The organism is Salinivibrio sp. PR932 (assembly GCF_001996125.1).
GTDB classification, from domain to species: domain Bacteria; phylum Pseudomonadota; class Gammaproteobacteria; order Enterobacterales; family Vibrionaceae; genus Salinivibrio; species Salinivibrio proteolyticus.
This window is the reverse complement of record NZ_MUFM01000020.1, coordinates 1-55,884: the sequence shown is the minus strand read 5'-3', so window position 1 is coordinate 55,884 and position 55,884 is coordinate 1. Positions and strand designations below refer to the sequence as shown.

At 49.8% G+C, this 55,884-nt stretch carries 45 protein-coding genes and 2 pseudogenes; 14 read left to right on the top strand and 33 right to left on the bottom strand.

Going from position 1 to position 55,884, the window contains the following annotated elements; all coding sequences use genetic code 11:
- Positions 1-181, top strand: a pseudogene (locus BZG84_RS16415) (IS4 family transposase); the annotation flags it as partial.
- A 271-nt stretch (positions 182-452) separates the two neighbouring features.
- On the top strand, positions 453-2,765 hold the full coding sequence (locus BZG84_RS10830) for a methyl-accepting chemotaxis protein (protein ID WP_077678201.1): 2,313 nt from the start codon (positions 453-455) through the stop codon (positions 2,763-2,765).
- Between the two features lie 60 nt (positions 2,766-2,825).
- Here BZG84_RS10830 and mukB read toward each other — a convergent pair whose 3' ends face one another.
- The 4 genes from mukB to cmoM are packed head-to-tail and all read right to left on the bottom strand — an operon-like array spanning position 2,826 to position 10,163.
- Complete coding sequence (gene mukB / locus BZG84_RS10825; protein ID WP_077678200.1) at positions 2,826-7,277, bottom strand: chromosome partition protein MukB; 4,452 nt, start codon at positions 7,275-7,277, stop codon at positions 2,826-2,828.
- The gene (mukE, locus tag BZG84_RS10820) at positions 7,274-8,005 is read right to left on the bottom strand and encodes a chromosome partition protein MukE (RefSeq protein ID WP_069587314.1); all 732 of its coding nucleotides are present in this window, start codon (positions 8,003-8,005) and stop codon (positions 7,274-7,276) included. The genes mukB and mukE overlap by 4 nt, the downstream gene beginning before the upstream one ends.
- Positions 7,986-9,350, bottom strand: coding sequence for a chromosome partition protein MukF (mukF, locus tag BZG84_RS10815; protein ID WP_077678199.1), 1,365 nt, complete (start codon positions 9,348-9,350; stop codon positions 7,986-7,988). The genes mukE and mukF overlap by 20 nt, the downstream gene beginning before the upstream one ends.
- 33 nt (positions 9,351-9,383) lie before the next feature.
- Positions 9,384-10,163, bottom strand: a complete 780-nt coding sequence (cmoM, locus tag BZG84_RS10810) for a tRNA uridine 5-oxyacetic acid(34) methyltransferase CmoM (protein WP_069587321.1) — start codon at positions 10,161-10,163, stop codon at positions 9,384-9,386.
- A 116-nt stretch (positions 10,164-10,279) separates the two neighbouring features.
- Here cmoM and elyC point away from each other — a divergent pair, with 116 nt between their 5' ends.
- Positions 10,280-11,053, top strand: coding sequence for an envelope biogenesis factor ElyC (elyC, locus tag BZG84_RS10805; protein ID WP_077480659.1), 774 nt, complete (start codon positions 10,280-10,282; stop codon positions 11,051-11,053).
- A gap of 61 nt (positions 11,054-11,114) precedes the next feature.
- Here the strand turns inward: elyC and kdsB are convergent, their stop codons facing one another.
- The 5 genes from kdsB to BZG84_RS10780 are packed head-to-tail and all read right to left on the bottom strand — an operon-like array spanning position 11,115 to position 17,149.
- On the bottom strand, positions 11,115-11,870 hold the full coding sequence (gene kdsB / locus BZG84_RS10800) for a 3-deoxy-manno-octulosonate cytidylyltransferase (RefSeq protein WP_069587309.1): 756 nt from the start codon (positions 11,868-11,870) through the stop codon (positions 11,115-11,117).
- Positions 11,867-12,049 (bottom strand): Trm112 family protein, encoded by a 183-nt coding sequence (locus BZG84_RS10795; protein WP_069587307.1) that lies wholly within the window; start codon positions 12,047-12,049, stop codon positions 11,867-11,869. The genes kdsB and BZG84_RS10795 overlap by 4 nt, the downstream gene beginning before the upstream one ends.
- A 9-nt stretch (positions 12,050-12,058) precedes the next feature.
- A complete protein-coding gene (lpxK, locus tag BZG84_RS10790) occupies positions 12,059-13,048 on the bottom strand; it encodes a tetraacyldisaccharide 4'-kinase (protein WP_077678198.1) in 990 nt (329 codons plus the stop codon).
- 2 nt (positions 13,049-13,050) lie between these two features.
- A complete protein-coding gene (msbA, locus tag BZG84_RS10785; RefSeq protein WP_077678197.1) occupies positions 13,051-14,805 on the bottom strand; it encodes a lipid A ABC transporter ATP-binding protein/permease MsbA in 1,755 nt (584 codons plus the stop codon).
- 43 nt (positions 14,806-14,848) lie between these two features.
- Complete coding sequence (locus tag BZG84_RS10780; RefSeq protein ID WP_158011487.1) at positions 14,849-17,149, bottom strand: DNA internalization-related competence protein ComEC/Rec2; 2,301 nt, start codon at positions 17,147-17,149, stop codon at positions 14,849-14,851.
- Positions 17,150-17,178: 29 nt separating this feature from the next.
- Here BZG84_RS10780 and BZG84_RS10775 point away from each other — a divergent pair, with 29 nt between their 5' ends.
- Positions 17,179-17,736, top strand: a complete 558-nt coding sequence (locus tag BZG84_RS10775) for a DUF2062 domain-containing protein (RefSeq protein ID WP_069587302.1) — start codon at positions 17,179-17,181, stop codon at positions 17,734-17,736.
- A gap of 196 nt (positions 17,737-17,932) precedes the next feature.
- Here the strand turns inward: BZG84_RS10775 and lolE are convergent, their stop codons facing one another.
- The 3 genes from lolE to lolC are packed head-to-tail and all read right to left on the bottom strand — an operon-like array spanning position 17,933 to position 21,049.
- Complete coding sequence (gene lolE / locus BZG84_RS10770; RefSeq protein WP_077678195.1) at positions 17,933-19,171, bottom strand: lipoprotein-releasing ABC transporter permease subunit LolE; 1,239 nt, start codon at positions 19,169-19,171, stop codon at positions 17,933-17,935.
- Positions 19,168-19,869, bottom strand: coding sequence for a lipoprotein-releasing ABC transporter ATP-binding protein LolD (gene lolD, locus BZG84_RS10765; protein ID WP_077678194.1), 702 nt, complete (start codon positions 19,867-19,869; stop codon positions 19,168-19,170). The genes lolE and lolD overlap by 4 nt, the downstream gene beginning before the upstream one ends.
- Positions 19,862-21,049: a lipoprotein-releasing ABC transporter permease subunit LolC gene (gene lolC / locus BZG84_RS10760; RefSeq protein WP_077678193.1), complete on the bottom strand. Its 1,188-nt coding sequence runs from the start codon at positions 21,047-21,049 to the stop codon at positions 19,862-19,864. The genes lolD and lolC overlap by 8 nt, the downstream gene beginning before the upstream one ends.
- 202 nt (positions 21,050-21,251) lie before the next feature.
- Between lolC and BZG84_RS10755 the strand changes: the two genes are divergently transcribed.
- The 3 genes from BZG84_RS10755 to BZG84_RS10745 are packed head-to-tail and all read left to right on the top strand — an operon-like array spanning position 21,252 to position 26,225.
- On the top strand, positions 21,252-21,845 hold the full coding sequence (locus tag BZG84_RS10755) for a PilZ domain-containing protein (RefSeq protein WP_077480372.1): 594 nt from the start codon (positions 21,252-21,254) through the stop codon (positions 21,843-21,845).
- 4 nt (positions 21,846-21,849) lie between these two features.
- On the top strand, positions 21,850-25,314 hold the full coding sequence (gene mfd / locus BZG84_RS10750) for a transcription-repair coupling factor (RefSeq protein ID WP_077678192.1): 3,465 nt from the start codon (positions 21,850-21,852) through the stop codon (positions 25,312-25,314).
- Positions 25,315-25,355: 41 nt separating this feature from the next.
- Positions 25,356-26,225, top strand: a complete 870-nt coding sequence (locus BZG84_RS10745) for a peptidoglycan binding protein CsiV (protein ID WP_241825779.1) — start codon at positions 25,356-25,358, stop codon at positions 26,223-26,225.
- 112 nt (positions 26,226-26,337) lie between these two features.
- On the opposite strand, the gene BZG84_RS10740 is transcribed toward BZG84_RS10745, so the two are convergent.
- The 10 genes from BZG84_RS10740 to hinT all read right to left on the bottom strand — a co-directional run bounded on the left by BZG84_RS10740 (position 26,338) and on the right by hinT (position 36,133).
- Positions 26,338-27,732: a DEAD/DEAH box helicase gene (locus BZG84_RS10740; protein WP_077678191.1), complete on the bottom strand. Its 1,395-nt coding sequence runs from the start codon at positions 27,730-27,732 to the stop codon at positions 26,338-26,340.
- 239 nt (positions 27,733-27,971) lie between these two features.
- Positions 27,972-28,931 carry a cytochrome-c peroxidase gene (locus tag BZG84_RS10735; RefSeq protein WP_415752719.1) on the bottom strand — a complete coding sequence of 320 codons (960 nt, stop codon included), beginning with the start codon at positions 28,929-28,931 and terminating at the stop codon, positions 27,972-27,974.
- 206 nt (positions 28,932-29,137) lie between these two features.
- Positions 29,138-30,427 carry an NAD(P)/FAD-dependent oxidoreductase gene (locus BZG84_RS10730; protein WP_077480376.1) on the bottom strand — a complete coding sequence of 430 codons (1,290 nt, stop codon included), beginning with the start codon at positions 30,425-30,427 and terminating at the stop codon, positions 29,138-29,140.
- 324 nt (positions 30,428-30,751) lie between these two features.
- Positions 30,752-32,086 (bottom strand): heme anaerobic degradation radical SAM methyltransferase ChuW/HutW, encoded by a 1,335-nt coding sequence (gene hutW, locus BZG84_RS10725; RefSeq protein ID WP_445177054.1) that lies wholly within the window; start codon positions 32,084-32,086, stop codon positions 30,752-30,754.
- A 177-nt stretch (positions 32,087-32,263) separates the two neighbouring features.
- Complete coding sequence (gene ycfP, locus BZG84_RS10720; protein ID WP_077480378.1) at positions 32,264-32,818, bottom strand: alpha/beta hydrolase YcfP; 555 nt, start codon at positions 32,816-32,818, stop codon at positions 32,264-32,266.
- 181 nt (positions 32,819-32,999) lie between these two features.
- A complete protein-coding gene (locus BZG84_RS10715; RefSeq protein ID WP_077678189.1) occupies positions 33,000-33,845 on the bottom strand; it encodes a DUF6279 family lipoprotein in 846 nt (281 codons plus the stop codon).
- An 11-nt stretch (positions 33,846-33,856) separates the two neighbouring features.
- Complete coding sequence (locus BZG84_RS10710) at positions 33,857-34,723, bottom strand: phosphotransferase (protein ID WP_158011486.1); 867 nt, start codon at positions 34,721-34,723, stop codon at positions 33,857-33,859.
- Positions 34,710-35,288: a hypothetical protein gene (locus BZG84_RS10705; RefSeq protein WP_077662008.1), complete on the bottom strand. Its 579-nt coding sequence runs from the start codon at positions 35,286-35,288 to the stop codon at positions 34,710-34,712. Before BZG84_RS10705 ends, BZG84_RS10710 begins: the two co-directional genes overlap by 14 nt.
- Before the next feature lie 69 nt (positions 35,289-35,357).
- Complete coding sequence (locus BZG84_RS10700) at positions 35,358-35,756, bottom strand: YcfL family protein (RefSeq protein ID WP_077662009.1); 399 nt, start codon at positions 35,754-35,756, stop codon at positions 35,358-35,360.
- Positions 35,757-35,782: 26 nt separating this feature from the next.
- Positions 35,783-36,133: a purine nucleoside phosphoramidase gene (gene hinT, locus BZG84_RS10695; RefSeq protein WP_069587271.1), complete on the bottom strand. Its 351-nt coding sequence runs from the start codon at positions 36,131-36,133 to the stop codon at positions 35,783-35,785.
- Between the two features lie 204 nt (positions 36,134-36,337).
- On the opposite strand from hinT, the gene BZG84_RS10690 reads away from it, so the two are divergent.
- Both BZG84_RS10690 and BZG84_RS10685 read left to right on the top strand, forming a co-directional pair.
- Positions 36,338-37,693 carry a dihydroorotase gene (locus BZG84_RS10690; RefSeq protein WP_077678187.1) on the top strand — a complete coding sequence of 452 codons (1,356 nt, stop codon included), beginning with the start codon at positions 36,338-36,340 and terminating at the stop codon, positions 37,691-37,693.
- 621 nt (positions 37,694-38,314) lie between these two features.
- Positions 38,315-39,946 (top strand): ABC transporter ATP-binding protein, encoded by a 1,632-nt coding sequence (locus tag BZG84_RS10685; protein ID WP_077678186.1) that lies wholly within the window; start codon positions 38,315-38,317, stop codon positions 39,944-39,946.
- 72 nt (positions 39,947-40,018) lie between these two features.
- Here BZG84_RS10685 and BZG84_RS10680 read toward each other — a convergent pair whose 3' ends face one another.
- Positions 40,019-41,536: a fumarate hydratase gene (locus tag BZG84_RS10680; RefSeq protein ID WP_069587318.1), complete on the bottom strand. Its 1,518-nt coding sequence runs from the start codon at positions 41,534-41,536 to the stop codon at positions 40,019-40,021.
- A gap of 238 nt (positions 41,537-41,774) precedes the next feature.
- Between BZG84_RS10680 and pabB the strand changes: the two genes are divergently transcribed.
- The 4 genes from pabB to BZG84_RS10660 all read left to right on the top strand — a co-directional run bounded on the left by pabB (position 41,775) and on the right by BZG84_RS10660 (position 47,189).
- Positions 41,775-43,157 carry an aminodeoxychorismate synthase component 1 gene (pabB, locus tag BZG84_RS10675; RefSeq protein WP_077678185.1) on the top strand — a complete coding sequence of 461 codons (1,383 nt, stop codon included), beginning with the start codon at positions 41,775-41,777 and terminating at the stop codon, positions 43,155-43,157.
- 25 nt (positions 43,158-43,182) lie between these two features.
- Positions 43,183-44,082, top strand: a complete 900-nt coding sequence (locus BZG84_RS10670; RefSeq protein WP_077678184.1) for an NUDIX hydrolase — start codon at positions 43,183-43,185, stop codon at positions 44,080-44,082.
- Positions 44,083-44,331: 249 nt separating this feature from the next.
- Positions 44,332-45,603 (top strand): serine/threonine transporter, encoded by a 1,272-nt coding sequence (locus BZG84_RS10665; RefSeq protein ID WP_069587267.1) that lies wholly within the window; start codon positions 44,332-44,334, stop codon positions 45,601-45,603.
- Between the two features lie 224 nt (positions 45,604-45,827).
- A complete protein-coding gene (locus tag BZG84_RS10660; RefSeq protein WP_077481776.1) occupies positions 45,828-47,189 on the top strand; it encodes an L-serine ammonia-lyase in 1,362 nt (453 codons plus the stop codon).
- Positions 47,190-47,344: 155 nt separating this feature from the next.
- On the opposite strand, the gene BZG84_RS10655 is transcribed toward BZG84_RS10660, so the two are convergent.
- On the bottom strand, positions 47,345-47,938 hold the full coding sequence (locus BZG84_RS10655; RefSeq protein ID WP_069587264.1) for an acetate uptake transporter: 594 nt from the start codon (positions 47,936-47,938) through the stop codon (positions 47,345-47,347).
- A 265-nt stretch (positions 47,939-48,203) separates the two neighbouring features.
- Positions 48,204-48,926 (bottom strand): oxygen-insensitive NADPH nitroreductase, encoded by a 723-nt coding sequence (nfsA, locus tag BZG84_RS10650; RefSeq protein WP_077481774.1) that lies wholly within the window; start codon positions 48,924-48,926, stop codon positions 48,204-48,206.
- A gap of 240 nt (positions 48,927-49,166) precedes the next feature.
- Here nfsA and BZG84_RS10645 point away from each other — a divergent pair, with 240 nt between their 5' ends.
- Positions 49,167-49,433: a GrxA family glutaredoxin gene (locus tag BZG84_RS10645; protein ID WP_069587260.1), complete on the top strand. Its 267-nt coding sequence runs from the start codon at positions 49,167-49,169 to the stop codon at positions 49,431-49,433.
- 68 nt (positions 49,434-49,501) lie between these two features.
- Here BZG84_RS10645 and BZG84_RS10640 read toward each other — a convergent pair whose 3' ends face one another.
- The 8 genes and pseudogenes from BZG84_RS10640 to BZG84_RS10605 all read right to left on the bottom strand — a co-directional run.
- Entirely contained in the window at positions 49,502-49,774 is a 273-nt protein-coding gene (locus tag BZG84_RS10640) for a DUF4282 domain-containing protein (RefSeq protein ID WP_077481772.1), read from the bottom strand.
- 46 nt (positions 49,775-49,820) lie between these two features.
- Positions 49,821-50,039: a Txe/YoeB family addiction module toxin gene (locus BZG84_RS10635; protein ID WP_198536727.1), complete on the bottom strand. Its 219-nt coding sequence runs from the start codon at positions 50,037-50,039 to the stop codon at positions 49,821-49,823.
- Positions 50,036-50,851, bottom strand: a complete 816-nt coding sequence (locus tag BZG84_RS10630; protein ID WP_077678183.1) for an arylamine N-acetyltransferase family protein — start codon at positions 50,849-50,851, stop codon at positions 50,036-50,038. Before BZG84_RS10630 ends, BZG84_RS10635 begins: the two co-directional genes overlap by 4 nt.
- Before the next feature lie 60 nt (positions 50,852-50,911).
- Positions 50,912-51,553, bottom strand: a complete 642-nt coding sequence (locus BZG84_RS10625; RefSeq protein ID WP_077481766.1) for a LysE family translocator — start codon at positions 51,551-51,553, stop codon at positions 50,912-50,914.
- 27 nt (positions 51,554-51,580) lie between these two features.
- Complete coding sequence (locus tag BZG84_RS10620) at positions 51,581-52,045, bottom strand: GNAT family N-acetyltransferase (RefSeq protein WP_077678182.1); 465 nt, start codon at positions 52,043-52,045, stop codon at positions 51,581-51,583.
- 111 nt (positions 52,046-52,156) lie between these two features.
- Positions 52,157-53,467 carry a hypothetical protein gene (locus BZG84_RS10615; RefSeq protein WP_131826266.1) on the bottom strand — a complete coding sequence of 437 codons (1,311 nt, stop codon included), beginning with the start codon at positions 53,465-53,467 and terminating at the stop codon, positions 52,157-52,159.
- Between the two features lie 134 nt (positions 53,468-53,601).
- A complete protein-coding gene (locus tag BZG84_RS10610; protein ID WP_077678180.1) occupies positions 53,602-54,903 on the bottom strand; it encodes a DUF3644 domain-containing protein in 1,302 nt (433 codons plus the stop codon).
- A 284-nt stretch (positions 54,904-55,187) separates the two neighbouring features.
- A pseudogene (locus BZG84_RS10605) lies at positions 55,188-55,884 on the bottom strand (deoxyguanosinetriphosphate triphosphohydrolase); the annotation flags it as partial.

Here is a 55,884-nt window from a genome sequence, read left to right as displayed (position 1 = left end):
AGCAGGTTGGCATTATCACTTTCAAGCCAACACCATCAAGCATCGTCGCGTGCTCTCGATACCTCGTCTTGGTCGCGAGGTCAGAAACCATCGGCGATACCTGATTAAGCTAACCCAATATCAGTGGGCCATCAGGGAATATCAACGGCTAACGCATACGATGGGGCTCGGTCAATTATGAGGGGATCCGCCAGCGCCGGGATAACGACGTCTCAGGTGTAACGCGCTCAACGTTTAGCAAACACCATTGATCACTTCACGGCGGAACCGGCCCACTAATCACGCCCTATGAACAAAAAGTGACAGAATACGTCACTTTTTGTCTGTCTATTTTATGAAATGCACACCTAATTAGACAGATCATTAAAATTACGCGAGTACAGCATTTATTTCTGTGCACAGTGACACTCTAATATCTATATTTTTCTTAGAGCGGTATGTGGAGTGACAAGATGAAAGTCAGTAAGAAAATAACCCTCGCCATTGTAGGTGCCTCATTAAGTTGTGTCATTATTGTTGCTGCCATTCTTGCGACAAGAACTATGTCACTCTCTTCTCAGTCACTTAACCAGAAAGTCAGTGATCAACTCACTGCCATTACCCAAGCAAAGAAGTCGGAGATAAATAACTATTTCCAGTTTATTGGAAATCAAATAAAAACACTGGCCAACTCCACGATGACAGAAGATGCATTAGCAAAGTTTTCATCTGCATTTCAACGTATTAATGATGAGGTTTCAACATCCCCTCAAAAAGACGCCGCACTGAAGCGATATTATACAGAACAGTTTGCTAATCAATATCAGAGCATTAACGACGAAACAACCAGTGCATTAGACAAATACAATCAGTTGACTGAAACCGCAAAACGTCTTCAGCAAAGTTATATTAGTGAGAATACGCATCCACTGGGGAGTAAAGATACATTAGCTAATGCGAATGATGGTTCAGTCTACAGCGAAATTCATGCCGAATTTCATCCTAACTTTCAGCACTATTTAAAAACCTTTGGTTATTACGATATATTTCTGATTGATAATCAGGGCAATATTGTTTATAGCGTTTATAAAGAACTTGATTACGCCACTAACTTGCTCAATGGTCCTTACGCATCGAGCGGCATCGCGCAAGCTTATAAAAAAGTCCGTCAAGCGCCAAAAGGTGAATTGGGATTTGTCGACTTTGCCGCTTACTACCCATCTTATGACAGCCCTGCTTCGTTTATCGCCAGCCCTGTATATAAAAATGATAAACAAATCGGTGCCTTAATTTTCCAGATGCCGATTGAGCGCATCAGCCAAATTATCAGCAACAATGATAAATGGGCTGAATCAGGCATGGGTAGAACAGGCGAGCTATTTCTTGTCGGTCCAGATAAGCGTCTGCGCTCTGAACCACGTCTATTAACTGATGACAAAGACGCCTACCTTAGCCGGCTTCAAGCGATGGGCGTAAATGAAGCAACAATCCACAAAATCGCCTATCAGAATAGTGCGGCCGGTAAGCAACCCATCGACAGCGCTGCTGCATCAAAAGCATTGGCGGGTCAGCAAGGGCTCATGACCCAGATGGGCTATCGCGGCAATGAGGTTATCGCCATCTATTCGCCACTCGAGGTGTACGGCATTACATGGGCCGTCGTGAGCCAGCAGGATACATCCGAAGCATTGAGCGCTATCGCGCAGATTAGCGATGATATCCTCTACTCGACATTACTGACCGCACTGGGTTTGGCTGTGGTTGCATCGATTGCTGCGTTCTATCTTGGCCGCAGTATCGGCGCCCCCATTCTTGCCCTTGCCGATAAAATTCAACACATTGCAGCAACCAAAGATTTGACTATCCAGCTTGAACATAAAGGTAAAAATGAACTTTCACAGCTTAGTGATAGCCTTAATGGCATGTTTGCCAGCTTCAGAGACGTTATCCAGCAAACCCACAGTGCGTCTTCATTACTGCTGCAATCCTCAAAAGATATCAGCACCGATATCGTTGATATGCGCGGTCAAATAGATGAGCAGGCGCGTAACTCTAGCCAGGTTGCGACAGCCGCCACGCAAATGGCCGCATCGATTAGTGAAGTCTCTGAGCATGCTAGCAATGCCTCTGAAGCTTCAGATAACATCACCCAATCTGCGCAAGAAGGAAGCCAGATCGGTGATAATCTTGTCGCGCGTATGCAGCAACTCCAAAATGATATGTCCAGTGCCACGCAGTCAATGGAGCAGCTGTCGCAAGAAAGTGAGTCTATTGGCTCGGTGCTTGATGTCATCCAAGAAATTGCGGAACAAACTAACTTATTGGCACTGAATGCAGCGATTGAGGCAGCGCGTGCGGGCGAGCAAGGACGCGGATTTGCGGTGGTCGCGGATGAAGTGCGCTCACTGGCAACACGCACGCAAGACTCGACGGAAGAAATCCGTAAAAAAGTCGAAGCACTTCAACTCGAAACACGTAAAGCGACGTCAGGCATCGAACAGGCCAACAGTGCTGTGCTTGAAAGCGTTGAGAACTGTACAGAAAACAATAACAAGCTCAGCCAAATCACAGAGATGATTGAGCGTATCAACGAGATGAATATGCAGATCGCCACCGCCGCCAATCAACAGACTCAAGTGACCGATGAAATCAGTCAAAACGTTAATACCATGGCGCAATCGGCCGATCGCGTCTCAGAGCGCACCCGCAGTACTGAGGAAACAGTGACGCAGTTAAGTGAGCAAGCGACTACCTTGGAAAACACCATCAGCCACTTTAAAACCTAATCACAACGCCACAAAAAAGGGCCAGCATCCTGCTGGCCCTGTTATTTTTCAGTCTCGCCTCTAGCCGAGGACGGGTTCTTGCGCTAACTCTCGGCGCTTTTCTTCACCGAAACCGCGCAATCCAACCACATGTACATGCTCGCGATCGTTGAAGATCTTACGCACTAGCTTGTACGTCGTGCCTTGTTCAGGACTGATGTTTTCCGGTGCCGCAATCAATAGCTGCATATCAAGGCGGTGACATAGCTCAAACAGCGTCGAAATGGATTTAGCATCTAAACGCGCTGCCTCGTCCAAGAACAGCAGACGACATGGGATCACATCTTTACCGCGCAAACGGCGTGATTCTTCTTCCCAGCTTTGCACCACCATCAGCAAGATAGCTTGGCCCGTACCGATTGCTTCACCGGTCGATAACGCGCCCGACTCGGCCTGCAACCAGCCATCCGTACCACGGTTAACCTCAATGCCTAATTCGAGGTAATTGCGATAATCAAGGAGCTCCTCTCCCAACACCTGTGGCGAACGTTGGCCCAACTCGATATGCGGGTTGAGGCGCTGGAACAGCTTCGCCATCGCCTCCGAGAAGGTGAGGTTGTGATTGCCAAACAAGTCTTGGTGTTGCTCGGCATTCTCAGCCAGGCCCGCTAAGAGTTGTGCATGCGTCTCGCGAATCGACACATTCAAACGCACCCCTTTTACCTGACCAAAGCCAATATTCTGTAGGCCTTGGTTAAGCATGCGAATACGGTTTTGCTCTCGCTGAATGGTTTTACGAATGATGTTCGCCACCGACTCTGAGCTAATCGCCAAACGTTTTTCCCGTTGCGTCAGCTCTTCGGTCAAGCGCGCGAGTTCAACTTCCATCTCTTCAATTGCTTCGACAGGATCATCGGTGCGAATAATGTCGTGGCGAATACGCTCGCGTAAGTGCTGATAAACCGCGACATAAAAGAGTACCTTGCGTTCAGGACGACCAATGTCTTCCGATGCACGCAGTGCGTCACGTAAGGTTTCATTGTCGGCGACCGCCAAACGCAACGCGCCCAATGATTTATCCGATAACGAACGCAATTCATCAGCCGACATATAGGCCATTTCGCGGCGATGCAGCTGTTTTTCCACACCGTTATCACGCGCAATACGCATCACCGTGCACCAGCCTGCTTTCGCATTCACCACAAATGTGCGCAAGTCTTGGTATTGCTTCAATGATTTACGCAGGCCTTTAGTCAGCGATTTCACTTCCATATCCAGCGAAGTAATACCACGTGAAAGCTGACTGTGGCGCTGACGCGCTTGGTGCACCTGTTCATGTAAAGTGTCCCGGCGAACGCGAGCACGTTCCATCGCATCATCGTCGGCCTGAACGCCCAACTCAGCTAACTCACGTTTAAATTCGGCGACGGTTTCTTGTTTCGCTTGGTGCGAGCTTTTCAGTGACGCCAATACCTGATGATATTGATTCGTCTGTTGCTGAATGGTTTTTAGTGCCTCGCGCTCACGCTGTCGCACTTGCTCCGCGGTTTTCAGCTTGCTTTTCAGTTGCTCGTTCAACTCACTGCTTTGCGTGAGCATATCTGCCGCATCTTGATAGGCAAAGTGCGGACGACGCTCGGCTAAATCGGCGACCGCGAACACTTGCTGCTTAATCTGTTGCAGCTGCGCATCTGCATCTTGGTATGCCTGCTCAAGCTTATCAAACTGCTCAGGATCAGCATCCAACGTCGAGAGTCGCGCTTCCAACTCGGTGAGGGTGTCACCGTGCTGCTTGATAAAGGCACTAGCCTGCTTTGCCGCTTCAACCCGCTGTTGAATCGCATCGATTTGACTGTCCAGATCGTTCTCAGCCAGCGCGCCAGCGCAATAACGGAGTTTGTCGAGGATCTGCAGCGCGTGCTGAGTCCGTTTGATTGCCTCGTCCGTTTGTTGCTGTTGCGCTTTGGCGTCTGCCAATTGACGCTGAATAGCCGAGCGCTTATCACGGCGCTGCTTGATGGCTAATTCGGGATCCGCCTCAAAAGCAACCGTTAAATGCTCGGCAATAAAGTGACTGAATGCCTGAGACAAACGCTGTTGTTTTTGCACATCAAAAGATGCTTTGGCGTAGTCTTCGACCAAGGCTTCGCGTTGCTCGCGTAACGCCTCGAGACGGTACTCACGCGCTGCGCGACCAAACAAAGGCGTTTCAGGGAAGCGCGAATAACGCATTTGACGATCATTGAGATGCACACACACCGCGCCAGAGAGTTCCTCGGCATCAAACACGCTGTCGTCAAACGCGTCGGCATCACCTTCAATGACATACAGATCGTCTGGGCAATCGTCTAAGTCAGCCAGCTTTGCTTTCACACCTTTTAAGTCAGGGACCACTATCGCGTGACGAGCCGGACCATACAGCGCACTGAAATAAGGCGCATCATCAAGGGTGATGTCGTCATAAATCTCAGAGAGCAAAGTACCCCCTAAGGTGTCCGCCAGCGCTTGCAACTGAGCATCATCACTGCCACCTGGCTGGGCAAGATGCTCGATCGCCTGCTCGACCTTGGTTTTTTGCTCTGCTAATTGATCGCGCGCTTGGGTACGTTCACGCACCTGCTCATGCGTTTCGTGCATCGCCGCCATCACCGCTTGGCTATCGTGCAATGCTTTACCACTCTGCTCAATGAGCTTGGTCAGTGCGTCGTTGGCAGCTATCCATGCAGGTGCTTGTCCCTCTAACACACGAATTTCGTTTGCTAGTGCATCATCTTGGCGTTGATGCTCGCGAACCTGCTCGACCTGTTGCTCGCGGGCTAGCTGCAACTCATCACGCGTCGCTTGCTGCAATGCTACCGCCTGCTCCACCGCATCCGCATCGGCCAGTGTTTCGTGGGTGACATCCTGATATTGACTCACCAGTGATTGTGCTTGGTCACGGTGCTGCTGACGTTGCAACAGCTCGCGCTGCTCGTACTGCAGTTGATTCAGGCTATCGGCCAAATAACGACGTTCGCGGCCTTGTTCCACCCAATATTTCGCTTGCTTTCCGGCTTTCTCACGTAGCGCATCCGGCTCAATGCGACGTAATAACGTAAACGCATGATCAAATTGGCTCGCCGTGGCAGAAGCAAGATCACGTTTGTGCTTCAGGGACAGCACGGTATCGGTTTGCTGCGCTTCTTCGGCTTTAAGTGTCTGCAACCGAGCACTGGCATCATCAGCCTGTAACCCGTCATCGCCCGTCAGCGCGCGGGCTTTTTCTAGCGCATTCACCGCTTGCTGGTATTGCAAAGAACGCGTCTGTTGCGTGTTCAGTGCCTGTTGATAATCGGCCAACTGGCTTTTCAGACTATCAACTTCTTCTTCGCTTTGCGCCGCTCGCAGTTCGGCCTCAGCTAATTGCTCGGCCGCCTCTTCCACCACCATGATCTGTTCTTCAAGGCGCTCACTCAATTCAAGTAAGTCTTCCTCATAGCGTTGGATTTTTTCTTGCTGACGTAACGCAGATTGCACTAACTGCAAATGGTCCGATGCCGCTTGGTGGTCTTGTTCCAAGTGATCTTGACCCGCTTCCAGCTCGTCCAGCTCTTCTTGCATCGCGTGTGCTTGCGCTTGCTTTTGCTGCAATTCCGCTTGTGCACTGCCCAACTCGGCACGCAACGACAAGGCTTGTTCTAATTTGCTGCGTCGTTCATTGGCATGGCGCATGTAGTCTGAGGCGACATAGTGCGTCGCTTCGGTGATCAAGTGCTTGAACAAATCCCGATCACGCTGGGTCAGTTTAATCGCTTCCAGCGTCATCCGGTTTTCTTTTAAAGCGACTTCCATATCTTGGAACGCTTTTTTCACGCCACCGTTTTGCGGCAACAAATAATCGCGTAACGATTTGGTGATGGCACTTGAGATCCCACCGTATAAGGACGCTTCAATCAAACGATAGTATTTGCCGCGATCTTGCTGAGTGCGCAGCTTTTTCGGCAGTACGCCAAACTCAAACATCTGAGCGTGATAGTCGGTGACCGAGTTGAACGCTTTGAAATGCGTGGTCTCATAGCCTCCGGCTGCCTCTTTCACTTCATTTAATTGACGAACACGAGCTTGCCCATTGGCCAGTGTTTCTACCAATACCTCAGTCGGGGTCACGTGTGAAGGCAACCCTTGAATAACGAAAGGTTTGATATCGACTTTTTTGTCTCGCCCTGCGACTTGCTGCAAACGTACCGCAAATAACACTCGCTGCTGACGGGAATTCACCACGTCTAGCGCGGCATAACACGACCCCGGCTGCAATTTACCGTGCAGCCCTTTGTCTCGCGATGCACTCGAGCTGCCCGCTTCCGTGGTATTTCGGAAGTGAAGCAAGGTTTGGTCGGGGATCAAAGACGTGATAAACGCCGCCATCGTGGTTGATTTGCCGGCACCGTTACCACCAGAAAGCGTGGTCACCAAGGTATCGATATCAAAGGTTCGAGCAAAAAAGCCGTTCCAGTTCACCATGGTGAGTGATTGATATTTACCGCGTTGGCTCATGCTGTCTGTTCCTCAGTTGGTTGGGATTGGGTAGACGAATCCTCTTCATGCAGATCGTCGTCCAAAAAGCTGGATTGGATATGCTCTTGGGTATGCACTACCGCTTCACCATCGCGGATCAGGCGCAATTGTGCATCCTGCATGTCTTCTCCAGTACGCACATCGGCGCCAAAACGGAACGTAGCTTCGCTGACACGGAACTTGTGCCCTTCACCAATTGGAATGATCATGCCTAATCGGCGTAGACGGCGCAGTGAGGTTTTAACTTTGTCGAACAGTTTGTCACGATCTAAGTCAGAGCCGCTGGCGCGATGTGTAACCAGCTTCATCAGCTTTTTCTCATCGGCAAGCGCCATCAGTTCGTCGAAGAGCTCTTGGGTGGTGAAAATCCCTTCTTGCGCCAGTCGCTCTGGGCTGAGATAAAGAAAACACAAGACTTTGCCCACCAGCATATCCAGCTCAGACAGAACACTGCGGCGTATCAGGCTGGTTGAGCGAGGGCGCAGGTAAAAAAACCCTTCTGGGGCACGCACTAATTCTGCATTGTACCTCTGGTAAAAAAGATTCAGCTCTTGCTCAAACTCAACCAACAACGCATGGTTATCCAAATCTTCACTGGCAATATGGCGGCCAGCACGCAAAGCGCTATCCAACGCCGGAAAGAGTGGATTAGCGATCGCTTTTGCTAACCCTTCAGGCATTGGCATTTCAGTATTTATCGATGACATTCGCTTGTACCTTGGCTCCAAAGTCATTAATGGCCTGCCAGTCAGGCTGGATCGCGTTAAAGTCGGACTGGGAATAGCCCATCCGAACCGCTTGGTTAATCACCAAACGCGCGAGATCAAAGTGGCGGGCTTGCGGGTGCTCGGCCAGATAAGATTTCAGGACGTCGCCTAAGTTGATGGCTTGGCCGGTTTGACGGTGACGCTGCAGCATCTCAGAGACTTGACGTGATAGCGCATCATCCACCACCGTCAGCTCTTCAAATTCAACCTGTGCAGGCATTTCTCCCGTTACTTCATCGTCACGTAGCACTAAGGCTTCATCACGGGTGTCGCGGAGTCGCTCTGCATCGGCATAGGTCAAAAACCAAGGCGCATCGAAAAAGTCACTCACCGATTGACGTAACCGCTGGCTGAATGCGCGGTTTTTATCCATATCAATGGCGGTACGAATAAACTTGTGTACATGACGGTCGTAGCCGATCCACAAGTCAATTGCTTGCTGCCCCCAGTTGATGATCCGGTCGAGTTTCATTTGCAGGCTGTAAACCATCGCATCTACGAAGTCGAGATCATCACGCGAGCGCACCACTTCTTGAATCTCGAGCAATTGGCTTTGTAAGTTATCTCCCGCGGCTTGCAAGGTGTCTTGCAACTCGCGCAGCGTGCTCGACGTTTCATTGAGCAAGTATTCACAGTTGGCGATCGCAGCCTGCCAATCTTGCGTCAGCAGCGCAGCAATATCATCTTTCACTTGCTGCTGCTGTTCGTCCATCACGCGCTGATTGAGGTCGATGCGATCAAAAATTTCGGCTACCGAGTATTTCAACACGCCATACACGTTGTGGCGCCAAAACTTCGCATCACCGTCTTGCATCGCCGCACTACGGGCTTTTTCAATTTCGTCTGCCACCATCGATAATTGTACCGACAACTTCAGCGCTGAATACTCACGGTGGCGCGCATAATAATCGGCAATGCCCATCGCCAACGGCGTTAAGCGATAAATGCTATCGCCCTCAGTCATTTCGCTGGTAAACCGGCTCAACAAACGGGCTTGTACCATTTCATTAATGGCGTTGTTGGCGCGAAAGGCTAGATTCCCCGCAGGGCTATCACCCGACGCGGCAAACTGTTCGCTTACGATACGGAAGGCATCAATCAATTCACCTTCGCTTAGTTCATCTTCGAAACGTTCTTGGCTCATTACCGTAATGGCCAATAAAAACGCCAATCGCTCCGGCGGCAAGTTAAGTGAAAAGCCACCTTGCTTCACCCAGTTGACCAATTCGGGCACTGTCTGAGCGTCGTCTGCCCCCGTCAGGGTTGGTTGGGCCTGATCACTCATCCGTTGTCCTTGTTGTTTTCATCATTTCTCATCTTATTCTGCCTTCTGTGCCCAGACGTGAATGTAACGTCCTAGCGACACAAAGGGTTCTTCGCGGCATAGCTGCTGTTCTAGCGCCACCACTTGTTCAAAGGTAAAGTCACCGGTGCGGGTATCTCGCATGTAATCATGAAACGTCCGCACTCCGGTTTTGCCCTTAATCTCGCATCCTGCTTGCGTGATCCATTGATACACGTCGTTAGGCATTAAGCCTTTCGTCGGCTGCAGTTTGAAGCGTTTTCGATGCGGCATCCCCGCCTGAACATGGCTTAAATTGCCGCACACTAAATTCTTAAAGAGTAAGCCGGTCTGGTTATAAAACATCACCGATGCGAAACCGCCGGGCTTTAGCAAGGTCAATAACGTCTTTAGCACCTGTTCTGGATGCTCTAGCCACTCCATCACCGCGTGAAACAAAATCACATCCGGTGCAGTGGTCAAATGTTCGCCGATCGCTTGCACAGGGGCGTGAACCAGCTGATACTGCGAGAGTAAGCCTTGTTGTTCAATCTCCTGTCGCGCTAAGTCGAGCATTTGCGAAGAGAGATCACATAAAGTGACCCTGTGACCAAGCGCCGCCAATGGCTGCGATAATGGCCCAACGCCGCCACCTGCATCTAGAATATGCAAAGGACGACTATCATCGTCAAAATGGCGCAAAATCTGTTCAATGTCTTGCCAAACTACTGCTTGGCGGATTTCGCCTTTGCCCGATCCATAAATGTTTTTAACAAATTTGTGGGCAATGTCGTCGAAATTTCTGTCCTCAGTCACAATGGCATTCGTTATCATTGAATAGTAAGAAGGGCATATTTTGTCACAAGCCTTACGTTAATAAAGGTTTATGGCACTATTTGTGCCTCGTTTGACTATATTTCGGGCGACATTGCATGTTTGAATTAAAAAAACTGATCTCAACCTTGATAATGCCCTTGCCCGCGCTGTTGTTGTTGGGTCTTTTCGGGCTATGCCTGCTTTGGTTCTCTCAGCGTAAAAAGCTGGCATCGTTTGTTATCTTGGGGGCATTTTTAGGTATCTTTCTCGCGTCTTTCCAACCCGTCGCCTCTGGACTGCTTCGGCCACTGGAACGTCAATATCCCGCCTTTCTCCCCACGGATAAACCCGTGGATTTCGTCATGGTGTTAGGCAATAGTCATGTAGTTGATGACGCATTGCCACCCACCTCCGAGCTATCACGTACCGCGCTGATGCGCTTGGCTGAAGGTATACGCATCCATCGGATGTATCCAACCTCCAAACTGATTTTATCTGGTTATGATCACGGATATGAAGTGAGCCACGCCAGAATGTTGGCGAGAGTGGCCATGGCACTGGGCGTTAATAAGAACAGTATTCTGTTACTTGAAACCGCCAAAGATACATGGGAAGAAGCCTATCAAGCCGCATCTGTCGTGGGCAGCAGTAATCTCGTGTTAGTCACATCTGCCTCTCACATGGATCGTGCCATGTATGAATTTCGAAGCGCCGGGCTCGACCCTATCCCTGCCCCAACCAATTTTATGGCGCAAAAAGAAATCAAACAGCCGTGGATTAAGTACAGTCCTCGCGCACAATACTTGGAACAATTTGAGCGTTATTGGCATGAACGGTTAGGCCAAGCATGGCAAAGGCTACGCGATCTAATCGCCCAGCCTAGCGCATAAAAGGTAACAAAAAGCCGCGATAGCTATCGCGGCTTTTTTATTGGTGCTCAAACGCACGCGTTTACGACGCTAAGTGCGCGCGTACCGCCTCTAAATCCGCTTGGGTATCTACACCGTGTGGCGGTGTTTCTCGGGCTACATCAACATGAATTTTCTCACCATGCCAGAGTACGCGTAACTGCTCCAGCGACTCGATTTTTTCTAAAGGACTCGGTGTCCAATGGATGTACTGGCTGATAAATCCGGCGCGATAGCCATAAATCCCAATATGGCGCAGTAGTGACTCAGGGACCTGCGGCGAGTCCTCACCAAAATGCTCCCGATCCCAAGGGATGGTGGCGCGACTAAAATACAGCGCAAAGCCTTGATGATCAGTGACAACTTTGACCACATTAGGATTGAAGACCTGCTCCGGTTGGTCAATCGCAACCGCAAGAGTCGCCATTGGCGCTTGTTGGTATGTGTTCAGGTTATCCGCGACTTGCCGGATCACTGCCGACGGGATCAACGGCTCATCACCTTGGACGTTGACGATAATGGCATCATCCGCAAACCCATAGGTTGTCACAACTTCAGCCAATCGTTCAGTGCCGGATTGGTGATCATCTCGGGTCAAGCAGACTTCACCACCGAAAGCCTCGACGGCAGAAACAATCCGTGCATCATCTGTCGCAACGATGACTTGTTTGGCACCAGCGGCTTGAGCTCGCTCGTAAACGTGTTGGATCATAGGCTTTCCGCCGATATCAGCGAGTGGTTTTCCCGGTAATCGGCTTGAGCCATAACGCGCGGGGATCACCACATAAAAGTCTGTCATCCCTGAACCTCTTCCAATGACATATCACGTGCTTCGGATTCAAGCAGCACTGGGATCCCATCCTCAATCGGATATGCAACACGGTCGAACTTACACACGAGTTCATTATTTTCTTTATTGAAGTAGAGCTTACCCTGACAAGAAGGACAAGCCACAATTTCAAGCAGACGGTGATCCATAAGTTTCCTTTAATTTTTATGCTTTTTCAGGTGGTGAAGCTTTTCTAGCACATAGTTTGCCGCTGTGTCAGGGAGTTTCGCTGCCACAGGCAAATACCACCAATTGTCTTGAGCAATGCCTTGATATTTCACAGCATCTTTTTCGGTCATCAATAGATGTTGCCCCTTTGCGGCTAAACTGTCTAGCGCTTCGGCACTCAATGATTGATGATCTTGCACCGCTTCACTGTGTACCGGGGTCACACCCATTTTTTGTAAGGTGGCAAAAAAACGTGGCGGATGACCTATGCCCGCCATCGCAACCACCTCAGGAAGAATCGAAACCTGACAACGTTGACCACTACGTAAATTCACCGCTTCGGTCGGTACCAATGTCATTGGCCACTCCCCTTGGTGCGGCTCACCTCCATTGTTGACCACCATATCTACGGTGGCGAGACGGGACGTGTGCTCGCGCAATGGTCCTAATGGAATATAGTGCCCGTTTCCGAATCGACGCTGACCATCCACAATCACAATTTCGAGGTCGCGATCGAGCCGGTAGTGCTGCATGCCATCATCCGTAACCACTACATTGACACCCTCATCGAGGAGTCGTTTAACTGCCGCGCTCCGATCCGGGTCAACACAAACAGGCACTTGAGTACGGCGGGCAATCAAGACCGGCTCATCACCGGCCACGCGAGGAGAGGTTGTTTGCGACAACAACAATGGATACTGTTCCGATTTACCCCCATAGCCGCGTGATACCACCCCGGGGCGGTAGCCTTGGGCCTTCAGTTGCTCCACCAGCCAAACCACAAACGGCGTTTTGCCATTGCCGCCGATCATGATGTTACCCACCACAATCACAGGCACGGGCGCGCGATAACTGGGGGCTTTACCACTCAGATAGCGTTGACGGCGATAGCGTGCCACCGCGCCAAATAGCTTGCTAATGGGCCACAAGGGAGCGGCCCAAACCGGAACATCTTCACGAAACCAAAGTTTTTCAACCATGGTCAGTCACCAAATTGAATACGGTACAACTGGGCATACGCACCGTCTTGCTCTAACAGCGCCTGATGGTTGCCACGCTCAACAATTTCCCCTTCATCCACCACGAGAATTTGATCCGCATCTTCAATCGTGGACAAACGGTGCGCTATCACCAACACAGTGCGATCTTTTTGCAACTCGTCCAGTGCAGCTTGAATGGCGCGCTCAGATTCAGTATCCAATGCCGAGGTCGCTTCATCCAAAATCAGTACTGGTGCGTTGCGCAGCAGCGCACGAGCAATGGCAAGGCGTTGACGTTGCCCACCAGACAAGCTGACGCCATTCTCACCTATAATGGTGTCATAGCCTTCATCTAATTCACGAATAAAGTCATCTGCATACGCCAATTTTGCCGCCTCAATGATCTGCTCACGGGTGAACTGATCCTCGGCTGCGTAGGCGATGTTGTTGGCGACGGTGTCGTTAAACAGGTGAACATTTTGCGAGACTACCGCCACATGTTGGCGCAGATTGGCAAGCTTATACTCGTCAATGGGCACGCCATCTAATGTGATGGTGCCACTGTCGATGTCATAAAAGCGCGTTAACAGGTTGGCAATGGTACTTTTGCCTGAGCCGGAGCGTCCCACCAGTGCCAAAGTTTGCCCCGCGGGTAAATCAAAGCTGACATTGCGAAGTGCAGGCGCTTCTTTGGATGGATACGTAAAGACCACATTGTCCACCTGAATATCGCCCTTCACGCGATCTGCTTCATATTCACCAGTGTCTTTTTCAGTGTCGAGCTCCATCAGGTTGAACAGGCTGTGACACGCTGCCATACCTCGTTGGAACTGCGACGTGACGTTAGTGAGAGATTTTAGTGGACGCATCAAGCCAAACATCGCACCGAACACCACTGCAAACGTACCGGCGGTTAGCTCGGAGCGAATCGCTTCGGTATTTGCCAGTACCAAGACCACGACCAGCGCCATCGAGGCAATCAGCTGGATCACTGGGTTGGCAATAGCTTGAGCAGAGACCAGTTTCATCGTTTGTTGGCGCATACGATTACTGACTTTATCAAAGCGCGCTTTTTCAACGTCTTGGCCACCGTAGCTCAGGACGACTTTGTGCCCTTTCAGCATTTGTTCTGCCGAGCTAGTGACGGACCCCATGGCATCTTGCATATTCGATGAGATGCGACGAAATCGTTTCGACACCACGCGAATCGAAAACGCCACCACAGGCGCGATAACCAACAAAATCGCCGATAGCTGCCAGCTCGACCAAAACATCAGTATCATCAAACCGAGAATTGACGCTCCCTCACGAACTAGGCTCACTAAGGCGCTGCTTGTCGCCGACGCCACCTGTTCGGAGTCATACGTGATGCGAGAGAGCAAGGCGCCGGAGGATTCTTGATCGAAAAAACTGACGGGCATTTTCATAAAGTGGTTAAACATGCGTCGACGCATGGTCATCACCACATTCCCCGACACCCATGACAGGCAGTAAGCAGAGACAAAACTAGAAAGTCCGCGCACTACCATCAACACCACGAGATAAACGGGCATCCATTTGAGGAAATCCCCCGCCACATCATCATAGGTAAAGCCTTGATCGAGCAGTGGCTTAAGCATGGAGAGCATGAGGGTATCACTGGCTGCATTGATAACCAGTGCGACAATGGCAACGATCAAGCCAAGCTTATAGTTGGCGATGTATGGCCAGAGTTGCTTGAACGTCTGCCAGGTCGTTTTATCTTGATATTCGCTCATTAAAATCGTTTAGCTGTGTAAAACAGACCGGCATTCTACTCTTTTACCCGCCGTCGTCCAAATTTACCGGTCGCCGTTCAAACAGCGTCCGATACCATTGCCCTTGGTGATCATATCGCCATCGGGTCATTTTCCATCGGCCATGGCGGCGCTGAAAACGCACTTGGCCATCTTTCGCGGTATCCAACCAAGTGATCCCCGCTTGCTGATAACGCTCGCGAACAGCTTGCGCTGGCAATCCCCACGGATTAAACAACCCAGTTGACGCCACCACCCAATGCGGTGATACCGCGGTTATCCAAGGTGACGACGATGACGATGCACTGCCATGATGTGGTACCAGCATAATATCGCTCTGCACGGCTTCGCGATTTTCCAGGCGCGCCAGTAATGCCGACTCCCCCTGTGATTCAATATCGCCGGTCAGCAAGACACTGCTACGTCCATCACTGACCCGAACCACACAAGAATCATTGTTACCCGCACGATCCGCCTGTATTGGCGGCCAAAGCACATGAAACCTTAACCCTTGCCAATTCCACCTAGCGCCTCGCTGACAGGGTAAATAACCACGTCTTTTCTCACTGGCGCGCTGCCAAATCGGTTGAAAGCGTTCGGTGATAAACGCGGCTCCACCATCGTGGTCACTATCACCATGGCTTAAGAGTAGGCCATCGAGTTGTTCGATGCCTCGTTGCTCAAGAATCGGCGTAATTACCGCTTGCGCGACTCCGCCCACTTGCCATCGGTTTCCAGTGTCATAAAGCACCGCTCTGCCGTTTTTAGTAATTAACACCGCTAAGCCGTGCCCCACATCGAGCACATCCAACTGCCAGTCGGGTAATGGTGGCGCACGCCATGCAAAAGAGGTCGTCACCAATAGCAGTAAAAGCAACGTTTGCCGGTGCCAGCGCCAACTCACCATTAACCAGCATCCTCCCGCAACCAGCAAAGACCACAACCACGATAACGGTGGAGGCCGCAGCCAAGCTTGGCGGGCAACGTCGGAAAGCCATATCACTGGCGCTAGGCTCCAATCTGCCGCTTGCCAAATAAATGCCGCGACGGTACTGCCCGCTATGGACTGCACAACCAGGGCGACAAAGACCAAAGGCACTGTGAATATTCCCACCCAAGGAACGGCTAGAAGATTTAATGGTGTGGCTGCAGCACTCAAACCAGAAAAAAAGCCCAGCTGCAAAGGCAACATACCTATCAAGAGAACGAGTTGAATAAATACCAGTTGCTTGCCCCGCCAAACCATACGGGCATACATTGTTGCCGGGAACTCTCGCCGACGAGACAGCAAGTAATGCGCGAGGCACAGCGCTGACACCGCCGTAAACGACAGCCAAAAACTCAATGAAAAGCCTGCGAAGGGATCGCGTAATAGCACAGCCAGTAAGGTGATTTGCAACAAGGTGCTGGGAGACACCTGCGCCCCGATGCGCTTTGCACTGGCATAGATAAATAGGGCAATCAAGGCGCGCTGGGTGGGTAACGCAAAGCCTGCCAACGCGGCATACCCTAGCGCAACCAGCATAGCGCTGTAGAGCGGCCACCAAAGGGTGAGTCGCCATTCGGGCAGCAGCAAACGGATCCCCCACCCGACTTGCCATCCCAACGCAAACGCCAGCCCAATGTGAAGCCCCGAAATAGCCATCAGGTGAGCTAGACCGCTGTGCGTTAAGATCTGCCAATCTTCGTGGGTCAACCATTGCCGCTCTCCCAAGCTTAGCGCCAGTAAATAGCGGCCATAACGCAAAGGCTCAAGCACAGGGGTCAGTGCATTTAAGACTGATTGCCGCCATGATGGTGTGTGTGTGAGCCGCTCGGCGTTTTTGAGGCTGGCTTTGCTATGAATCCGTCGGGCCACAAAGTAACGCTCCGCATCAAAGCCAGCTTCGTTTAAACGTCCATACGGCGGCTTCAGTCTAACCGTGAGCCTCCAACGCTCACCTTGTTGAGGAAAAGGTGGCGATTGCCAATAAAGGCGAACACAAACTGAGCGAAAAAACGGCAGTGGTTTATCATTAATTTTATCAACATCAAAAATAATCGATTGTGGGCCGGCTTTGGGGCTAAAAAGGCTGCCCACAGAGCCAGATATTGTAGTATCCTCTGTGCTAGAAATGATGTGGATCACGTCTGCTTGGTACAAGGTTGCGGATAATACAGCCCAAGTGAGCCCTAACGCGCTCCCCGCGAGCCACCAAAGGCGCTTTTTCCACCCAAAATGAAACACAATACACGCAATGAAACACGTCCAAACTGGTGGCAAACTGGGCCACCATGGCAGCGATAAAATCGACGCAGCCAAGCCGAGCGTGAATGTCAGCTTCATCGCGTAACATCCAGGTAAGTTAAGCAGGTATGCCCAAGAAGTTTTTTCAACGCTACATGCCAAAACGCGAGGCATTGCGCGATAACAAAGCACTGCGCGTGTTTGGAAGCCTGTTGCACGACCCAAACCTGTGGTGCTTGAATCGTCGCTCCGCATCGGGGGCCTTTGCGGTCGGTTTGTTCATGGCATTTGTTCCCTTGCCCAGCCAGATGATCATGGCCGCGGGACTGGCGATCTTGTTTGGTGTCAATCTGCCTTTGTCGGTCGCGTTGGTTTGGATCAGTAATCCCATTACCATGCCTGTGCTGTTCTATCTCGCCTATAAACTCGGCGCGTGGATGATGAACACACCGCCCTATCCCTTCCATTTTGAGCTCTCTTGGCACTATTTGGTTGAACAAATGGGTCACATTGGACCGCCTTTCTTTCTCGGCTGTATGACCAGTGGTTTGGTGCTCGCCGTGATTGGCTATTTTGCCGTCAGAGGCATTTGGCGCTATTCCGTGGTAAGAAGCTGGCGTAAACGTAAACTTCGTATTCCGAACAAGTTAAAAGAAGTGCTGCCGAAGCCGAATAAACCCTCTTGATTCACGTTGATATCAGGCAACGCTAAAACGGTAGGAAAGGAAAACAAGCCGCTTGAGGGCGCATTGCGACACAGTCATCATCCGGCATTATCAATACGTAAAACCAACCCAAAATTATCGAGACAGATCGAAAAAGGGCCAGCACTCATGCTGGCCCTTTTGATGATGGGTTGTAGTAGCTAGCGCTAGCTAGCCGCTATTTTGCACTCAATACAGCCGCTGGCTGCAACTGACACGCGCGACGCGCTGGATACCAAGCGGCCAATAAGCTGAGGAGCATCGCGGTTAAACTCACCACCACCACATCGGACACGCGTAACTCACTGGGTAGGAAGTTAATAAAATACACATCACCAGAGAGAAAACGGTGACCCACAACCTGCTCTACCCATTGGATTAATTGGGTTAAATTGCTTGCCAGCAATACTCCCAGCACACTGCCAATCAGGCTCCCCAACGCACCGGCGAATAGCCCATACCAAACAAAAATTCGTCGTATCAAGGTATCGCCTGCTCCCATCGTACGCAAAATCGCAATATCAGCCGCACGGTCTTTCACCGACATCATCAGCGTTGATACCACGTTAAAGCAGGCCACACCAATCACCAAAACCATGACCAGATACATAATCGAACGCACCAAATGGATATCGCGATACAAATAGCCAAATTCACTGGTCCAGTCTTTCATGTACACATAGGCGGAAAGGGTTTGACCGACCTCTCGGACGATACGTCGCGCCTCCAATACCGGTTCGACTTTGAGTGAGACCCCGGTAACCGCATCATCTAGCGCCATCAACTGCTGCGCATCAGATAGACGCATCAAGGCTAACGCATGATCAATCTGTCCGCCCAGCCGTAACAATCCACCCACTTGCATTCTCACTCGCTGAGGTGAACGCAACTTTAAGCTCGCATCCGCCGCGGGGATCATCACGGTTAACCAATCGCCTACCATCACGCCTAAGCTATCGGCGACACCTTGCCCGAGCACGATATTTGATTGCCCCGCTGGCAAACTGTCCCAACCGCCATCAATAAACGCACCAATGCGACTCACGGCCGATTCGTCGCTCGGTGAAACGGCGCGGATCTGGGCAGGTTTAAGTGCACTGCCATGTTCCATCAACACGGTCATTTCCACGTACGGCGCCGCAGCCACCACTTGAGGATGCTGCAAGGCTTGGCGCTTTACTTGCTGCCAGTCTTCGAGCGGACCATTAACACCAAACACTTGCGCATGCGGCACCACAGAGAGCACACGCTGATTAAGCTCGCGCTCAAAGCCATTCATGGCCGATAGACCGACAATAATGACCATCACACCGATGGCAATGCCAATCACCGATGACAACGAGATAAATGAGACCAGCCGATTACGCTGGCGGGCACGACTAAAGCGGCGTCCAATGGCTAACGACAGTGGTTTCATTGCCCCTCCTCAGTGGCACTCACAGCAAGCAGTTGGCCATCTTGCATTCGCACTTGGCGGTCCAATTTGGCTGCCAGCTCACTGTCATGCGTCACCACGAGAAACGCCGTCCCATGTCGTGCATTCAACGAACGCATCAGATCATAGATCTCCAAGGCTGTCGCATGGTCAAGGTTCCCCGTCGGTTCGTCTGCGAGAACCAGCTTAGGATCGTTGACTAACGCACGTGCGATCGCGACACGCTGACGCTCGCCCCCCGATAACTCAGCAGGACGATGGGATAAACGATGGCCCACGCCGACCGCATTCAACATCTCCGTTGCTCTTGCTGTGGCCGTCTTGCGTGCAACTTTATTGATCAGCAGTGGCATCATCACATTTTCGAGTGCCGTAAAGTCAGCCAGTAGGTGATGAAACTGATAAACAAATCCAAGCGCTTGGTTTCTTAGCTGCGCTTGTTGGTTCGCAGACATTTGGCTAATTGCTTTGCCCTCAAAATACACCTCACCCTCGCTCGGTGTATCAAGCGTCCCCAAGGTGTGCAACAAGGTACTTTTGCCTGAACCAGACGAGCCGACAATCGCCACAAGCTCTCCCGATGCAATGCTCAGAGACACCTGATTCAATACATGAATCGCCTGACCACCCTCTTGATAGGTTCTACTGATTTGGTGACAGGACAACAAAGACTCATTCATAACGCAGTGCCTCAGCAGGTTGAACAGATGCCGCTTTAAAAGCAGGGAAAAGGGTCGCTAACGTGCTCAGCAAAATAGCCAACACCATAACCATAACGACGTGAGTTGGATTGACGACCACGGGAAGCGCAAGGCCGTTGCCTAGCAAACTCACCCCAAACAGGGCCATGATTTCATTGATATAGAGGGACGCAAGCACCCCCAATACGCCCCCGACCAATGCACCCAATAACCCACTGAGTGAGCCTTGAGCCATAAAGACAGCAACAATATCGCGATTTTGCATGCCTAAGGTCTTCAAAATGGCAACCTCGGCTTGTTTCTCCATCACCACCATAATTAAGGCAGCAATAATGTTGAATGCAGCGACAATAATGATAAGGCTGAGCATTAAACTCATCATGTTCTTTTCCATCTTCACCGCTTGAAAAAGCTCGCCCCGCCAGACACGCCAATCTTGCCACGCTGCACTCTCTGCCATCGGTTTGAGATCGGTAATCGCAAAGGGATCGTCAAGGAAAAGGCGTAAATCTTGCGCTTGCTGCGGCGGAATACGCATTAAACGCGCGACATCATGGATGTTAGCCAGCATCAATTGATTGTCGACATCAGTCCCAGTGTGAAAAATGCCCGCCACGGTGAATAAACGCTGCGCAGGGATCCGCCCAATCGGGGTAAACTGGCTCGCACTGGTGACCATCACGCGCACCTGATCGCCAACACGTAAACGTAAATTGCTCGCCATCGCCCGGCCAATGATGATTTGATAACGACCCTCGGCTAACGCTTGAATATCCCCTTGTAACAGATGGTCTGCCAACGGCTCATAAGCGGTTGGATCAATTCCTTCTAACAATCCTGCACTCAGCCCTGTTCTGCTTTGTAACACCGCCTCTGTGGTTTGAATGGGAGCGGTCGCCACCACATGTGGCCATTGTTCAACGCGGTTTTTTACCGATGCCGTTTGTCCGTCCGCGATGACCGCATGCGGCAGTACGCCTAAAATGCGGCCTTTTAACTGGGCTTCAAAGCCATTCATCACTGATGACACGGTGATCAAAGCGAGCACACCTATGGCAATTCCTGCAGTAGACATAGACGACACAAATCGCCCAAAACGATCGGCCGATCGGCCGCGCAAATACCGCAAGCCAATAAACACCGATAAGGGTTGATACATAGTGCACCTAGCTTATTGTTTTGATTCGCTGCAAAGCATACCTGCCTGAGCGAATGTCGCCAAGTTTACACACCGATTTGACTGAATATTGACGGATACTGCCCAGAAGCGCACGTTGACGCCCGATAAGGCGGTCTTGAAACTTTACCTAACGCGACGGGTGCGTGATAATCATGAAATGACTGCAAGATAAGGCACAGTGATGAGCCAAGACGAGTACTTTTCTGTAAGAGCCGCAATACGCATTAATGTTGAGCCGCTTCAAGATAGCCAAGCCCAACCCGATGCGGATGCATTTATGGCGGAAATCCCCGCGCCCTTTCGGGTAGCAAGCCAATGTGGCCAAGTCGATAACGAGGTTGAAAAAGAGTTACAATCTCTTGAGCCGGACGATGCCTCAGCACTGTACCGTATCTTGCAAGCGCAAAACGAAAAGCTCACCTTAATGATGGGCTATATGCTCAGTCAAGAAGACGATCCCGCTCAGCGCTTCACCACCCATGCATTCGGCGCAAGCAGCTTTGCCTATCTAAGCCCCACACCACTAAAACAGAGCGACCATGTGCGTGTGAAGCTGTTTCTTGATTTTCCGCCCACAGCGATTTATTGCTATGGCGTGGTCACCCACTGTGAAAAAAAAGCGCCTGACGATGACCATCCACCCCAGTATTTGATCCAAATCCAATACACACGCTTATTGGAAGACGACCGAGACACTCTGATCCGCGCCGCCTTACATCATCAGCAAAAGCTTTTGCGAAAGCGCGCACTCAACCGAAACAAATCAAGCAGTTAAATTCATGACTCAACAACCGCTATACACGTTTACCCTTCCCCGTGGTGCGGGTGACGTCAAACACCTAGGCAACTTAACGGGTGCGGCGTTACCGATTGCCGTCGCCAACATTCGTCAGCAACATCAGGGCCCCATTTTTTTGTTGGTGCCCGATAACCAAACTGCAGTTCGCTTGCAGCCCGCGATCAGCCAATTTACCGAGGGGCAATGCGATATTTTTCCCGACTGGGAAACCTTGCCTTATGACAGCTTCTCGCCCCATCAAGATATTATCTCTGCACGACTGGCGTGCCTGTATCAATTGCCGACCCAACGCGACGGCGTACTGATCGCGCCGGCGAGTACCGCCTTACAACGTGTGACGCCAAAGCAGTTTCTCCATCAGCATGCATTGATGGTGAAAAAAGGTGACATTCTGTCGCTCGAGAAGCTGCGCGACCAACTGACGGATGCTGGCTATCGCCATGTTGACCAAGTCATGGAGCACGGTGAATTTGCCAGCCGCGGTTCGATCCTTGATTTATTTCCGATGGGCAGTGATGAGCCTTATCGCATCGACTTTTTCGATGATGAAGTGGACACGATTCGTCAATTCGATCCAGAGAATCAGCGTTCGACGGGTGAGTTAGCGCAAATTCAATTGCTGCCTGCGCACGAATTTCCCACCGATGATGCCGCCGTTGAGTTTTTCCGTGGCCGCTTCCGCGAGCACTTTGAAGCCCGCCGAGAACCGGAATCTGTCTACCAACAAGTCAGCAAAAAAACATGGCCGGCAGGGATTGAATACTGGCTACCGCTGTTTTTCGACCAAACCGAAACCCTGTTCGACTACCTGCCCGATAACACCCTGATTTTAACCGTGGGTGATATCGAAGCGGCGATGACACACTTTCTCGATGACGTGGCACACCGCTACGACCAGCGCCGTGTGGACCCCTTACGTCCGCTATTACCGCCGCACGCTATTTGGCTTAATAAAGACCAGCTGTTTAGCCACTTGAAAGATTATCCGCAACTGCGCCTATCAAGTGACAACGTCACAGAAAAAGCAGGCCGTGAGAATGTCGATATCTCTCCACTGCCGACGTTAACGGTCAATCATCAAGCCAAAGAACCGCTAGCCGCACTGCGTCAATTCAGTGAACAATTTAGCGGTCACTTGGTATTCTCGGTCGAATCGGAGGGTCGCCGCGAGGCACTGCTTGATCTGTTGACCCAAGCCAAAATCCGCCCCATGGTCGCGTCGTCGCTCTCAGACGCGCTGGCGCAACCGGGCCGATTCAGTCTTATCATTGGGCCGGTTGACCAAGGCTTTATTGATAACACTCGTCAATTTGCCCTGATTTGTGAAAGCGACATGTTTGGCGAGCGTGCTGTACAGCAACGTCGTCGTGATAAGCGGAAGCAAAGCGTCAACAACGATGCCGTGATACGCAGTTTGGCCGAGCTCAAACCGGGACAACCCGTGGTTCATCTTGAGCATGGCATCGGTCGCTATCAAGGACTGCAAACACTTGAAGCCGGTGGACTCAAAACCGAGTACATGACCCTTGAATACCAGCAAGGCGCCAAGCTTTATGTGCCGGTCAGTGCGTTACACTTGATTAGCCGCTACTCCGGTGGCGCGGAAGATGCAGCGCCTATCCATAAACTCGGGGGCGAAGCATGGGAGAAAGCGCGTCGTCGCGCGGCAGAAAAAGTGCGCGATGTCGCTGCAGAACTGTTGGATGTCTATGCCAAGCGTGAAACCAAGCCTGGCTTTGCCTTCAAACATGACAAAGAAGCCTATCAAGTATTTCGATCTAGCTTCCCGTTCGAAGAAACGCCGGACCAATCCCAAGCCATTAACGCGGTCCTCTCGGATATGTGCCGCCCCATTGCCATGGATCGCTTAGTGTGTGGTGATGTCGGTTTTGGTAAAACCGAAGTAGCCATGCGGGCTGCGTTTCTTGCCGTCAATAACAGCAAACAAGTCGCCGTACTTGTGCCGACCACCTTGCTTGCCCAGCAACATTTCGAAAACTTCCGTGACCGCTTTGCCAACTTACCGGTCCGCGTCGAGGTACTTTCTCGCTTTAAATCAGCGAAAGAACAAAAAGCCATTCTGGCCGACTGTGCCGAGGGAAAAATCGATATTTTGATTGGCACCCATAAACTGCTGCAAGCGGATGTAAAGCTACGTGATCTGGGCTTGCTCATCGTGGATGAGGAACACCGTTTTGGCGTCCGCCAAAAAGAGAAAATCAAAGCCATGCGCGCCAACATTGATATTCTCACCCTCACGGCGACCCCGATCCCACGGACGCTCAACATGGCCATGAGTGGCATGCGCGATCTCTCGATCATCGCCACGCCCCCATCCCGCCGCTTGGCGGTAAAAACCTTTGTCCGCGAGCGCGAAGACACCTTGGTCAAAGAAGCGTTGTTGCGCGAAATTATGCGCGGTGGTCAAGTGTATTTCTTGCACAATGACATCGAAACAATTGAAAAAACCGCGAATGAAATCAGTGAAATGATCCCCGAAGCGCGCGTAACCGTGGCCCATGGTCAAATGCGTGAGCGCGAACTCGAGCGGATCATGAGCGATTTTTATCATCAAAAGTACAACGTCTTGGTGTGTACCACCATCATTGAGACCGGTATCGATGTGCCGTCCGCGAACACCATCATTATTGACCGTGCCGACCACTTTGGTTTAGCTCAGCTCCACCAACTGCGTGGACGTGTCGGTCGCTCGCACCATCAGGCCTATGCCTACCTACTAACCCCACATCCCAAGCGGATGACCAAGGATGCTGCCAAGCGATTAGAAGCCATTGCCTCACTCGAAGATCTGGGCGCTGGTTTTACCCTTGCCACCCATGATTTAGAAATTCGCGGGGCCGGAGAGCTGTTGGGGGATGAGCAAAGCGGCCAAATTCAATCGATTGGCTTTACCCTCTACATGGACATGCTTGAGCAAGCCGTCGAGGCGCTAAAAGAAGGCAAAGAGCCGAGCTTGGATGCGCTGTTAAAAGAGCAAACCGACGTCGAGCTTCGACTCCCCGCTCTGCTGCCGGATGACTATATCCCTGACATCAACACCCGTTTGTCGATGTATAAACGCATCGCCAGCGCGAAATCGAATGACGATATTCAAGAGCTTCAAGTTGAGTTAATTGATCGCTTTGGGCTGCTCCCTGATGCCACCAAAAACTTGTTACATATCCAACAAATCAAGTTACGGGCGGCACACCTAGGAGTGAAGAAAATCGAAGCCAGTGACCGCGGAGGGGTGGTTGAATTTCATGAGGATGCGCAAATTGATCCCGGATTCTTAGTGGGACTGTTACAATCGCGTCCAGACAAGTATAAATTTGATGGGCCAACCAAAATTAAGTTTGTCGAAAGCCTCACTGACCGACGTGAGCGGATGAACTTTATTGATGAGCTGTTGACTCAATTTGCAAGTCACCAACTGGTCGCCTAATCGGCGATCAGACTGGCTTGCCAAAGAGAACGGAGTAACCTGTGAAAAACCATCAACGTCAACCACAAGGCTGGCTAACGCGCATTGCCAAGCAAAGCATTTGGGCATTACTGCTCATAGCCATCAGTCAGCCGGCTTTGGCTAAACGACTTTATGATGTCGAGCTGATTGTGTTTAAACGCAATCAAGATCCCGCGAGCGTCCAAGAAAGCTGGCCCGCTCAAGCCGATATCCAGTCGGTCAATCGAGCGGTTCTAGTCACCAATACAACTGCATTACAAAACGCTGGCCTAACCCCGCTACCACGTAGCCAATGGCAATTAACAGACGCGTACAACAAACTGGCCAACCATGCAGGCTTCACCCCGATGGTGCACGTGGCTTGGCGTCAAGATGATAGCGGGCGCGCAGCACTTCCCCTACTGCGGGTTAGCGCGGGCCGAGATTATAGCGACCGGTTTAACGCAGATGGCACCCCGATCACGGCCCAACCTGCTGCACCAACAAACGCAACCGCTTCTACAACCGAATCGCAGTGGGAAGAGCAATCATTGGATACTCTCCCTCCTCGCCAGCCGCTCTATGAGCTTGATGGGACACTACGCGTCTATGTACAGCATTACTTGTTTGTCGAGGCCGATATGGTGCTACGCGAGCCCAGCGAGCGACGGGCGCTGGTTGAAGACATTATCGATATGCCGTTGCAAACCTCAGACGCACAACAAGATGCGGCAACGAGTACCAACAATGTACAGGTAGCAGGCTTGGAAAAGGTGAAAAAGCAGTATCACATCCAACGTTTCTTGCAGCCCTATGCTTTCACGCACAAACGACGGATGCGCAGTGGCGAGACCCACTATTTAGATAACCCCATGATGGGAATGATTATTCAAGTAAGAAAGGCAAACTAACCCTGTCCACTAATGGGCTATTGATCTAATCGTTTGAAGGATACTGAAATTAGATCATAAAAAACCGGCAAATGGCCGGTTTTTTATTCTTGTTCAGTACACAGCGTCTCGGTTATGCGCTGTTTTTTACCGCAGCGGGTCGCGCTCGGCGTGGCTTGTTCGCGCCGTTGCTATCGCTGCGCGTGCGTGGTGGGCGATTGCCGGTACCACGTGACTTACCGTCGCCTGCGCTATCGGTATGACGTCGGTTTTTGCCTACCGGTTTGTGTCCGCGCGCGTTATCGCCAGAGCGCTGTCCGTCTTGACGCGGTTTATTCTTTTTCGGTTTCTTTGGCTTTATCGGACGCGTATCCAATTTCGACTCTGGCAACGGATTCGTGACGGGAAAGTCCGCCAGAGTATGACGTGGCAATACCTGTTTAATAAGGCGTTCAATGGCGAACAAATCTTTCGCTTCATCCGCACAAACCAAAGACACCGCATTGCCCACAGCGCCTGCACGACCAGTACGACCAATGCGGTGAACATAGTCTTCTGCCACATGGGGTAAATCAAAATTTACCACTTGCGGTAAATGGGCAATATCGATCCCTCGTGCGGCAATATCCGTGGCAACCAATACCCGTACTTCACCGGTTTTAAACTTCTCTAACGCTTTCGTTCGCGCGCCTTGACTCTTATTGCCATGAATCGCCGCCGCGCTGACACCGTACTCTTCGAGATAACGCGACAAACGGTTAGCGCCATGTTTGGTTTTGCTAAACACTAACACCTGCTGCCAATTATTATCGGCAATCAGTGATAATAGCATCGGCGCTTTTTTCTTCTTATCCGCAGGATAAATGCATTGCTCTACCCCAGTAGCGGTTTGGTTCGCAGGATTGACTGAGATCTCTACCGGATTGTTGACTAGCTCTTTCGCCAGTTGGCGAATTTCGTCCGAGAACGTGGCGGAGAACAGCAAATTCTGGCGCTTAGCCGGCAGCAAGCCCAAGATCTTACGAATGTCACGAATAAAGCCCATATCGAGCATACGGTCGGCTTCGTCCAAGACCAGCACTTCAAGCTGAGAAAAGCGCACGGCATTTTGCTGGTACAGATCCAGCAAGCGTCCCGGTGTGGCCACCAGCACATCAGCGCCTTTGCGAAGTTTCATCATCTGCGGATTGATCTTCACACCACCAAATACCACGGTTGAGCTGAGCGACGTGTATTGGCTGTATTGCTCCACGTTTTTGTGCACTTGCGCAGCAAGCTCGCGCGTTGGCGTCAGGATCAAGGTACGTACATGGTTAGGGCGAGCACGTTTACCCGCCTGCAAACGCTCCAAAATCGGTAAGGTAAAGCCCGCGGTCTTACCGGTACCGGTTTGCGCGGCCGCCATGACATCGTGGCCTTCAATCACCGCAGGGATCGCTTTTTCCTGAATCGGTGAAGGTGTGGTGTAGCCTTGCTCTTGCACGGCTTTCAATAGTGGTGCAGATAGTCCTAAAGAGGAGAAACTCATTAATTGATCTCAATAAATAAAAAATGTCGTCACAGGCCGCATGGCCCATCACTTAGGGTCATGAATATCAATATCGTGGTATGAGAAAAACTCGGCGTCAGGAGGGTTGCTCTAGAAGTGATATCAATAATCTTGATTACGGCGCTATTGTGACGACTTTCACGTCAAGCGGCAACTACTATCTTTTAGGCAACAGGCCAGCTAATGATCCTATTCAAGATAAAAGCTGGCGAGGTTGACTAGTCTTCAAATGGCTTAGGTACTGGCGTATCGTCGTTCGACGGTGGCAGTATTGGTAAGTCGAAGCTTGGCTGATCGCCCGTCAGCGTATGTAAGAAAGCAACAATCTTCGCGTTTTCTTCATCTGTGAATTTACGACCCAATTGCAAACGACCCATGATATCTACTGCTTCAGTGAGTGTTTGTGCTTCTCCATCATGAAAATAGGGATAAGTTAATGTCACATTACGCAGAGTCGGTACTTTAAACATAAAGCGATCAGCGTCTTTCCCTGTCACTGCGATACGTCCCTCGACGGGGTTATCCGTCTGATACGGCTCGAGTAAGCCCATTTTCTGAAACGATGTGCCACCAAGCGCACTACCGTTATGACAAGCGACACATCCTGATTCAACAAATAGGCGATAACCAGCCAACTCATAATCACTGATCGCGTTATCATCGCCCATGAGCCATTGATCAAATGGCGAGTTCGGTGTCACTAATGTACGCTCAAACTCAGCAATGGCATCGGTGACATGATCAATCGTGATCTCAGTAACACCAAATACTTGATTAAACTCACGCACATACTGAGGTATCGATTGTAGAACATCAATCGCCAGAACATGGCTAGATGCCATCTCTCCGGGATTAGCAATCGGTCCTCCGGCCTGCTCTTTCAAATCAGCCGCTCGTCCATCCCAAAATTGCGCAATAGAAAGGCTTGAGTTTAATACCGTCGGTGAGTTGATTGGACCTTGTTGCCAATTATGCCCAATGGACGTTTTTAAGTTATCGCTGCCGCCCATACTGAGGTTGTGGCACGAGTTACAAGAAATGAATCCCGATTTGGATAGCCTAGGGTCAAAAAACAACTTTTTACCCAGTTCCGCTTTCCCGATATGAATTTCTTCTGGTGGGGTAATAGGTGTCACCGGTTCGTTACGAGGTAACGCCGAGGCGAATTGACTGGACATTAATCCAATCGCAATCGCGACCGTAGTAATAATTGAACGCATTGCTCCTCCTGATTGTTATTATTTAGTCACCACTAATATGAAAATAGTGACTGATCAGGACGCGCGCGAAAAAATTGTCTAATTTAATTGACACAAATCAAAAAGACCGAGGCAAGCCTCGGTCTTGGGGTTTATAGGCTGTTTTAGCACAGCTTCACACGTGTTTAGTGCAGCTTCAAACTTGGGCGTAGCACGCGGTTGATCCGCCCTACCAGCATCATCAGGCCAGTTTTCACGTAACCGTGCAATGCAATTTGGTGCATCCGATACAAAGAGATGTATACCACACGAGCAATCCGCCCTTCGATCATCATCGAGCCTTTGGTCAGATTACCCATCAAGCTGCCTACCGTAGAGAAGCGGCTGAGCGAAACCAGTGAACCATGATCTTTAAACACATAAGGCTTGAGCTCACGACCATTTAATTTAGCAACAATGTTGCTAAAGCAGCGGCTTGCCATCTGGTGCGCTGACTGTGCACGTGGCGGTACCATGCTGCCATCGGCTTGCGTACACGCTGCACAGTCACCAATCACAAAGATGTCGTCATCACGCGACGTCTGAAGTGTGTTTTTCACGACCAACTGATTAATGCGATTGGTTTCCAAACCAGCGATATCTTTCAAGAAATCCGGAGCCTTGATCCCAGCAGCCCATACCATAATATCGGCGTGAATACGCTCACCCTCTTTGGTTTCCAAGCCTTGGTCGTCTGCTTTAGTGACGAAGGTATTGGTTTTCACCGTGACGCCCAGCTTCAGCAGCTCTTGGTGCGCAGCACTCGAGATACGAGTAGGCAGCGCTGGCAAAATGCGCTCACCGGCTTCCACCAAGGTCACGTTCAGTTTCGAGCTATCTAAATCACGGAAACCGTAGTTACGCAGCTCTTTGATGGCATTGTGCAGCTCTGCTGATAGCTCAACACCAGTCGCTCCTGCGCCCACAATCGCAATATCTACACTGCCTTGGCCGTGTTTAGCATGCAAACGCAAGAATTCGTTGTTCATTTCCGCGCGGAAGCGGTGAGCCTGTTTAGGATTATCGAGGAATATACAATGGTCACGAACGCCCGGTGTGTTGAAATCATTAGAGGTCGAGCCAATCGCCATCACTAAGATGTCGTACTCGAGCTCACGCTCAGGCATCAGTAGTTCGTTATTTTCATCGTACATGGGCGCCAAGGTGATCACTTTCTGGTCGCGATCAATGTCCCACAAAGTCCCCATTTGGAAATCGAACCCATGATTTTTGGCATGAGCACGATAGCTCAAAGCATCAACGCCCTCATCCATTGAGCCGGTTGCCACTTCATGAAGCAATGGCTTCCATAGGTGGCTACTGTTTTTATCCACCAAGGTGATTTGTGCACGACGCTTGCGGCCTAACGTTCGGCCCAGTTTGGTTGCAAGCTCTAGCCCGCCTGCACCGCCACCGACAACGATAATTTTGGTCACTTCTACATCCTTACCTAATTAAAAACTTATACGTCAGCCACTTATATAGTCACTGACAAAAATGGGATTGGGCCAGTAATCAAATTACAGTTTGTTTCTCGCACGCTACGTATTGTTCATTGTTCTTTATGGCCGGAGCGCTATGCGTATTCTGCCGGAAAACGTCGCCTACTTCGAGCATAGATTCGGATTCGGCCGCCTTTATATGATGAAATAAAACACCATAATCTGTTGCCAAGACAAGTGAAATTTCGCCCTTTTCGTTCACTTTTCTTCGAAACAAAGGTAGCTGACGATAAGCAATTGAATTTTAAATTCCGATGGTTAGAGTGACTGCAAGACATAAATGCAGGCTTGCGCAAGTGTTACGGACCAAAACTGACCAGCAAGAGTAAGCTGTAATTTATTTTCACATAATGTTACCAATCCATGTTGCTGCCAGACCGCGAATAGCGGCGAGAGATACTGAAACACGCTCATCCCTTGCCAAGGCGGTAACGTATCCGCGTGAAGCACACCCATATCTAATCCCGCTTTGATAGCATCATACACTCGACGATGCTCCACAGCGGCTACAACGCGCGCAATCGGCATGGTATTGGTTTGCATTGCATCGAGATAGGTTGCCAAGTCGCGATGTTGCATGATCCCGATACCGTCAATACTGCCACCGGCACCACACCCTAGCGGTAAAATATCGGCACCGTGCTTGGCGAGCCGGTTGTAACGACTTTGCTCACGTTGATCACGTGCCCAGTGATTGACACTGAGTCGTCGACAATCGTGTTGGTCCATCAAACTAACGCCCTGCGCAAACAAGCTGGCTTTTTCTGCCGTCGTTGCCGGCGGGGGCATTTTCCCTTGCTCGACCATGCGCAGCATCGGCGTATTTGGCGCCACCACCAACTGGTAGAGATCAATGCCATTGGCGCCGGTTTGCAGATAGTCGGCCACATCTTGCCTAAAGATCTCAGCCGTTTGATAAGGCAAGCCATACAATAAATCCACCACAATCGTCGCTTCCTGACGGGCACTCAATGCGTGAATACGCTCACGCACAGTGTCACCATCATCTAAACGTTTTGCCGCGCGGCGGACTTGGGTATTAAAGCTCTGTACCCCAAACGAGAAGCGGTTAAATCCCCCATCAAGCGCATGCTCGAACGCATTATCATCAAAGCCATTGATTCGCCCCTCAAGGGTGATTTCGCAGTCGGGCGTGAGCCAAAATTGGCGACGAATTTCCTGACCCAATTGCTGCAATTGCGCTGCTGACAACGCAGTGGGTGTTCCCCCACCGACATACACCGCCTCAAAAGGCTGCGCTTGGGTCCATGGCATCGCCGCTTTCATACCAAGCTCTTTGAGTAAAGCCGCGAAGTAGCTGTCAATCAGTGTGCGGCTCGCCGCATGTTGGAAAAAGTGACAATAAGTACACCTCACTCGACAAAACGGCACATGGATATATAAACACCGCGGTCCAGATTGCGCTGGCAGTGATAAAAGCTGTTGTGTAACAGCTGCCACTCCTTGTTCGAGCGGTAAAGGCATTTGATGGGTCGCCGCGTGGGCGTGTTTTTTCGGCGGGAAGGCAAAACGCAATGGATCTGGGGTATGCGTGCCCAAAATCGTCTCATCGAACGGTGTAAGATCAACCAACATAACGGCTCCAAGTATTTATACGCCGAATCCGGCTCTGTAATATAAATACAAGTGATACGCGATCTCATTTGTTGTTTTATTGATCTCACATCGCTCTGAGGCGCTGTTGATGTTTATTCGGTCAATTCGACGCGCCCCAGTGCACAAAGACCCGCTTTGCGACTGGGGAACCGATTAAGTATGGAGGGCGGGCTGCTTTTTAAAATCCGCAATGGCGTTGAGATGTGCCGATAGATTTTTAAACTTGTGAGTTTGCGTTTCATCCCAACGGACAGGATAGAAAGGTGACAACACTTGATAACTGCGGCGACTGTCGAGGACTTCATCCTCTCGCGATAACACCACCAATGCTCGTTGTTGATTGCGTTGACGAAAGTCTGTCACACACTTGGTGGCAATATCCTCATACTCTTCCGGCCGATCAATTTTGCCGGTCATATTCTCGTGCGGATATAAGTTCGGATTAAACAGAACCTGCTTGATCCCACACAAAAAGCCTAACCTTTCTGACCAATACGCGCCTAAGCCAACGCCGCAGATCAGTGGATTGGGATCCTGACTCGCGTCTAGCTGCGTCTGTACTTGTTTGAGCAAATGCTGCATGTCGTGTTTTGGATGCATGGTGCTGTAATTGATGGTACGCACGTCGTCATCAACGAATTGGAGCTGCAACACTTTCTCATGGTTGCCTGGGCTGGTTGAATCAAAACCGTGAAGATATAAGATCATGGAAAGCCATCCTTGGTTATCGCAAAGCTGTGACCCCTATCAATAGCATAGCCATCCTGACAGAAAAATGAGCAAGATCACCCTAAAAATAATCAGGGTATTTGGTGTAACCATGAGGTAGGTGCTTTGATGCATACAGCAACGCCCACGCCCTACCCAATCCAAGGGAAGAGGAACAGGACTAGCGGCTCATCTCGTTCAGACGCGTTTGCCACTCAATGAGGTTATCGACCAGTTGAGAACGCTGATCCTCATCAAGGCTACGGTCAAGGCGCAACAACCAATCTAACCGGCGTGAACGGTAGATGGCCATTTCGGTTTCCGTCTCCGGTCCTGCTCGCCATGCCACCACATCGTCCACCCACTCTGACAACGCGGCCTCAGTGTCGATCGACTGTCGATTTTTGATAATCGCAAAAAGGCGGCTGACTAAGCGCTCTCGTACCTGACGGAACGTTGGCATCGCCGCTTGCTGATACTCTGCCATTTCGGCAAACAAGGGCTGTTGATGACGCGCAGCGCTGCCAATCCACTCTTCCGTATCTTCCTCGAGATCATCACGTTGATAGGCAAATTGCTCATCTTTAGAACGCTTTGCACGTCGTTCGGTTGCCTCTTGAATCTCGTCTTCCATCCACTGGGTGAGCGCCTGCGCTTGCTGGTCATCAAAGCTATCAAGTAAACGCGCCGTCGCGGGCACAAACGCCTGTAGCGTCGCGTGGATCCGCGCTTTTACCGCCTCTTGATGGTCACGCAATTGCGCCATGGTATGTCGCTCGGTACTGTGGGTGGCGATCAGTCCTAAGCGTTCAGCTATCGCGGGTAACTCATGGGTTCGATGCCATTGCTGAATCTTGTCAAGGTCTGCTTTCACTTGGCGAGATTGCTCGGGGCGCAAGTTAACAATGTCATCGATGTAGTAATGAATCCAAAACGGCAAGGTGTTATACGCAAGCTCGGTGGTGCATCCGGTCAGGACGAGTAATAAGCCCCCTATCAAGCCATAGCGAAAACGCGACCTAGCCATTGCAACTCTCCTTATGATTCATCCATTCCCGCCAGTTGGCGATATAACCGCTGCGCTTGCTCTTGGTAAGTGCTGAGCCCATATAACGATGCGCCCACTTCATACCAGCATAGCGCGAGATAGTCGGCAAAGGGCAGCCATGCCTCTACCGCTTGGCGAACCGGTACCGAGCCCTCGATGCATCGCAACGCACAATAATCGGACACGACCAGTGCTGGTGTATAGCCGTTTGCCCGACAAAAAAGTGCAATGTCCAAACACGCACTGCCTAATCGCGCATATTCCCAATCAAGCACACAGGGCTCGCCATTTGGCTGAATAACCACGTTGTAACTACCCAAATCCATATGACACACCACAGGGGCGAGCGGATCTGTGGGTAATTGCCATTGACACCTGTCACTCAGCTGCTTGAGTGTTTGCTGCTTTGCCGAGGTCAACTGCTGCTCATAATGCTGGCATTGGGTGCGAACATCTTGCGCATCCAAACGGCCTTCCATGGAATGAATACGTACCAACACGTCGATCAGGATCGCTCGGCTCTCAACTGAATGCGGATCAAGGGATTCACCTTCCACCCAAGGGACCAAAAGCCCTTCTGACAACTGACAAACAGGTGCGGAGGCAAGTTGATAGGTAGCGGCCAGCGATTGCGCAGCCGCCTCGCGCGACCGAGAAATCGCAAAAGCGTCACTCACCTGACTTCGGGGCCGCCACACAAAGCGTCCCCCTTGTGAGTCATCAATCCGCAAACAGCGGTTGGTCAGGCCCCCTTCGAGGGGGGTAACACGCTGAATCGAAACGGGCGCTGAATAGTGCTCACACAACGCCGCTTCCAGTAAGCTTTTTAACGCGGGGGAAAGATTAACGACTGACAAAACGCTGAGTGTCCTGCCATTCAATCACACCTGTGGTCAAATCCATCAGCTGCAGTGATAAGGTTTTCTCTTCTTGCCCCGTGACCTTACCACCGAGCTGATACTGTGCCCCCAGTAAGCGTCCGTATTGCATCACCGTGGTCGGATCAATGAGAACCTGTCCCTCACCCAAACCTAACGACTGACGGACCACATCGACTTGCGCCTGTGAGACCGTTCCAATCAGCCCTTGTGCGGCAAGGCCTTGCTCTAGCTGTTTTGACACACCCACAGTATCAATATAACCGTCAGTCAGATTTTGTAGCGGTTGCACCAAAGTAACAGGGGCGCCTTGCAGGCTTTCACTGCCCATTAAGGACTGCACCGCGGCGCGCATGGCTTGACTAAAACTGCCATGCACCACCCCTTGCTGCACGGTGGTTTCTTTTGGCGCCGACGGCTGATAAATCGGCTGCGTGCGAGGTGCACAGCCTGCAACTGTGACAACAAATAGCCCCATCGATAATGCTTTTACCAATGCATTTGGCTTACGTAAAGCGGCCGTCAATGCGCAGCATGCGGACATAGAGATGACTCCGTAAATAAAAAATGAATAGACCAGAAAAGCGTGAAAAAGTGCCAACAAACAAGGGGATTATTCTGGTTGCATGACGGCTAAACGAAACTGCGAAACCTTGACATCAGGTATCGGCGCATGAATATCGCGCTGTGTATGGGGAGGAATGGTCACAGATTGCCAAGACGCCGCGGAGGTCGATAATTGGAGCCCTTGGCTATCGTACCAACTAAAGCGATACTGCATGGTTTGCGGTTGACTAGACGTATTTTCTAACCACACACATGCTTGCTTTCCGTTTGGGGTGCGACGAACCATCGTCTCTTTAACCCATAGCGACGTCGCCAGCTCTGGATCGGAAAAAACCACGGTTTGGTGTGGCGCAATGCGCAGGTCAGTCGACTGACTCCCTGCACAGCCCGCCAACACCAAGGCAAGTGCAATCATCAAAATTTGGATTTGATTTTTACACATCATTCACACCATCGTCGGCTTTGCCGTGGTTAACTCACCACCATGGGGCCCAGCGCGCGTCCGCCTACTAGGTGCATGTGAATATGGTACACCTCTTGGCCACCGTGTTGGTTGCAATTCATGATCAAACGATAGCCGTCTTCAGCGATCCCTTCGTCAGCCGCCAGTTTTTTCGCCACCGTTACCATACGGCCTAGCGCTAACTCGTCTTCAATATTGACATCATTGGTGGTGGGGATCAGTTTGTTTGGTACCACCAGAATATGCACAGGCGCACGCGGGTTAATATCACGGAAAGCAGTGACTAAATCGTCCTGATACAAAACATCTGCGGGGATTTCTTTGCGAATAATTTTGCTGAAGATGGTTTCTTCCGCCATGGTGTGCTCCCTTTTATAAATATAAACCCTGCCAAGTATGCGGTACCCCTTTGCCAAGGGCAATATGTACAGCGCAGTTGCATGCGACAATTTGGTCAAACTTGTGTTAATTGATGTTTATATCACCTTGTAAAATCAAGGGCTGAATCAGGTAATCGTTTGCGCTACTATAGCGCCGACGCCTTTACATGTAAGGATGACAACATGACCACCCTGCTATTTAAAAACGCTTCTGTCGTCAACGAAGGACAAGTTGTTGAGACCGATGTGCTGGTCGAAAACGGCCGAATCTCTCAGATTGCCCGCGATATTAGTGCCCCTGCCGCGGCAGACTGCCGTGTGATTGATGCATCAGGCAAACATTTGTTGCCCGGTATGATTGACGACCAAGTGCATTTCCGTGAGCCGGGATTCCCCAAAAAGGGAACCATCGCGACCGAGTCCAAAGCGGCCGTCGCAGGCGGTATCACCACGTATATGGAGATGCCCAACGTTAATCCCCCCACCACCACACTCGACGCCTTAGAAGAAAAGTATCAACGTGCGTCTCAATCCAGCCACGCTAACTATGCCTTCTATTTGGGCGCGACCAATGACAACATTGATGAAATTCGTCGCCTCGATCCGAACAGTGCCTGTGGTGTTAAAGTCTTTATGGGAGCTTCCACCGGCAATATGCTGGTCAATGATCCTGACACCCTTGACGCTATCTTCGCCGATTGCCCAACCTTGATCGCGACCCATTGCGAAGATACTCCAATGATCACCGAACTCGAGAACATTTATCGCGAGAAATACGGTGAGGACGTGCCGATTGATGCCCACGCGCACATTCGCTCCAAAGAAGCGTGTCTTAAATCCTCCCAGCTGGCGGTCAACCTCGCTAAAAAACACGGTACACGCCTACATGTGCTGCACTTGACCACTGAAGATGAACTGTATCAGTTTGAGCCTGCGAAAACGCTCGAAGCGCTTCAGCAAAAGCAGATCACCGCTGAGGCCTGTGTGCATCACTTATTCTTTAACCGTGATGATTACGCGACCAAGGGTACCTTGATCAAATGTAACCCAGCCGTCAAAGAAGCCCACCACCAACAAGCACTGATCAAAGCGGTGAAAGACGGTGTAATCGACGTGATTGCCACCGACCACGCCCCTCACACCTTTGAAGAAAAACAAAACAGTTACTTTAAAGCGCCGGCAGGCTTACCGCTTGTCCAACACGCGCTTCAAGTGGCGCTTGAGTTTTATCATCGTGGTATTTTCGATTTGCCTCTGGTGGTGCAAAAAGTCTCACACGCGCCAGCGGTGCGTTATCAGGTGAAAGAGCGTGGCTTTATCCGTGAAGGATACTGGGCCGACTTGGTACTGGTTGATCTCAACCAGACGCAAACAGTTGGTATAGATAACCTCTTCTACCAATGCCAGTGGTCACCGTTCGAAGGCCATACCTTTGGGTCAAGTATCGATATGACGATTGTGAACGGTCAAGTGGCATTCGAGCACGGTCAGCATAGTGACGAGCGCTACGCGACACGTTTAGAGTTCGATCGCAGCTAACCTAACAGGGCGTGCGAATTGCACGATTCGCACGCCTTTTATACGCTCGATGTCTGAGCCTCCCTGCCAAATGTTGCCCGCAAAATAAACCCCCCAAACCTTGCTTATCCTCCTGATTATTGACTATCGCGAACGCTAAAAGCCGTGATTTTGTCTGCGAGGTCAAAGTCTGACATGGCAAATCTTGCAGTTAATAACAGTTTGCTTTTATATCCGAATCGTATATTGTGTGGGTGATATATGGATATTCACGCTGCTTGGTATCAACATCTGATTATGTTGAAAAGCCGTGTTCGCAAGGAGAGGTAACCTAAAGCGCATTTCGGTTATCGCGGCACTCGTATCCTACCTCTTCCACTGGCGCAAGCTGTTCATTCTCCCTTAATGGGTAATGAGTCGCTCCAGCTGGCTGATATCCGCATCTAGGGGATATATTGTTGAGCTTGGCTCACAAATATCAACCCAACATGATTGACCCTGAGCAAGTGGGCATGCCACTCGCTCAGTCTCTAACAATCGAGCGCTAGCCCTGTATCAAGCATGCACGTGTAATGCCTTGATACCTTGTACGACAATCTTGGGCTGGCGAGTGACGTCGAATAATCAACCAGTGAGGTGATGATGTCTTCATCTGCTTCTAAGCCACTGCTTAGTGTCAATAATCTAAGCGTGTCATTTACCACGAACGATGGCATCGTTGATGCTGTAAAAAACGTCAGCTTTGACATCATGCCCGGCGAAACACTCGCCATTGTCGGTGAGTCAGGCTCGGGGAAATCCGTATCCAGCAGTGCCGTAATGGGCTTGCTCCCCAACAACGCCATCGTCAAACCAGACTCGCAAATCTCGTTTAACGACACCGATGTGTTGCGCCTTTCCACCAAGCAGATGCAAGCGATGCGCGGCAACCGTGTTGCCATGATCTTCCAAGAGCCGATGACCTCACTGAACCCCTACATGCGTGTCGGTGAACAGCTGACCGAGGCGATTCAGTGCCACCACCGCACCACACCTGCGAAAGCCAAAGAGCGCATTACCGAGTTGCTGAAATTAGTGCAGCTGCCTAACCCAACTGGCGCACTTGAAAAGTATCCGCACGAATTCTCTGGCGGCCAGTTACAGCGGATCATGATCGCAATGGCGCTGGTCAACGAGCCCGATTTGCTGATCGCCGACGAACCGACCACCGCATTGGACGTCACCGTACAAGCCGAGGTATTGAACCTGATCGGCGATCTGCAAAAGAAAATGGGCATGGCGATCATGTTCATCTCACACGATTTAGGCGTGGTGAAACACTTGGCTGACCGTGTTGTGGTGATGTGTAAAGGTGAAGTGGTAGAGACTAACGAAACCCAAGCACTGTTTGCAGACCCGCAAGAAGACTACACCAAGATGCTGATTGATGCAGTGCCTCGCGGGCGCAAAGAAGCGCCCCAAGAGGACGCAGAAAATCTCTTGTCGGTGGATAACGTCACCATCAAATATTTCTTGGGCGCTGACTTCTTTGGCGGCAACAAGCGCTATTTTGAAGCGGTGAGCAACATCAGTTTGTCACTACGCCGCGGCGAAACCCTCGGTATCGTGGGTGAATCTGGCTCCGGTAAATCCACGCTTGGGCGTGCCATTATGCGTCTGCTCCCCGTCGCGGAAGGCAGTGTGCGTTTTAAAGGCCAAGACATTCACGACATTAAAAACAGCGAAAACAAAGCGCTGTGCCGTGATATGCAGATGGTGTTCCAAGACCCATTTGGGTCGCTATCGCCACGCATGACGGTGGGTGAAATTGTCGCCGAAGGCCTTCGTACTCACTTCCCTGAACTGAGTAAAAAAGAGCGCCTCGATCGCGTTAAAGATGCGCTTTATGAAGTACGCCTTGATAGCTCTGCAATTAACCGTTATCCGCATGAGTTTTCAGGCGGCCAGCGTCAACGTATCGCGATTGCGCGCGCCCTGATCCTCAACCCAGCATTCATCCTGCTTGATGAACCAACGTCAGCATTGGACCGCTCCGTCCAGTTGACCGTCATCGACTTGCTGAAAGATATTCAGAAACGCCACAACATCGGCTATCTGTTTATCAGCCACGATTTGAGTGTGGTTCGAGCCCTGTCTGATCGCGTGATGGTGATGCAAAAAGGGAAAGTAATGGAAGCAGGTACGCCAGAAGAAATCTTCCATAACCCGCAACACGAATACACACGTAACCTAATTGCCGCCTCATTCGATCTCGACGAAGAGGAAGTCGCCTAACGCATACGCGTGGTGATACGGTTAAAAAAATGCGCCAAAATTGGCGCATTTTTTATTGCTGCTTATGACAGACTAGCTGTCCATTTCCGCAATTTTCACTTTCCAAGTATCCGGACCAATTTGGTGCGCGTTCTGCCCTTGCGAGTCAACCGCGACGGTCACCGGCATGTCTTCGACTTCAAACTCATAAATCGCTTCCATACCCAGATCTTCAAACGCCACCACGCGCGCTTTCTTAATCGCCTTCGATACCAGATAGGCAGCACCGCCAACAGCCATTAAGTAAACGGCTTTGTGGTTTTTGATCGATTCTACCGCCGCTGGACCGCGCTCGGCTTTACCAATCATGCCCATCAAGCCGGTTTCGGCGAGCATCATATCGGTAAATTTATCCATACGTGTTGAGGTGGTTGGCCCAGCCGGACCGACAACTTCATCACGAACCGCATCCACAGGGCCGACGTAATAGATAAAGCGGCCGTTAAAATCGACCCCGTCGGGCAACCCTTCGCCATTGCGTAGCATTTCTTGAATACGTTTATGCGCCGCATCACGCCCGGTCAGAATTTTACCCGAGAGTAAGACAGTCTCACCGGTTTTCCAGCTCTGCACATCTTCTTTGGTGACCGTATCAAGATTTACACGGCGGACGTTGTCGCCCACTTCCCACGTCACTTGCGGCCACTCTTCCAATTTCGGTGGAGTCAGGTCCGCCGGTCCAGTCCCATCAAGCGTAAAGTGCACATGGCGAGTCGCGGCACAGTTGGGGATCAAACACACAGGTTTTGAGGCAGCATGCGTGGGAGCCGTTTTCACTTTCACGTCAACCACAGTCGTTAAACCGCCAAGCCCTTGCGCACCAATACCTAACTTGTTCACACGATTGAAAATATCGAGACGTAGCGCTTCTTCGGCATTGCTTGGACCACGGTCGATAAGCTCTTGAATATCAATGTGCTCCATCAGCGACTCTTTCGCCAACACGGCCGCTTTTTCCGCCGTGCCGCCGATTCCAATGCCTAGCATCCCCGGAGGACACCAGCCCGCGCCCATTGCAGGTAAGGTTTTCTCCACCCACTCGGCCACATCGTCCGACGGATTGAGCATCACCATCTTGGTTTTGTTTTCTGACCCGCCCCCTTTGGCAGCAATTTGAATATCGACCGTATTGCCCGGCACCATATCAATGTGAACCACTGCTGGGCTGTTATCGCGGGTATTTTGGCGCTTACCAGCAGGATCAGCGACCACAGAGGCACGCAGTGGATTATCTGGGTTGGTGTATGCGCGTCGCACGCCTTCATCGACCATCTGCTGAACGGTCATATCATGGCGATCCCACTGTACCGCCATACCCACTTTGACAAAGCAGGTCACAATGCCGGTATCTTGGCAAATCGGACGTTGCCCTTCTGCCGACATGCGGGAGTTAATCAAAATTTGTGCAATGGCGTCTTTCGCCGCTTGGCTTTGCTCCTTGTGGTAGGCTTTTTCTAGGGCTTGAACAAAATCAAGGGGATGGTAGTAAGAGATATATTGCAGGGCATCTGCAACACTTTCGATCACGTCTTGCTGTTTAATTGTGGTCATCATTGCCTCTGGTGTCATTTGCAGGACCCAAAGCGGGTATCCAGTGTGGGGGAGCCTTCCCCTCGTTATTATCGTTACGTCTGTTGAGCACGCACACCCTGTGATTATAGAAGCCGCGGGTTTACATGACCTCGGCGGGTTTATTCAGTGTGCGTCTGCCGGAAAAGGCCTTGCTATGATACGCTTAGCGCTATTCTCGCGCCATACAGCGCATCAATCGTGATCACAAAAAAGAAGAATGCAGCCACAAAACGCCACTATGCTGACCACTACACCGATTCCTTACGCAACAGACTTGGCCCTCACCCTGTTTAATAACATTGCCCACCAGCCTTGGGCCATGCTGTTGCACTCGGCAACCCGTACCCATCCGGACAGTCGTTTTGATATTGTGGTCGCCGATCCTCTTGCCACCGTGACGGCGCGAAACGGTCAGGTTACCACCCATTACACCGCCAGTGGCGACACCCAAACACACATCGACGATCCATTTACATGGGTAAGTTCGCTTCAAGCGCAGCTACTCCCTGATATCGACGCTATCGAGCCTTGGCCTTTTATTGGCGGGGCGCTGGGCTATTTCGGCTATGATTTAGGCCGATGTGTGGAAACCTTGCCAGTCATTGCCCGTAATGAGCTCGATGTGCCCGACATGGCCGTGGGGATTTATGATTGGGCGCTGATTGTGGACCATCAACAGCAAACGGCAGTCGTAATTGCACCGGATAGTGACACACGTTGGGCATGGCTTAGCCGCCAGCAGGCGCCGCAAACCACGCCATTCGAGCTCACCGAAACCTGGCAAGCAAACATGAGCGAAGCGGAGTACACCGCCAAGTTCGCCAAGGTCAAAGACTACCTGCATGCTGGCGATTGCTATCAAATCAACTTGGCCCAACGCTTTAGCGCACGCTATCAAGGCGACGAGTGGCAGGCCTACCGCAAACTCGCCACCAGTAATGGCGCGCCGTTTTCTGGATTTATCCGCTTAGCTGACAGCGCTGTACTCTCGGTCTCGCCGGAGCGCTTTTTATCCGTGCACGACAAACACATAGAAACCAAACCCATTAAAGGCACACGGCCACGCTTTAGTGACCCTGAACAGGATGCTGACAGCGCCCACGCGTTGAAATCAGCCAGCAAAGATCGGGCGGAAAACTTGATGATTGTTGACTTGTTACGTAACGATATCGGTCGTGTCGCCTCGCCAGGTAGCGTTTCTGTGCCTAAACTCTTTGATATAGAGAGTTTTCCTGCGGTACACCATTTGGTCAGCACGGTCACCGGCACCCTGCCCGAGGACAAAAGTGCGCTTGAACTGCTACGCGCCGCCTTCCCGGGCGGATCGATAACTGGCGCTCCCAAAGTGCGTGCCATGGAAATTATCGAAGAGCTTGAGCCGCACCGACGTCATGTGTATTGCGGAAGTTTCGCCTACCTCAGTCGTTGTGGCCGAATGGACTCTAGCATCACCATCCGCACCTTGGTGGGGCATCAAGGTCAACTCCATGTCTGGGCAGGCGGTGGGTTGGTTGCCGACAGTGAAGCCGACGCGGAATACCAAGAAACACTCGATAAGGTCAGTCGTATCCTGCCCGTTCTAGCACAGTCTGATGGATAAGCGGCAGGAATAAAGAGAGGTTGTTATGACAGAGATTGCTCCCCCACGAATGTGGACATCACACCGCTTCGCGGCATCCATGCGTGCCTCAAGCCAAGGTGAGGGAGCGCCCACCGCAGAGCCACAATATGGGCTCGATCATAACCCACTCTTTATCGACCACCCTTTGCAGCACGTGGCGGCAACTCCTGCTTATTTCAGCGATCATACAATAAACAGCCGCCATCTTGCCGCCAGCCAAGAGAGCTTGTCGCCTACGGTGCCCCCACATTGGGAGCGAGGGGAGAAAAAAGCCCGTACACCACTGCAACCAAATGACATTCTCCAACGCTTTAGCCTCAGCCCACTGGCACGTCACGACAATCGTATTCTTAACCGCGTTCGACTCGCCCCCCGCATTCTACGCGGATTAGACTTTCAACCGGCAGCGGTACTGATCGGCTTAGTGGCGCGCCCCAACGGCATTCAGCTGATTTTGACCCGCCGCGCCGATCATTTAAAACATCATCCGGGCCAAGTGAGCTTTCCCGGCGGTAAGCGCGAAACGATCGATTGCGACAACATCGCGACTGCAACCCGCGAGATGTGGGAAGAAACCGGCATTCAGGTTGGCCGCGAACACATTATTGGCGAGCTTTGTCCTCTGCCCACCGTCACCGGTTACTACATTCATCCGGTGCTGGCTTGGGTGGATCCCCAGTACCAACTCATACTGGATGACAACGAAGTAGCCGAATGTTTTGAGGTGCCTCTTGATACCCTTTGCCAACCCGGCCATATCCGCGAGCAATCCTTCTATCTTTACGGACAATGGCATCCAGTTGCCGCGTTTTATCATCAAAACCGGTTAATATGGGGTGCAACAGCACAACTTTTGCGCGCGCTGGTCACGCAATTATCATTACATGTCTCTTGCTCAAGATAACCGCAAAAACCATGCAATAAGTACTGTTTTTAGTGCACATTGGTGCTTATTCAACCAACAAAAAACTTGACACTTTTGCCGATAATCTTGGCGGATCCCGTCACGTTAGGTGATTATCATCACACTTTGGTGCAATAGTTTCGCCTCTCTTTTTCATATAGCGATCCAGCTCTTGGTTTTCTGCGTGGAAATCGCCAGAATTCGCCATCCCTGATTTCTGTTCCCCTACACAATGTGAGTAGTATTGTTATGCAAACGACCTCGACCACAGGTACCAGTGCGACATCGCGCCTGCGCTGGACCAAACAAGATACGACTTGGGCGCTCTCTCTGTTTGGCACCGCGGTAGGCGCAGGTATCCTGTTCTTGCCAATTAACGCCGGCATGCACGGATTCTGGCCGCTCGTAGTGATGACGCTGCTTGTTGGCCCTATGACCTTTTTTGCCCACCGTGGCCTATCTCGCTTTGTCCTATCTTCAAAGAAGCCCGGCAGCGATATCACCGAAGTGGTTGAAGAACACTTTGGCGCGACCGCGGGTAAGATCATCACCCTGCTCTACTTTTTTGCCATTTATCCTATCGTGTTGATCTACGGCGTCGGTATCACCAACACCGTTGATTCTTTCTTAGTCAACCAGCTAGGTATGGCCTCACCGCCACGCGTGATCCTGTCACTGGTTCTGATCCTCGGTATGATGGCTATCATGCTGCTGGGTGAGAAAATCATGCTACGCGTGACCCAGTTCTTGGTTTACCCACTGGTCGGTATCTTGCTGTTTATGTCGCTGTACCTGATCCCAGAGTGGAACACGGCGGCGCTATCACAAGTCCCTTCCGTTGGTGACTTTACCATCACTCTTTGGATTTCTATCCCAGTGTTGGTCTTCGCGTTTAACCACAGCCCTGCGATTTCAGCGTTCTCAATGGCACAAAGCCGTGACCACGGTAAAGATGCCGAGCAGAAATCTGCGCAAATCTTGCTGCGTGCGGCAGGTATGCTACTTGGTTTCGTGATGCTGTTCGTGTTTTCTTGCGTACTGTCACTGACGCCTGCCGATCTGGCAGCGGCGAAATCAGAAAACATCGCGATTCTTTCTTACCTCGCTAACAAGCACGAAAGCCCATTCATTTCGTACCTAGGTCCTATCGTCGCTTTCGTAGCTATCGTCTCTTCGTTCTTCGGTCACTACTTAGGTGCTCGTGAAGGTCTGAACGGTTTGATCGTCAAAGTGATGCGTGGCGCCGATAACAAACCAGTCAACCGTAAGAAAATCGACGTGTTCACTGTGGTCTTCATGATCCTGACCATTTGGCTGGTTGCGACCCTAAACCCAAGCATTCTGGGTATGATTGAATCACTTGGCGGCCCAATCATTGCCACCATCCTATTCATTATGCCAATGTACGCCGTGAAAAATGTGCCAGCAATGAAGAAGTATTCAGGTACAATTAGCAACGCCTTTGTATTGGTCATGGGTTTGATTGCAATCTCAGCCATTCTTTACGGTTTGTTCTTCTAAATCGCAATAAAATGCGTGATAGTCATAGAGGTGACTATCGGGATGACTCAGTCAACCGCATCCATCGATGTTTGCGGTGATTCCCAAAAAATCAGGAGTGGGGTTTGCCCTGCTCCTGATTCTCATTACGAGCGCGGTATCGCTCGTTATCACAGTCAATACCACGGACGGATTGCGTAAACACTAAATCCATTGCCCTTAGGGCATTGACTGAGGTAAGACACATGATCAGTGTTTTTGACATTTTTAAGATTGGTGTAGGTCCTTCCAGCTCTCACACCGTTGGCCCAATGAAAGCCGGTAAATGCTTTATTGATGAGCTCGTCGCGAATCAACGTTTAACCGACGTCGATCGGATTAGCGTTGATGTCTACGGCTCTTTGTCTCTCACCGGTAAAGGCCACCACACCGATATCGCCATTATCATGGGCCTTGCAGGCAACAGCCCTGAAACCGTTGATATTGACTCTATTCCTGGCTTCGTCAAACGCGTCGAAGACACCGAGCAATTGCCGCTGGGCGAACAGCAGCATGTGGTCGCTTTTCCGCGTGAAGGTGGAATGAACTTCCATACCTCTAACCTCTCCTTGCACGAAAACGGTATGCAAATCCATGCGTGGCAAGGTGATGAGTGTGTGCTGAGCAAAACCTACTACTCGATCGGCGGCGGTTTTATTGTCGAAGAAGCCGAGTTCGGTCAGCCTGCCATGCAAACGGTGGAGGTCCCTTACGACTTCAATACCGCAGACGGCTTGTTGGCGCTCACGCAAGAAACCGGTTTTTCCATCAGCGGTTTGGTAATGGCCAACATGCGTGCCATGCACAGCCAAGAAGAAATCGATACCTACTTTGCTGACATTTGGAAAACCATGCAGGCGTGTATGAACCGCGGCATGGAAAACGAAGGGGTACTTCCGGGACCTCTGCGTGTGCCACGCCGTGCCGCTGCGCTGCGTAACCAGTTAAAAACCAGCGAAAAATACAACATTGATCCGATGGCCGTGGTGGATTGGGTGAACATGTTCGCCTTTGCCGTCAACGAAGAAAACGCCGCCGGTGGCCGTGTCGTAACCGCACCAACCAATGGCGCGTGTGGCATTATCCCTGCCGTGCTGGCCTACTACGATAAGTTTATCGAAACCGTCGACAAGCAAACCTACACCCGCTATTTCGCTGCATCCGGTGCAATTGGTGGCTTGTATAAGCAAAACGCCTCGATTTCTGGTGCAGAAGTCGGCTGCCAAGGCGAAGTAGGCGTTGCCTGCTCGATGGCCGCAGCTGGCTTGGCAGAGCTGATGGGCGGTAGCCCTCACCAAGTGTGCATGGCGGCAGAAATCGCTATGGAGCACAACCTCGGTTTGACCTGTGACCCAGTTGCGGGCCAAGTGCAAGTACCTTGTATCGAGCGCAATGGTATTGCCGCGGTGAAAGCGATTAACGCCTCTCGTATGGCGCTTCAACGCTCTTCCGAGCCACGTGTTTCTTTGGATAAAGTTATCGAAACCATGATGGAAACCGGTAAAGACATGAATGCAAAATACCGTGAAACATCGCAAGGCGGTCTTGCGGTTAAGGTGATGTGCTAACCGTCTTTGACGCGATAAGCACCGTTCACACGGTATAAAAAAGCCCGAGTTCGTCATGAGCTCGGGCTTTTTGTTTGGGCTTTTCGCTATAACCTATTACGCCTCAGCGAAGCCACGATAACCGCGTGAGCCTATACGCCCACGCGGTATAGCGATTAAGCGGCGTGTTGCGCCACAGCTGCCTGTGGCTGTTTGTCGCCCACTGGCAAGATAGTGCGACCATATTCTTCGTTTAGCACTTGCGCCATCGCGAAATAGATCGCGCTTAAACCACACACAATCCCTTCAAAGCCTGCAATGGTGCCAATAAAGGCACTGCCGGTGAAATCACGCGCGGCAAGCAGGAAGAACAGTACCGTCAAACTACCGAAAACAAACTGCTTGGCGAAGCAATAGCGCAGTGAGCCGATAAACATAAAGCCGGTAAACAGACCCCACATGACCAAATACCATCCCATAAATGCGGCTGGGCTGGCCTCAGCAATGCCAAGCTTTGGCATCACAATCAAACCAACCAGCGTCAGCCAAAACAGGCCATATGAGGTAAACGCTGTGGTGCCAAAGGTGTTGCCCTTTTTAAATTCCATGATGCCCACGATCACTTGCGCGAGGCCTCCGTAGAACAGGCCCATCGCCAAAATCATGCTATCAATCGGAAAGAACCCTGCGTTATGAATGTTTAACAGCACGGTTGTCATACCGAAACCCATCAACCCCAAAGGCGCTGGATTAGCCAATTTGTTTTCCATAGTTACCCTACTTCGAAAAAATATGATTCAAAAGTCAAAAACTGTGCTCACAACCCTAAGGAAAAATGATCGTACAGCACAAAAACGCGGCAATATTACGGGTTATACCAAGGATGTAAATAGGTTTTAGCGCATTAAGGAAAAATCCAACTTTAAGCCAACAAAACAGTGAGAAAACTTAGGCATATTGCGCCCAAAAACATAAAAAAAAGCAGCGCAATGCTGCTTTTTTACACGGTGAACACTAAAGGGAAACTTGATGCGTTTAGCGGGTGCTAAAGCCCTGCTTATTCACAAAATCCTTCATAAATGGTCGCGACTCTTTTTCCAATGTTGCCGAAATTTGCTCGCTCCATGACATATCTTTGTTGCCCCCTGTGCGGGTTTGATAATATTCGCGCACTTGCTGATCGTACTCACCAAGCGCTGTTTCATCCATCGCTTGGTAGCTGTTCTCATGCACTAACAAAGATGCAGGCAACTTAGGCTTGCGCTCCGGATCTTGAGCGGGCACACCCAAACACATTCCGAATAAAGGCAACACATGTTTAGGTAATGCCAACAACTCAGCTACGTTGCTCGGCTGGTTACGTAGGCCACCAATATACACGCCCCCGAGCCCCATGGATTCAGCCGCCACCATGGCGTTTTGCGCCATCAGCGCGCTATCAATCGCACCGATAAGCGTCTGCTCGGTAAAACCTAGTTGGGCATTTGGATTGATTTGCTCATGGCGATGGAAATCGGCACACCACACTAAAAATTCCGCACAGTCGGCCACATACGCTTGGTTGCCCGCGTATTCCGCCAATAAGCGTCGTTTTTCTTTGTCCGTCACACGAATAATGCTGGTGCATTGCAAGAAGCTTGAGCTGGATACCGCGCGCGCCGCATCAATAATCTGGGTCAATTGCTCGGGAGAAATCGCGTCTTGAGTAAATTTACGAATAGAGCGGTGAGAAAGCAGTGTCTCAATCGTTGGATTCATGATGGGTCCTTTCAATCGGTATAACATCAGGTGATACGGGTATACACTTTTCTATACGGTGTCGCAAACCACTGCTCTGCCTACTATTCCGCCATATTGTTAGCCATCCGCGTCACACAAGGCCTTACGGGCGGTGAAAAAGAACAATCGATTTTTTCTATCAATGCAAAAGGTAATTTCGTCTTTTTTCTTACCCAGGGATCGGGCATAGTAAACCCATTGACGCTAAAGGAGATGACTATGTTCGTCGTAATTTTTGGCCGCCCTGGCTGCCCATTCTGTGTTCGCGCAAAAGATTTGGCTGAAGAATTGAAAACAAGCCGCGAAGATTTCAACTACCGCTATGTGGATATCCACGCAGAGGGTATTAGCAAAGCCGATCTGGAAAAAACCGTCGGTAAACCGGTTGAAACCGTGCCACAAATCTTTGTTGACCAAGAGCACGTTGGCGGCTTTACCGAATTTGAAGCCTACGCCAAAGAAAACCTCGGCCTGTATCAAGAATAAGGCGCCGATAATCTTACTAAAAAGCCAGCATCTCGCTGGCTTTTTTATACTCAACACTATCAACGCATTTACACGTCTGGACGCTCTTTCACCTCTTTGAGGCTTTGAAGATTTTCGTTGATTTTAAAAATCACAATCATCAACTCACACCAAATTCTTGCTCCTACTGCACCGGCAACAATAGTAAATAGGCCCATGGCAATGTTTTCCAGCCGCACCCCACCGTAGCCTCCAAACATAGTGCCTAGCCCCGAAGCTAATGCAATCAGTAACAACAGCCAATACAGTCCGGTGACCAGTTTTGGCGTCAACATCGAATTAAAAAAGAAGATAGATTTCACAGTTTGTTCCTTAATAAAAATGAGAAAAAGGGATTCGAATCAGCCACTATTCATAATAGCTCCAGAGCCTGAGCACTTTCACCACCGGTTCATCCTCGGGGACTTGATAGACCAAGCGATGTTGAATATTAATACGGCGTGAATAGGCACCACTGAGATCACCGACAAGCTTTTCAAACGGAGGAGGTTTATGGTAGGGATCGTCTTCAATCAGTGCTAACCAACCCTCATCGCATTCATCCGTCGCGAACATCCGCTCACTCAAGCCGCCGCGTTGGCCGTCACCTTTGCAAATGCGGTTTCCAACACCGCTTTGGGTGGTTGCAATAAAAACACCTCATGAACCAGCTGAGTTAATGCCTCGACGCTATCGATGCTTTTATCGGTGACAAGTTGCCCTGCCGCATCCCAGACCAAAAACTGCTGATTACGAATCAAATAGCGGTGTGAAGCGGTGATCAACGACACCACGAGGTTATTGACGAAAATGGCATCTAAGTGTTGATGAGAATAGAAATGCGCCACTTCAAAGTCGGCTTCTACTACGTCGTAAAGCTCAACCTCGTACAGTGTTAGTGGCGGTTGATCGGGCTCGTGTAATACCACCGTCACCACATCGCCATTGCGCGTGATTTGATAAGTATCGTGCCCGATGACACAGGTGCGCTGGTTGATATTGAGTAATCCGCGAGGGGTTTTATTGCCAAAACCCACATCAACTAAATAGGTTTCACCATTGAGCTCAACCACATTCATTCGGTGAGTACGGGGATTGGTGGGCTTACCATTGAGCATCACCCGCGCCAGCACACTGCGCACCTTAAACCCCAAATGTTTAAGGGCAAGGTAGGCAATCTTATTATGCTCAAAGCAATAGCCACCTTGTTGGTTCACCACCAATCGTTCAAACAAAGCATCCGTCTGCAAAGAAAGTGGCTGCCCCGCCAAGGCATTAAGGCTAGAAAACGCATACCGCGCCAAGTGCTTTTCAATAAGCTCAGTAACCAGTGCCACGCCCTTCGCCTCACTCAACGCGAGGCGATGTAAATACTCTTCAATCATGGGTGCTGATGTCATCGTCGACTCCTTATGTGAATGGCACCAGATTAACCCCTCAAGTTGGGTTGAGGTAAAGCCTCACGCAGGATTGCGACTAAAAGCAGAGCGCAGCAATCCTAATCCTGCCAGCGCAAAGATCCCAGAAACTACTCGCTCAACCCAATGCGCCACTTTTTGGTAGACGTTCATCACGCCGTTGATTGAAAACAACAGGGAGTACATCCCATTCACCAAAAAGCCGACCAGCATACAAGTCAGCACCGCAGCGACAAGAAACAACCCATCACTGCTTGAACCCATTCCAACCGACAAAGCCGCCATCCATGCCACCACGGTTTTAGGATTAGAGGAATTTAGAACCACGCCACGAACAAACCATTTTCGGTATCCCACTTCTTGGTGATCGTTTGTGGAGACAGTCGCGGCGGCGTTAAAGGATGATTTAAAAGAAAGATAAGCCAGCCATAGAAGATAAACGCCACCCGCGATTTTTAGCAGCATGAGTAAATACACCGACCCTTGCAGCACCACCCCCAAGCCACTGGCGGCGACAATGCCCCAAAAAAGCAGCCCAATAGATAACCCTGCGCCGTAAACAAGGCTGACTTTTCGCCCCTTACTCATGGCGACGGTTGCATTGGAGATGTTCGCCGGCCCCGGAGAGACCGCGACAACAAAGAATGCGAACCCTATTGAAACCAGTGATAAAACGTCAGTCATCCTTGCTCCTTATTATCGATGTTGTGTCTAGAGTGGTTTTTCCATCGGCACGCAGTCTAAACGGATCCCTTTTGGGGCGTGATACGTTGATATCTCATCGCCCACAAAGCCGCATGCACGGTAAAAAGGCGCTGCATTGAGGGTGGATTCGAGCGTTAGCAATCGCAAGCCCTGTTCTTTCGCTAGGTGCTCTAAAAACTGGAGCATCTTTTTCGCCGCGCCCCTGCCACTGTAATCTGGCTCAACAAAGATGGCATCAACTACACCAGTTTGTGTGTTGAGCTTACCGCTACCGATAACCTGCCCGTCTATTTCAGAGACGTAAAACGTATCGACCACGTCGGTAATAAAACGCTCAGACACGCTACCCTGCGTCCAAAGTGAAAGCTGCTCTTCCGTATAGTGTGCCGAACACTTTGCTAAAATAGCTCGGTTTCTTAAATCAAAAATAGCTTGTGCATCGTTTTGGCTAGCTTTTCTAATGATGATCAAAACGCGTCCTTGTTTGGTTAAGCTGAGTGACTTTCTGTTATGCCGTGAGGGTAAAGAGTTTATACTTGTCTGGCTAAGCGGAGTAAGTCTAGTATCATCTTGATGCCTTTGTTAGCAATTTGTAGCCCACAGTGCGCCTAATAAATCATCTGACCATTCATATATATAACTATTGTCATCAAGTACTCTTAGTGCAATATCCTGTAAGTCAGGCGTTTTTCCAGCGTGTAATGATTCATTTTCAGCTATAAAATCAGACAACGATGGTATATGATGTTTTTTCGATTGTTGGAAGTAAAAGCTGAATTCTCCTTCCGATGCTGAAACCATAGATGGCGGCGAGTATATGTTATTTACTGAAATTGGTGTGTTATCAGTTAGATAAGACACAGCAACATTGAACTCTGACACCATATTTAAACGCGCACTTATATGTAACAAATATATGGCCGAGTTCAAACCATGCCAGCAAACACCTGTTTCACTGAGTATCTCAACTAATATCGGTACAAACGCCTTAATATGAGAATCTTTGTTATGTGATAACACAATAATTGCTGTAATCAATTGTGGAGCACAGCCAAGTATAAAATCATCATAGTCACATGACAGCCCGAATGCAGGAGTAATCATAGGTATTTTTGAATAACTATTCTGCCATGTTAAGAGATGTTGAGACCAACGTTCTTTTTCTTCTGATTCGATTGATATGCCAACCATCATTGAGCAAATAATTGGATAGCACCATTGCTGCCCAAGGTAACTATCAAAGGCAGCATTCTCAAAAAACGTAGTCGATTCAGCATAGAATAAATCAATAACACTAGGAATCAATTCTTTATTTGATCTTGCGATACGGACAAACGATGGAATAATTTCAAAATTTGATAGCCCGAGTTCTGCTGCACATAGTAATACTTTAACCCTATCTACCTTATTTACCCATGGTTCAGATGATAATAACTCCCACAAATTAGTATAGTTAATATCTTCTTTAATTCTTACGTGCTGTTCTAGTACATCACAAAGAAACGATACAATATCGCCACCACCCATAAAGTAAATTCTATAGTTATTCCTTCCGTATTGTGACTCTAAATTTCGGGGGCGACTAGAATTACTTCCACCTTGAGAAACTAAATGGAAGARAAACAATGGCTTTTCAAACTCTCTATTTTCTTGAGCATATACTTTTAGAGGATTATTTGTCATCCCATTTGTTGCTCTGCTTTCCACTTCAAATATAAATAGTGGAAACCTATTTCCTTTTTTTGAAAACCATGCGACATCAACAGCTGGAGCTTCTCCATATGAAGGACGATCGACCGGAAACTCTTTCTCAACAAAATATCCCAACATCTGACCAAGTTCATAAATCCCATCTATTAATGATTGGCCTAAATATAATTTATGTTCTGACATGGATTTTACCATCCAATAAAGGTTGTTAACGCTCCCATAACCCGTGACCGACCAAAGTGTCTGTTGGGCTTGCCGCTCGCGGCAAGTCCAAAAGGCGCGATGGAAGGATGTAGGGTTGATAGGCTTGTTAGTTTTCATTTCCTGCTATTGTGCCAGTTCTTGGCAGAATTCAAATAGCCCTCTTGTTCCATTATTTTTTTTACAAACTCTTCAACTAATTCATTAGAGTAGTAATGATATTCAGGATTCTTGTTTTTGTAATGATATCTATTATCAGACTGCTTCCATTTATTTTTTGCTAGAACAGCTTCAAAGCAGTTTTTGTTAATCAATGGTTTACCGGTTTTTGAGCATAGCTTAACTAAGTGCTTCTTGAGCTTTTCAGTATCATACCGTTCGTGAAGACGGATGTTTATCTGGTTAATGGCGTCTTTTTGTAGCAACGGATGTGATTTAGACCGGTCCACAGGTTTTTCAATAACTAGAGCCTTTTTCAAACCCTCGATACCTTCATCAGCTCTAGCAATCGCAATAGTGCTACCATCTTCTGCATCCGTCGCAAAGACTAGCTTAACATTCAGAGGGATAGCAAACTCAATATCATCACTACTCTCGACATCCTGCTGTACTGAAGAAGCCAACTCGATAATTTCGCTCGCGACATCTCCATAAGTCGACTTCATAATTGAAACGGGAGGAGATTTGAACTCACCAACTAAAGAGATCATTCCTGCATGACTGCTGTTTAAAAATGACACCTCAGTGAACTCTTCGAATTTCGAGGTGTAATTAAGAACGCCAGATTGAAAGACTCTCGACATAATCCCTTGTATTTCTGGCATTAATAGATGTACAGCTTGGTCTCTTAGGTATGCAACTTGTTCAATATTCTTTTTAACATTGGACTTCTGAGTGTAGACTTTTTCTAAGCAATCTCTAAGGGATATCGTTTCTTTCAAGCCCTTTTTACCGACTTTACGAAAGATACTTTTCTCTCCATCCCGCTCAATAAGAACCGCCTTTAAAAACTGTTCCCAGGCAGTACAAAAGCACATAACAAAAGCATCCATCCGGTTCTCTAACGAAGGTCTATTATATAGTTCTAATGCTAGGAGCATGTTATCTCTGGATTTACTCAAAAGTGCTTTGGAAAGTTTTGATTTGCAATTATGCCCTAATCCACGCCTATGCTTGCTTTGAGAAAGAAGTTTTGCAAATTCAATATCTGAAACATCCAAGCTGTTAGATGCTTCAAATATCCCATCATCAACTTCGCTGATGAAATCAGCTAGCTGACCTTTATTCCAATAGGTGTCAAAGGTGGCAGGTTTCCAACCGGTAGCCTCTAAGATATCATCTTTGCCAAATTTCTGGCTGTCCGCTTCCATTCTCTTCAAAAAACTAAGCAGAGCGGATAATGTTTTACTGACTCTCACGCTAACTCCTTTTGAAAACTAACGAATGAGATGGATTTCTTCTCTTGAAAATCTGCCATATTTAGGTACAGCCTTCGGTACCAAAGATTCCATGTTTACTCAACTCTCTCATGGCGCTGATCCAGTCAGGCACCGTTTTCTCTTCACACAGTGAAAGAGAATGGTAAGTCAAGGTAAGAAGGGTTTGCCAACAGATGAACACATCAGTATATGCCTAAGAAGTGCATTGTTAGCATAATAAATTAACGAAGTCTCATTTTACTTCTTGCTTATTATGGCCCATTTTATTTAAAGTAAAATTTATCTGCACTACCCTTACCAAAGTATTTCTCATATTCCTGAGCGGCATATGAATCCATCATGCCTGATATATAGTCCGTGACTAATCGCGTTTTACAGTCATTGATCGCACGCAGTTCTGGTGGTAGTAAGATGTTCTCTTTGTTGTAAGTTTCATCAGAATAAACCTCAAACAAGCCACGAATAATCTGCTCGCCTCTTCGCTCGTAAAGTTGAATGTCTTTCTTACGAAGAATTGCTTTAAACAGTAATTTTTTAAGCCCCTCGGCTAGCTTTGCATGATTATTGTAACCTAAACGACCGTCAACTAAACCAATGTCAGAGCATAAGGTATTAACTATTTTAGATGTCAGCTCCTTTTTGAGAACAATTGCATACTCTTCTGATGTGCCACTGCTATTAGCTTTCATCGCTTCACTTTGCGCATTTTGCGCAATATTATCCATAGCAGTATACGCACATTTAAACTTGTCGCTAATGCTAAACTCATGAACTATTTCACCTAAACTAATCATACCAAAGCTTAAGGCGTCCTCTAGGTCATGCGCTGCATAGGCAATTTCATCCGCTAAATCCATTATTTCAGCATCGATACTCTTAGTGATAGAAACTTCTTTTCTTTCGAGTTCACCTTTTAAAAAATCATAATCGGCATCATATAAGAATTTGTTACTGTTATTC

Excerpts from the sequence above, each read along its gene's own strand:
- mukE (WP_069587314.1), bottom strand. The coding sequence starts at position 8,005 with ATGTCATCGATAAATACTGAAATGCCAATGCCTGAAGGGTTAGCAAAA.
- BZG84_RS10625 (WP_077481766.1), bottom strand. The coding sequence starts at position 51,553 with ATGACTGACGTTTTATCACTGGTTTCAATAGGGTTCGCATTCTTTGTT.
- BZG84_RS10735 (WP_415752719.1), bottom strand. The coding sequence starts at position 28,931 with ATGTCCAGTCAATTCGCCTCGGCGTTACCTCGTAACGAACCGGTGACA.
- BZG84_RS10645 (WP_069587260.1), top strand. The coding sequence starts at position 49,167 with ATGTTCGTCGTAATTTTTGGCCGCCCTGGCTGCCCATTCTGTGTTCGC.
- lpxK (WP_077678198.1), bottom strand. The coding sequence starts at position 13,048 with ATGGTTGAAAAACTTTGGTTTCGTGAAGATGTTCCGGTTTGGGCCGCT.
- kdsB (WP_069587309.1), bottom strand. The coding sequence starts at position 11,870 with ATGACAGACTTTTATGTGGTGATCCCCGCGCGTTATGGCTCAAGCCGA.
- BZG84_RS10680 (WP_069587318.1), bottom strand. The coding sequence starts at position 41,536 with ATGACCACAATTAAACAGCAAGACGTGATCGAAAGTGTTGCAGATGCC.
- BZG84_RS10660 (WP_077481776.1), top strand. The coding sequence starts at position 45,828 with ATGATCAGTGTTTTTGACATTTTTAAGATTGGTGTAGGTCCTTCCAGC.
- hinT (WP_069587271.1), bottom strand. The coding sequence starts at position 36,133 with ATGGCGGAAGAAACCATCTTCAGCAAAATTATTCGCAAAGAAATCCCC.
- BZG84_RS10700 (WP_077662009.1), bottom strand. The coding sequence starts at position 35,756 with ATGATGTGTAAAAATCAAATCCAAATTTTGATGATTGCACTTGCCTTG.
- lolD (WP_077678194.1), bottom strand. The coding sequence starts at position 19,869 with ATGAATGAGTCTTTGTTGTCCTGTCACCAAATCAGTAGAACCTATCAA.
- BZG84_RS10775 (WP_069587302.1), top strand. The coding sequence starts at position 17,179 with ATGCCCAAGAAGTTTTTTCAACGCTACATGCCAAAACGCGAGGCATTG.
- BZG84_RS10685 (WP_077678186.1), top strand. The coding sequence starts at position 38,315 with ATGTCTTCATCTGCTTCTAAGCCACTGCTTAGTGTCAATAATCTAAGC.
- BZG84_RS10830 (WP_077678201.1), top strand. The coding sequence starts at position 453 with ATGAAAGTCAGTAAGAAAATAACCCTCGCCATTGTAGGTGCCTCATTA.
- ycfP (WP_077480378.1), bottom strand. The coding sequence starts at position 32,818 with ATGATCTTATATCTTCACGGTTTTGATTCAACCAGCCCAGGCAACCAT.
- lolC (WP_077678193.1), bottom strand. The coding sequence starts at position 21,049 with ATGTATCAACCCTTATCGGTGTTTATTGGCTTGCGGTATTTGCGCGGC.
- BZG84_RS10715 (WP_077678189.1), bottom strand. The coding sequence starts at position 33,845 with ATGGCTAGGTCGCGTTTTCGCTATGGCTTGATAGGGGGCTTATTACTC.
- BZG84_RS10755 (WP_077480372.1), top strand. The coding sequence starts at position 21,252 with ATGAGCCAAGACGAGTACTTTTCTGTAAGAGCCGCAATACGCATTAAT.
- BZG84_RS10780 (WP_158011487.1), bottom strand. The coding sequence starts at position 17,149 with ATGAAGCTGACATTCACGCTCGGCTTGGCTGCGTCGATTTTATCGCTG.
- elyC (WP_077480659.1), top strand. The coding sequence starts at position 10,280 with ATGTTTGAATTAAAAAAACTGATCTCAACCTTGATAATGCCCTTGCCC.
- BZG84_RS10665 (WP_069587267.1), top strand. The coding sequence starts at position 44,332 with ATGCAAACGACCTCGACCACAGGTACCAGTGCGACATCGCGCCTGCGC.
- BZG84_RS10670 (WP_077678184.1), top strand. The coding sequence starts at position 43,183 with ATGACAGAGATTGCTCCCCCACGAATGTGGACATCACACCGCTTCGCG.
- BZG84_RS10705 (WP_077662008.1), bottom strand. The coding sequence starts at position 35,288 with ATGTCCGCATGCTGCGCATTGACGGCCGCTTTACGTAAGCCAAATGCA.
- pabB (WP_077678185.1), top strand. The coding sequence starts at position 41,775 with ATGCAGCCACAAAACGCCACTATGCTGACCACTACACCGATTCCTTAC.
- BZG84_RS10795 (WP_069587307.1), bottom strand. The coding sequence starts at position 12,049 with ATGGATCACCGTCTGCTTGAAATTGTGGCTTGTCCTTCTTGTCAGGGT.
- BZG84_RS10740 (WP_077678191.1), bottom strand. The coding sequence starts at position 27,732 with ATGAGTTTCTCCTCTTTAGGACTATCTGCACCACTATTGAAAGCCGTG.
- mfd (WP_077678192.1), top strand. The coding sequence starts at position 21,850 with ATGACTCAACAACCGCTATACACGTTTACCCTTCCCCGTGGTGCGGGT.
- mukB (WP_077678200.1), bottom strand. The coding sequence starts at position 7,277 with ATGAGCCAACGCGGTAAATATCAATCACTCACCATGGTGAACTGGAAC.
- msbA (WP_077678197.1), bottom strand. The coding sequence starts at position 14,805 with ATGAGCGAATATCAAGATAAAACGACCTGGCAGACGTTCAAGCAACTC.
- mukF (WP_077678199.1), bottom strand. The coding sequence starts at position 9,350 with ATGAGTGATCAGGCCCAACCAACCCTGACGGGGGCAGACGACGCTCAG.
- BZG84_RS10690 (WP_077678187.1), top strand. The coding sequence starts at position 36,338 with ATGACCACCCTGCTATTTAAAAACGCTTCTGTCGTCAACGAAGGACAA.
- BZG84_RS10655 (WP_069587264.1), bottom strand. The coding sequence starts at position 47,938 with ATGGAAAACAAATTGGCTAATCCAGCGCCTTTGGGGTTGATGGGTTTC.
- BZG84_RS10630 (WP_077678183.1), bottom strand. The coding sequence starts at position 50,851 with ATGACATCAGCACCCATGATTGAAGAGTATTTACATCGCCTCGCGTTG.
- nfsA (WP_077481774.1), bottom strand. The coding sequence starts at position 48,926 with ATGAATCCAACGATTGAGACACTGCTTTCTCACCGCTCTATTCGTAAA.
- lolE (WP_077678195.1), bottom strand. The coding sequence starts at position 19,171 with ATGAAACCACTGTCGTTAGCCATTGGACGCCGCTTTAGTCGTGCCCGC.